Genomic DNA, 56,402 nt, shown 5'->3' on the forward strand with positions numbered 1-56,402 from the left:
ATGGGTGCTAGAGCCAATAATTGCCCGGCCCAGACCACTCAGCTGTGTCCTCTGAGGTGAGGGTGGCGACGGCGGGTGGGGTGTGTACATCGTTTGGTGGATGGGGATCCCCGTCTAGGGCTGGAGGAGGAATGGCTGGTCAGGTGGTGAGATGGGGGGTATGAAACGTGACTCGCTGATGGCCGTGGGGGTCTTCTGTGTGGGTCTGTTGATGATCTTTGGTGGGGCGCATGCGTCGCGGGGGTACCCGGACTACATGTTGGTCGGGCCGCTGTTGCTGGTCTCGGTTGGGGTGGTGATACGGCGGCGGGCACCGGTTGGGGCGTTGGTGGTTGGGTTGGTGGGGATCGCGGGGGATTTGGTGTTGGGGCCGTCCACGGGGACGGTGCTGATCTTTACCGACAATCTCTACTCCGCGGCTCTGTACGGTCCCCGCCGGCTGGCCCGGTGGATGTTGTGGATTGCGGCGCCGGTCGTGGTGGTGTCGGGCGTGGTCGCGCTGGTGTTGAACCAGGGGTGGATCTCGATTTTGTTGTGGACTGTGCAGGCGGGGCTGGTGATTTTGACGCCTATCACGACGGCGGTGATTGTGCGGCAGCACTGGGATCAGGTGCATCTGGAGCGGGAGCGGGCGGAGCAGATGGCCCGTCTGGCGGAGTTGGACAGGCGTGCGGCGGTGGTGGCGGAGCGTAGCCGGATGGCTCGCGAGCTGCACGACATGATTGCCAACCACTTCAGTGCGATCGCCATTCAGTCGACGGCTGTGCTGTCTCGGAACGATTTGGAGACGCCGGTGGTGCGGCGGGTGCTGGAGTCGATCAGGGAGAACAGCGTCGAGGGCATGAGTGAGATGCGCACCATGATCGGGCTGCTGCGTCAGGACAACGACGAGGTGGAGGCGGTCAGGCACCGGCTGGCCGATGCAAACCAGCTGGTCGAGAGGTCGCGGCAGGCGGGAGTGCGTGTGGAGTTGCGGATTTCGGGGGTGCCCAGGGATCTGCCGGCGGCGATGGATCTGGCGGGTTATCGCATTGTGCAGGAGGCGTTGACCAACGTGCTGAAGCATGGGGAGGCCAAGGGGCTGGTGTCGATCGATTATGAGGACGATCGGATTGTCGTGGTGATCGAGAATCCGGTGGCGGAGCGTACGGCTGTGCTTCCGGGGGCCCAGTCGGGGCTGATCGGGATGAAGGAGCGGGCCTCGCTGGTCGGCGGGACGCTTGAGGCAGGGCCTTTTGACGGCGGGTGGCGGGTCCGGGCTGAGTTTTCCCAGTCGGCCGCCCCGAAGATCCCCGCGCGGAAGATGGATTCATGATTCGAGTGCTGGTCGCGGATGATCACGCCGCGGTGCGGGCCGGGATCGTGTTGATCCTTGACGGGACCGACGATATTGAAGTCGTGGGTGAGGCGGCGGACGGTGAGCAGGCCGTGGCGATGGCCATGGAGCTGGGGCCCGATGTGGTGTTGATGGATGTCCGCATGCCGCGCATGGACGGGATCGCCGCGACCAGGGCGCTTGGCGGGGTCACCGATGTGCTCATTCTGACGACGTTCGATATCGACCAATACGTTTTCGGGGCGCTGCGGGCGGGCGCGGCCGGCTTTCTGTTGAAGAACACCGACGCCGATGCGCTGGTGGAGGCGGTGCGTTTGGTGGCTCGGGGGGAGGGGCTGATTTCGCCGTCGGTGACTCGGAAGTTGATCGCTTCGTTCGCCTCGTCGCCGGCGGAGCCGCGCGAGCGGTATGACCTTTCGCGTCTCACTCCCCGGGAGCGGGAGGTGTTGATGTGCATTGGGCGGGGGCTTTCCAACGCTGAGATCGCCGAGGAGCTCTTTATGGCCGAGGCGACCACTAAGACGCATGTCAGCCGGCTGCTGCACAAGCTTGGGCTGCGCAGCCGGGTGCAGGCGGCGATCATCGCGCAGGAGATGCAAGAGACGTAGGGAATGCGGGAGGCGCAGGGAATGCCGGAGACGAGGGCGGATCTGCGTAGAGGATCGGCCGGGGAGCGGTAGGGAGGTTCTCAGGTCTCCTGCGCGGTGAGCACCACTCCGGACGTGCCGTCCACCGTTATGAGCTGGCCGGTGGTGATGTGCTCGGTCGCGCCGGTGGCGCCCACCACGGCGGGAATGCCGTACTCGCGGGCTACGACCGCACCGTGTGAGTTGGCCCCGCCCATTTCCATCACCAAGCCGCCTGCGGTGAGGAACAACGGAGTCCACCCCGGATCGGTCGAAGGGCACACAAGGATCTCGCCGGGCTCCAGATAGGCCCCGGTCGGGTCGAGGATGACTCTCGCGACACCGGTGACGGTGCCTGCTGAAGCCGATGTGCCCGTCAATGCTCCGGCAACGGCGACCATGTGTGCGTCTGCGACGGCTTCGGGTTCGGTGCCATCTGAGAGCAAGATGCGTGGGGTGTGGCGGCGGCCAAGCTCCCGTTCGTACGACTCGCGGCGGGTTGTCACGAGGGACCGTAGGTCGGGAGCAGTGTCAGGTTCGGCCACGGCTGCGCGGATGTCGGGCAGGGTGAGGAAGAAGACGTCGTCCGCTTTGCTGATGAGGCCGCGTTTGGCGAAATCCACGCCAATCAGGCGGATCTGTTCCCTCGCGACCCCCAAGACGGTCACCATGAGGAACTTCGGCAACTCTCGCAAACCCACCAGTGCCCGTGCCCGGCCCAGGGCGAAGCGCACCAACCCTCCTCGTAGGCCCCCGGCGCGGCGGCTGAGGTCTTTGATCGTGCGCCGCGCTTCGGTCGCACCTCGGGCGAACTGCACATCGGGGGCCGCATCCGGATCGGTCAACCGCAGGTAGTTCGCGAGGACACCGATGATGTGGTCGGGTTCCTCCGACCAGCGCGGCAAACCCAGATCGATCTCCGCTACCGCACGATGTCCGTACTTCCGCAGGAAGCTGGCAAGTCCGTCAGCCACGGCAGGTGGCAACGAACCCTCCCGATATCTCTCGGCAAGCGTGGAGACCGAGGTTTCGAGCATGAGCTTCATCGCTTGAGGGTGTTTCCGGATGTCTTCGGCGAGCTGCCATAGCGCCAGATCCATCTCGGTGGTGACATTGTGCGGCACTCCGCGGAGGACCGTCTGTATCTCTCCGGGTTTGGCGATGTTCTTCAGGAGCCAGTTCGCCAGGCCAAGCATCGCGAAGCCTACGATGGCGCTGGGCGCGATCTTCGGCACTGTCAGCACTCCCGCGCCCAGGGCGTGTTCAGCGTGCTTCAATCGCTGCGCCGGGGTGGCCTCGTCAGGAGGCGCCAGCCGTACCCTCAGGGCCGCTTCGACGCGGGCGGCGTTGCGGTGTGCTGTGGCGGGATTGAGGAGGGCTTGTACGGCGAGAGCCGGCAAGCCGATGGTCAGGGCGATGCGCGTGATCCTGCGGAGAAACGGCAGTGGTGACCGTAGGGTGAGGCTGAGCCTGGGATCTGGGAATAGTCCGCGCAGGATGCGAGCTGTCCTCGCCTCCATCACGTCGAGGAGTCTGGGGAGAATCTCTCGGCCGACGTGGCTGCGCATGATGCCTGTGATGTCGACAAACAGCCGATCCCCTGCCTCGGTGAAGATCGGGGCGCCTTTCATGGGGTCGGGCACGGGGATGCCGATCAGCCTGGCCGGAGTGCTCGATATCAGGCGAAAGGCCGAGATGCCCATGGGAGTGAGAGGGCGTTGCAGGCCCTGCGCGACGCTGGCGCAGAAGTAGACACGAAGGTCGTTGTCCGGGGCATTCGGGGGAAGGGGGAAGAGTGTGGTGATGGGCCTGGTCTGGGTGAGCCAGAGGGTGCCGTCGGCGTCGATCGCCCATTCGATGTCTTGGGGGGCGCCGTAGCGCTTCTCGACGTTGGCGCCCAGGCGGGCGAGTGCGGCGAGTTGCGCATCGGTTATGCAAGGTTTGGCTTCGGCGGATCCCGGTGAACCAGCCGATGTCCGCTCAGTGCCGCCGCCGGCTAGGGAGCGGATCGTCACGAGTTTGTCGCCGAGGCTCCGCTCTTTGACCCGGCCCGAGGGCTTGTCAACCACGAAGTGGTCAGGGTTCACCTCGCCGGATACCACGGCTTCGCCCAGGCCGGAGGCGGCGTCGATGACGGCTTGGGTTCGGGTGCCTGTGACCGGGTTCGCGGTGAACATGACGCCGGCGATCTCAGCGTGGACCATGTCCTGGATGACGACGGCGAGCCTCACCGCCGAGTGGTCGATGCCGTTCGCGGTGCGGTAGGTCACCGCGCGATCGGTCCAGAGTGACGCCCAGCATCGCCGCACGGCCTCAAGAACGGCGTCCGGGCCGACCACATTGAGGAAAGTGTCCTGCTGACCGGCGAAGCTGGCGTGGGGAAGGTCCTCCGCTGTCGCCGATGAGCGGACAGCGACGGGGCCGTGAACGTTTGCGCGGACGGCGGTGGCGATGTCCTCTGGGACGGGGACCGCCTCCACCAGGCCCCGCGCCTTCTGGGCGAGTTGGTTGAGCGTGGGAAGGTCGGTTGCGGAAACGCGCGCCAGTGCCTCGATCACCTCGTCCAGGCCTGCGAGCTCGGCGATGCGGCGGTATGCCTCGGTTGTGATGCAGAGTCCGGGTGGGACGGGGAAGCCGGCTCGGGTGAGTATGCCGAGATTCGCGGCTTTGCCGCCGACGAGAGCCAACATCCCAGCCCCCGCGTCGGGGATGTCGTGGAACTTCAGGACAAGCGCATCAGACATGACCGCGTCCTTCCAGATACATGCCGCGGACAGCGAACTCAACAACTGATGAAATCATCGAATCGGCCGCTCGGCAAGCACATTGGGCCAGCACATTCAGCAGTTCACCGGGCGAAGCCTTTCGGGAGCTCACCGAGTCGTCGGGGCCGGCGGAAGTCACGCCCGGGCCAGGGCCGCCGCCAGATGCGCTCCAGGAAGAGACAGCGGGCTGGAGAACCAAAACGCCCGCCCGGTTCTTTCGAACCGGGCGGGCGCCCATTTGGTAGCGGGGACAGGATTTGAACCTGCGACCTGCGGATTATGAGCCCGCCGAGCTACCGAACTGCTCCACCCCGCGTCGTTGTGTCTCAACCATACCCGATTCCGCGGGGCTGCGACGCCGAATCGAATGCCTCGGCGGCTTGCCATGCGTCAAACCGCTTCCTTGGCTGTGCCGTACACCCCTCCTGAACTGCGGTTATGCGATGCTCCACGGTGCGGAGAGGATCTTTGAAGAAAGTACGGCAAAGCCGGGCATCGGGCGATGAATCCCGGTGGCGTGATCGACATGCTCCTGCTTCAGCTTGAACGGGAAGCCGCGCACCGGTTGGCGCGGTCGGGAACCTGCGAGGTCAGGCCAGAGTTTCCCCCGGATCGGGGCGGAGTGTGGCTTTGGGTGAGTCCCCGCACTCCCACACCGGCGAAGACGTCCCTGTGGAGTGCCGCACGCCATGCGTTCGACCCGCTCAAGAGGCTTAAGCGAGCTTTCGCGAGAGCGCCGATCTCCCGCTTCTCAGCCGCCGGCCTTGCTGAAGTGCTGGTAGTCCCTGATGGGCGTCCAGTAGCCGCCCCATTCCCAGCCCTCGGCCTTGAACGCCTTGACCACGCGGTCGCCCGGGTTGATCACGCCAGGCTTGTCCAAAGGCCGTTTCGCAAACTTGCGGGCGTTTGTGTGGGCCACAGAACCGTCCGAGGACACGTAGGGATTCTCGCGGGGGTTGATGTCGATGGCTCTGCCGTACGCGTGCTGGGACCACTTGCTGGAACCTGTCGCCGGGCGGCAGTTGAAGGCGGAGGTGTTGTCGACTTCGATCGAGTCGAAGTCGCTGCCCTTGTAGACGTCAACGAGTTGCATGCGGGCGATGGGGAACCGCCAGTCGTAGAGCTTTTTGAACACGGTGGTGATGTCGCCGGTGACCGCCTTGTTCACGACGAGTTCGCCGGTGTGGGGCTTGTCGTCGAATCCCCAGTAGGTCAGCGTGACCTTTCTGAGGTCGCCCAGGGAAACCGGGCATCCAGGTCGCCACGAGTATTTGACCTCGTTCCTCGTCACCTCTGTGACTTTGGCGGCGAAGGCAGCGGTGGGCGTGGGGCTCGGGGAGGTCGCGGTGGGGATGGGATCGGCAGGGGCCGGCGTGCCGGACAGCGTGGGCGAGGACGCCTGCGTGCCGCCGCACGCCGCGGCGGTCGCGGCCAGGCACACGAGGACGAGCGCGCCCGTGACCCGCGGCAGCCTCGCGGTCTTCGTTGACAAGCGTGAGTATCGCATGCGGCAGTTTATGCGATGCGTAACTGTGACATCTCGCAGGGTGATCAAGTCGGCGTGAATCTCCTGTGGGCACGGGTGTTTCCGCGCGTCGCGTGATTTCGGCTCGGGATCCGGATTGGTGGCGGCACGGCTGTGCCGTACGGCTGGCTTTCGGGTGGGCGCCGTCTCGGGCTTTCACGGTGTGACGCGGTGGAGCAGGGCGTCGCGGATCCAGTGGTGTGCCACGGTGGGTTCGAGGGGAATGGGCTCCCCGTTGATGATCGCGATCAGCTGCCAGTGGCGTTCGGATCGGGGGTCGTGATCGGCGTAACCCTTTGCCAGTGTGCGCCGGAAATCCTCGCCGTCCTTCTCCAGATGCATCTCGGCCATGAGTGCCATGGCGTGGTCGAGAACCGGCTCGGCCTCCGGTGAAGTGGGGAGGACACCGCTCACCTTGGCCTCGATCACCGCCTCGACGATCATATTGTTGATACGCCAGATGGCCTCCGCCTGGTATGGGGCGGCGCCGGACGCGTCGACGCGATCCCAATAGCCGCTGTGGTCTTGGCGCAGCGAGTCGCGGTAATCGTCGTCGGCCAGCAGTGTGGCGAGTTCGAGCCACGCGTCGAGTTGGGCCGAGGTGGGGTCTTCCGGGAGTTGCGGCAGCATGGCCTCCCGCATTCCGGCGAGCCAGGTCGCCAATGCCTCGCTGCCGCTGCCCACGTCACTGAGAAATCCGTCGAGGAGCACTTCCATTTCAGCCGCGCCGACTTTGCCCAGGGTGTTGAGCCGGTTGAGGTCTTCTTCTGTGGGGTCGCCTCGTTCGAGTGCGGCGCGCAGCACTGTCCGTGTGCGCTGAAGCGACCGCACCTGGGCTTCCACGGCCCTGAGCTGGAGTGACAGCACCTCGACGAGTTCGTTTCCCTTGACGCCGCCTTTGAGGGCCAGGGAGCGGATGGTGGCGAGGTCGAGGCCGATCTCGCGGAGGGTACGGATCAGTCCGAGTCTGGCCCGGTCGGCTTCGCCGTACAGGCGGTAGCCCGCTGGGGTGCGTTCACGTTCGGGAAGCACACCGGTGTCGGAGTAGAACCTGATGGTCTTCACGGGTGTGCCGGACAACTTGGAGAGTTGTCCAATTGTGTAACCTTCGCGCGATCTAGCCATGGTCCATTAATTCCGTTTGAGTCTCCAGTAACTGGACACTTTAGCGTGGCGGGCATGGCAAAGAAGAAGATCAGCAGAGTAATCAAGATCCAAGTCAAAGCAGGCGAGGCCAGTCCGGCGACGGTCGGCAAGGACCTGGGACCGGCCGGCATCAATCTGATGGATTTCTGCCGGCAGTACAACGCGGCCACTCAGGAGCAGCGTGGCTTCGTGGTGCCGGCCGTGATCACGGTGTTCGAGGATCGTTCCTTCGAACTCGCGACCAAGATGCCGACGACCGCGTCCCTCTTGCGGCGTGTCGCGGGGATCGGCGGTGGAAGCACCCGTCCGGGGCACCAGACGGCTGCCACGATCACCCGTGAGCAGTTGCGCGAGGTGGCCAAGACCAAGCTTCCCGACCTCAACACCACCGACCTCGACGAGGCGGAGAAGATCATCGCTGGGACGGCACGCTCAATGGGCCTCAGCGTCAAAGGATGACCGTCACCCCAGGGGGCGACATAGCACTGCAAGTTAGCCAACCCCCTGGGCTGACGGCAAGACCTTGTTCGATCCTTTATTCGAAAGACATCGCGCACCTGTTCGATCTGGGGGTACAGTCGTGCCTCATCGGATCGAACATGGGTTCGGACACACGTCCGCCCAGGTGGAAGCAGGTGGGTCATGGCGATGCTCGGAGCACAGACGGCGGTGCGCCACGCCGCGTGTCCGCAGACACCAGGCGTTCCCTCGGCTCTCGCGCCCGGACACCGCATGCCCCTGCCTCTGCCGGGCAGGCGGTCGCCGGAGAGGCGTCGCGCGACACGCCGTAGCACTTTCTACGAAGGTCTAGGACGTCCGCTATACCCCGTCATAAAGTCGGAGAGCGTGGACCCCGTGCGCAATCCTTACGCCCCCGGAGCGGGGCAGCGCCCCCCTGAGCTCGCGGGGCGCGATCGTGAACTGCAGCAATTCGAAGTCGTGCTCGAGCGGGTGGCCCGAGGCCGCCCCGAGCGCAGCATGGTCCTGACCGGCCTCCGCGGTGTGGGCAAGACGGTGCTTCTCAACACGTTCAAGTCCATGGCCATGCAACGGCTATGGGGCACCGGCAAGATCGAGGCCCGGCCCGAGCAGTCCATTCGGCGTCCCGTGTCGGCGGCGCTGCACATGGCGGTGCGCGAGCTCGCGCCGCGCCATCGGGCACCGGAGCGCATTGAGCATTTCCTTGGTGTGCTGAAGGCTTTCGCGATGCGAGATCCCTCGGCGGCGAAAGGCACGTCGCACTGGTCGCCGGGCATCGACGTGCCGGCCACCCGCGGGCGGGCCGACTCCGGCGATCTGGAGATCGACCTCACCGAGTTGTTCGTCGACGCCGCGAGCGTCGCCACCGATCTCGGTGTCGGCATCGCGCTCTTCATCGACGAGATGCAGGACGTCCAGCCGTCCGACGTCTCGGCGCTCTGCGTCGCCTGTCATGAGTTGTCGCAGAGCGGTGGGCCGCTCATCGTGGTGGGTGCGGGGCTCCCTCATCTGCCGAGTGTGCTCAGTGCCAGCAAGAGCTATTCCGAGCGCTTGTTTAGATATGCCCGCATTGACCGGCTCGACCGGGAGGCCGCCGATCACGCTCTGCTGGCACCCGCCGAGCGCGAGGGGGTGACCTTCACGCAGGAGGCGCTCGACGCGCTCTATGAGGCCGCCGATGGTTATCCCTACTTCGTGCAGGCCTATGGGAAGGTCGCCTGGGACGTAGCGCCTCGATCACCGATCACAGCAGACGACGTGAAGATGGCCGCTCCCGAGGCCGAGGAGGAGCTGGCCGTCGGTTTCTTCGGCAGCCGATATGAGCGGGCGACCCCCGCCGAGCGTGACTACATGCATGCGATGGCGTCGATCGGCGACGAGCCGGTGGCCACGGCCGAGGTCGCCGAGGCTCTTGGCCGCAAGCCGTCCAGCCTGTCCCCGGCCCGCGACAGCCTGATCAAGAAAGGCCTGATCTATAGCGCGGAGCGCGGCCTGATCGCCTTCACCGTGCCCCATTTCAGTAAGTTCCTCCGTGCGCAGCCGCTCTAGCGGAGGCACTCCCTAGAACACCCGCGACCGGATAACCCTCACGTTGTACGGTGCGGGAGGAGGGCAGACGTCATGGGAGACGAGCAGATCACGACCATCGGCGGGTGTTACGCATGCAAGCGCACCTTCAGCTTCATCCCTGCGAGTGTCACGACCGTCACCGTCGATCCCGAGACCGGTCTTCCTCCGGGAATGACGGTGTTAGGCACCAGCCGTGAGCCGACCCCGGAGGCCCTGGCCAGATCGGTCAAGAAACCCATCTGCCCCGACTGCATCGACAAGGCAAAAGCATTCCTGCACCCGCCCGCTCCTCAGTTCGACACCTGGCCCCGAGGCAACCCGCATCGCGACTGACAGGCGAACACGGTCGGCGGGTCGGCTCGTGTGAACCGCTCATCATCGCGGCCGCCTCAACTCATCATCAGCTCATGGGTTCCAGCGGGACCTACGAGGACTTACCAGATCACAGCGCTATCGCACAGGTGTTCGAGTAGGATGGCTCACCTGGAGAGGCGCCTGTCCGCTCCCTAGTCCTCTATATGGGTCTCTAGTGGAGAAGCTAGAGACCCATATAGAGCTCAATCAAACTGTCACGGGCACCGTGTCGGGCGCGGTGGCGGTCACGATCTCTCCGCCGTCCATGCCCACGACGGCCACCTTGATCGGAGGCTTTCTTCCGCTCAGATAGACCGCGAAGACCACGTCGACCGCCTCCCCCGTAGGAGTGCGCCCCCGATAGGAGAAGAACCTCCAGCACAGCTCCCGCCAACTGTCAGTGGGCTCCTCCGAGCTGAGCATCTCCTTGTGAGTGCGCCAAGCCGTGCTCGACCGCAGCCGCGCGAGCGCGCTCGACGCCGGTAGGGGGCGCCGCTCGCACGGAGCCCGATACCTGAGGCGTGCCACGGTCTCCTCGATCTCCGGAGAGCAGACTGCCAGCAACGCCATCCCGCCCACCGCCGAGAAGACCATGAACCACGAGAGGTTGACGAACAACCACCAGCCCGGCTCGTTCAGCCACAACAGCCCGACCGACATGGCGGTGAGAACCGTCGTTCTCGCCAGTGACCGGCGTTCCACCGGCGTCGCACTCACGTCCCCGAAGCACCCACACCCCACATCCGGCCGCCGGCGCCGCAGTTCCCACAAGACATAGGTCGACATCGCGAAGAACGCGATCGTCGCCCACCGAAAGAAGACGTGAGCGGTCGCGATGAGTCCGGCCGCGAGGACCAGCTCCACCAACGCACAACACACCAACACCGGCGATCGCCACCGGGCCGGCACCAAGGCTGCGGGCCCGAGCTGGCTCATGCCTCCGGGTTCGGCCCGCCTGCGCACAGTCACCACCTTGGCCAGAGCACCCACAGTCAAAAGGAGGGCGACGACCGGCAGTTGCGATACGGCGATCATGTCGAGCACTGAGTCACCCCACTCCGATTCTGACGTTGAAGCAACCCTTGATCAGGTCACCGCCGAGTTCCACAAAGCTCGCGGGTGCGAGCTCCGCGATCCGACCGCGGGGCGAGGTGCCACACTCCACGCATCGGTCACAGAAGCCACCCGAGACGCATCCACACGCCACTATCTGAACATCCTCGGAGCGTCCTGTGCAGACGTTGTGCACTACCAGCATTGACCCCAGTGCGAGATAAGGCAGGCCCACGCATGATTTGCCAGATTCGTCGCAGCCGACGTCTTCCTGCTCCACCATTGGGTAGGCGGCACCACGCTCATCGTCGTCGAAAGAGTCCGACCACGTTGCCGTGCCCGAGATGCGGGATTGCGTCCCGCCATAGGCGGGAGGAGGCGGAGGCGCGAGACCCGCCCGATAAGCGGGCTGGGAGGTCGCCGGGAGATAGGCATACGACACGCCCCCTTCCCGCACGCCGATCGCATCGAACAGATAGCCGGGATCAAACTGTGGATGCCGCACCCGCAGGCGCCCCGACGCGCGATACGGCACCACGACTGTGCGACGCCCACGATGCGGCCCGCAGTCCAACTCGACGATCTGGTCCTTCGGCTTGCCGCCAGGAGAGCCTTCCGCCGTGATTGAGAGGATTTTTCCGGTGATCCTTGTGACGTCCGCCCATATCCTCTCGGCGACCGTGCCCTCCCGCACCGCCCTGACGATCGCGCGTGCTCCCACCGGCAGATCCGCCGGCGCAAGCACACCGCCTCGCCATGCGGTCACCCACGGCGCCACGACCAGCCGTGCCTCGCCGCCATCCGCGGTCTCCAGCACGATCATGTGTGGACTGACGTCCACGATCGTGCCTGACACTGCGTGAAGCGCCTGTTCTCTGCCGACCGCCGGTGCCGGCGGATTGACCGTCCGTCCTAGCGCCGCTGCCGCCAGGACACGACGGCGGTCAATGCCGGGATACGGCATCGCCTCTCCTTAAACACGGTGGGTGGGGTGCTTAGCCTAGGGTCACACGGTTTCCCCCACTTGCAGCCTGCTTCGAGATAAAAACCCCCGCAGTCGCCACTGCGGGTAGCAAAATACCTATCCCTGGTAGAACGCGAGATATCCCAGTTCGGGATAAAGGCAAATTAGGCTCGCCAACCGGGCTCATGCCGTACCTGAGCCTTGATGGGGTGTGCCACTCTCCTCGGGGAAGCTTTGCTTTGGGCGGAGCGAAACCTGTATTTTCGCTCAGCCGAAATGCAGTCGCAGACTGCGATTCTGGCCACGAGATGCTCACGAACAACTCGTCGTTGAGTGGCGAGAGACATGAGGAGTTCCGCGAGTACGTCCTCACTCGCGGGCCCGCGCTGCTGCGTGTCGCGCACCAGCTCACCGGGCACCCCGCGGATGCGGAGGACCTACTCCAGACTGCTCTGGCCAGCACCTTCCACGCGTGGAACCGTATTCATGACCGGAGTGCGCTGGATGGATATGTCCGGCGCGCCATGGTCAACATCAACATATCGTGGTGGCGGCGGCGGAAAATCGATGAATACCCCGCCGAAGAGCTCCCCGACGTGCCCACCGACGATGCCGACCTCGCCTTGAGCGAGCAACTCGACCAAGCCCTCAACCGGCTGCCCACGCGCATGCGGGCGGCCATCGTCCTGCGTTACTACGAAGATCTCACCGAACAAGAGATCGCCAAACGGCTCGGCATCAGCGTCGGCACCGTGAAAAGCACCGTCTCTCGGGCCATGGCGAAACTGCGCGGTCACCTTGAGATCGGCAACCCGCCCCCCACTTAGACGTGCCGGCGCTCAAACTCATCCACGCCCGCCGTCGCACACGGTCTCACGACATCCCGGATAAGGCGCAACGTGGACAGGAACTCCCGAAGCTGAGGCTCGGGCAGCAACCCGGTGAACCATGTCTCGATATCAGCGAGATGCTGGGGAACAACCTCGCGCAACCGATCCGCCCCCGCCTCGGTGAGATGTGCGAACGACGCCCGCCGATCAGTACGGCATGCCCGCCGCTCGACCAGGCCCTCACGCTCAAGGCGATCAACCACCCGGGTTACCCCGCTTGTGGACAGGTTGGTCTGCGCGGCCAGGTCGCTCATCCGCAGGCTCTGCTGCGGCGAACGCGCCAAACGGATCAAAGTCTCGAAATCAATCTTGGACAGTCCGGCCCGCGCCAGAACTGGCGCGGTCTTGGAGATCAGCCCCTCCCAGACCTCCGCCAGGAGGCCGATCGCAGTGAGGCGGGGGTCTTCGAACTCAGTCACGCCCACAGTCTAGACCACACTACTTGACGCGAGGAATATCTCTCCGATAGATATCTGTTAGCACAAACGTCCGCACGACAAAGATCCCTGCGAGGAGCATTCCGATGAGCACCCGTCCCTGGGAAGGCCTCACCATCCCTGCCGCCGGCACCTTCGACCTCGACGTCGCGCACACGCGCATCGGCTTCATGGCGAAGCACATGATGGTCAGCAAGGTCCGCGGGAACTTCGGCAAGTTCGCCGGCAGCGTGACCATCGGCGAGAACCCTCTCGACTCCAGCGCCGAGGTCACCATCGAGACCGACAGCATCCACACCGGCGTGGCCGACCGCGACACCCACCTGCGCAGCGACGACTTCCTCTCTGTGGAGAAGTTCCCGAAGATCACCTTCCGCAGCACGCGCGTCACCGACCACTCCGGCGACGAGTTCACCGTCGTCGGCGACCTCACCGTCCGCGACGTCACCAAGGAAGTCGAGCTCAACGTCGAGTACGGCGGAGCCGGCACCAACCCGTGGGGCCAGGAGCTGTGGGGCTTCTCCATCACCACCGAGTTCGACCGCGAGGAGTTCGGCCTCACCTGGAACCAGGCCCTTGAGGCCGGCGGCTTCCTGGTCGGCAAGAAGATCAAGGTCGAGATCGAGGGCGAAGCCGTCCGTCGCACCGCCTGACCTTGCCGCGACGCCTGAACGGTCGGCTCCACCCTTGGAGTCGGCCTGATGGTGGCTCTGCCGTACACAGGGGCACCTGCACCTTTGCCCCTGTCCCTGCGGCTCACTTTGCGGGATCCCGCGTCCCACATGCCGGTAATCCACAAGTTGATCACCGCTCCCAACTGGGATCTCGCTACGCCATCCACAGCTGTGGACACCGTTTTCCACAGACTGTGGATAACGATGCGCCTAGGTGACCACAACACGGCAGCCGACAATCGCTTTGCCGCTTCGCCGCTTCGCCGGTACCCTGTCCTGAGCCGCACGGTAACTGGGAGGCTTCGCCTAGTCTGGTCTATGGCGCCGCACTGCTAATGCGGTTTGGGTCTCAAGCCCATCCGGGGTTCAAATCCCCGAGCCTCCGCACGTCAGGGGCCCTCACCCGAGATTCGGGCGAGGGCCTTTTTGATCTCTGAACCCTGTCAGGGTTGCAGTTGCCAGACCAATGCCAGACCATCCGGCAAACGCCAGACCATCCGGCAAACGATCACGCTTTTGCCGATGACCGTCGCCCCAGAGAGCGGCGCCCGTGCGTGTGCTCGCCTCCTGCATCAAGGACCTTGATCCTCCGTCCCTGAACTGTTGCCTTCTCCAGGGTGGACGAGGCAGACGGGAAGATCGGGCAGCATGGCGTTTACGAGTTGTGCCTTCGACGAAAGGACTGCCGTGGACGAAGCCCATCACGCCCTGCGTGGTCACCTGGAGGACTTCTTTCAGGGACACCTGGTCGATTGCCTGCCGGGAGTGCCTGGCCCCGTGGAGGAGCGTGTCCCCGGGTTTCGGGTCATCCGCATCGGGCCGGGGCCACGATTCCGCGGCTGGGTCTACGTGAGTTCAGGGTGCGCGAGCATTGTCGCAAGCCATGGCCATGGCGTGGAGTTCGTCCTCACTGCGCGGGCCGACGACTGGCAGCACCTTGAGTCGATGACCATGAACGCCTACTACCATGCCGGCCCGCCTCACCAGCGTCTTGATCACGGTCATGTCGTCCCGATCGGACGACCGTGGTTCGCCGACTCGGCATGTGACCGGTATCTGATCAGTTTGCCCTACCCTTTCGGGCCTGAGTTCGAGGTCTGCACGTGGGACAGCGGCCATGCTCGTATCCTCTGGCTCCTGCCGATCACCCTGGCAGAACGAGATCTTCTCGTGAATGCCGGCTTGGAAACCCTCGAATCGCTCTTCGACGAGAAGGAGATCGACTTCACCGACCCTTACCGGCCGTCAGTCGTCTGAATGTGCCCTCATGCATAGGGGCAGCGGTCGGGAGCACTCGCGTTCACACAGGTGGTGAGCCAGTTCGGGTTGCAGTTCACCGCCGCACCATCCCGTTCCCGGCGGACCGGCCGAGTGTATTGGTCCAGGTGGAACCGATCGGGACGGCCGAGAGCCGAGCTGCTAATGCGGTTTGCGGGGCGATCGCCAGTCCAGGACTTCGTTCCTCACCCCCGGCCTACCGAACATCCCGGGAGAGGCGTTCCCGGCGATTGACGGCTCTGTCAGCGGCTATGCCAACCTCTACGCCATGCACATCAGATCCGGTACAAAAGACGACGCCGAGCACATCGCGGAGCTCCACACTCGTAGCTGGCTGACTGCTTATGCCGGGATCATGCCCGCCACATACCTGGATGGGCCCCTGCTTGACGAGCGCAAGGCGATGTGGAGCACCCGGCTCGCCACTGTCACCGCGGAACAGGATGACGCGCGCTGCCTGCTTGTAGCCGTCGATGGCAGCGCTCTCCTGGGGTTTGCCTATCTCACCGTAGGAACCGATGGGCGCATCTTGCTCGACAACCTGCACGTCCAGCCGGAGCGCAAGCAGTCCGGCATCGGCCGTCAGCTCGTCTACCACGCTTTTGGCTGGGCCTCCGAGCAACACCCTGACAAGGCGGTCTATCTGGAGGTGTTGCGCGACAACGTCGCCGCGATCACCTTCTACCGGCGCCTCGGCGGCCATCCCACCAAAGAGTTCGTGGAACGCTTCCCCGCAGGATTCGAACTACCCGTCGTCGAGTACATATGGGGTCCTGACAGCGTCCGATCCTTTGCCGACAAGCGTTCCACCACGGACCGGCTTGCCTTCTAGAAGCCTCCGGCGGGGGCGCTCCGGCTCCAGGATGATCACTATGCGCGCGATGCGACCGCCCGCTGGAACGGTATAGATCATCGAGGTCACCCCACCTCGCCGGATCGCACGGATTATGGGCTTGGGGGGCAGTTCAACGTGCTCGATGGGGTTTGCCGGACGTCGACAGGTGGCGGTCGAGACGCGAGAGGCTGAAGCCGTGCCTGCGCCGGCTCCTCGCCCCTGAGAGACGCGTCCACACGCAGGGGTGAGGTGGTGTGAAGGTTAGGGCCTTGGGGCCTGGTAGCCCGGGATTGAGGGCCAGCGGACGGTGAGGACGGTGGATTCCTCCTCGGCGTGCCAGGAGTGGTCGACGCCTGGCCCCCAGACGATGTAGTCGCCGGGGTCGGACAGCACCACGTTGCGGCCCGGGAGTTCCATGCGGAAGCGGCCCCTGATCAACACCAGGAGGGCGGTGCGGGTTTCGCCGGTGACCCACTTGGCGCGTTCGTCGCCGCGGGGGTGGACTCCCCACTTGATCTCGACGTCTTGGCTGTGGCGGATGTCGCCGAAGGGTTTGAAGTGCCCGAGTAGCCAGCCGTGGTCGGCGGCGGCGTCGGGGGCCGCCTTGCCGACGTATACGTTATCCATCACGAGGCGTGACGTTAACACGGTCTCATCACGGCGGATTCCACGTGGCCGGGCAATCGAGCGTAATGCTGGATTCTCACACCTGGCGTTCGGGTCAGCCCTCCGTCACATCCGGACACAGCAGGAATGCTTCACGGGGTCGGCGTCTCGGTGCACGCTGCTCGCGTGAGTCTGGCGCTGATGCTTCAAGTAGTCATCTGGTTGATCATTCTGGGGCTGGTGGTGTGTTTCGCCTTGGCTGTGCGGGACTCCTTCAAGTCTCTTAACGGCGGGACAAACCGTGGGTCCAGGCGCATGCCCATCGCGGTATTCTTTTGATTGATGGTGCTTCTAGTATTGGTCACCACCGCATATCGGGAGGCGGCGCTCGGCGGATGACGCGGGTGTCGGCCTTCGCGGCGCGGGAAGAGTTTGTGATCGATGTTGGGAAGGGTCCCATGCCGTCTGCGGCGGATAATTCATCTCCGGACCGCCTGGCGGAGGCGCCTGAGGCGCTGTTCGTTTACGGGAGTCTGCTGTTTCCCGAGGTGCTGCTCGCCCTGCTGGACCGGGTGCCTGTGGGTGTGCCGACGGTTGTCGACGGGTGGCGGGTGGCGGAGCTGGCCGGTCACAGCTATCCGGTGCTGGTGCCTGCGTCCTCTTCCGCACGCGGCAGGATCATCACGGGATTAGGCATGGACGAGTGGCGGGTTATCGATGCGTTTGAGGATGAGTTTTATGAGCTTCACCGGCTGACCACCACCGACGGCCGGGTCTGCTGGGCCTATGCCGCGACCGTGCCACCTGAAAACGTCACCGCCGGCGACTGGGATATGGAATACTTTTCCGACCACTATTTGGCGGACTTTGTCGCGGGTTCCAGGGCCTAGCGGACGGGATATGTTCAGTGACGACCATGGAAGAGCATGACATCACGCAGATCGTTGAGGATGCGCGGCTCGCTTATCGTCAGGCTCACACGGTTTTCACCGCCGTTTTGGCGGTCGATGTCCGGGGAAAGGCTTACACCGCTTGGGATGTGTCCAGGTTGATTGAGGGTGTTGAGCGTGAGGGGTGGCTGCTGAGCCACACTTCCTCTACGGTCGCCACCACGCACCTGTGGACGACATGTGTTTTCCGGCGGCGTTAGCTCCGCTTCTTTTGCGGATCCACAGCAGCGCGAGGCCGGCGAGCAGGGTGAGGGCGCCCGAAAGGAGGGCGAAACTCGTCATGGCAAGTTCACCGTCGGGGTCCCCCACACCCCTGGGAGGGCCTTCTTCGAGCCATCCGAGTACGGCTGCCGCCTGGGAGACGACCAGAGCGCCGAACAGCATGGTGATCGTGCCCAGTGTGTAGCCGGGCACCGGTGGGGCGGGGCGTTTGCTCCACCGGCTGACCCGCCACGCACCGAAGGCGAGAACGAAGGGGAAGACGAGAAACTGCACGGCCACGAGGACTGTCAGGCCGGCGAGGCGGAGATGGTCGATGCCGGGGCCTCGTATCATCCCCGGGACGAGGACGACACCTATCGCGCCGATGAGAAGAGCCGTCGTGCAATATCTGAGCCACTGGTGTGTCTTCATCCTCGCCTCCGTTGCGCAAGCCGACGCGAACGGGCAGGGACCGGCGAACGGTAGAGGACCGGCGAACGGGCAGGGACCGGCGAACGGTAGAGGACCGGCGAACGGGCAGGGGCGGCCTGATAGGCAGCATGCCTGAAGCTCCGAGACGACCTCATGAAGCCCCGAAATGACCTCATGCCCTCCTCCACCACATAAGCCGACGTGAACGGGCGGGAGCGGGCGCGGGAACCGGCAGGAGGGCGAGGGCTGCCGTGAGAGTGGCCTCGTAATCGGTCCTGTCGAAGACGAACGGGCCGAGGCCCGAGTAGTTGTCGTGGTCCACGGTGTCGTCGTAGTCGGTCTGCCAGCCGAAGTCCCGCCAGATCATCTGGTCGACGGTGGAGGCGAGGGTGATGGTGGTGGCGCCGCAGCCGAGGTCGCCGCACTCGGGGCAGGTGTAAAGCGGGATCCGGCCGTCTTCCAGTGGGGATTCGTGCTGCCGGAGCAGGCGCAGGATCTCTCTGTGGTTGTCTCCCAGCGGCGGCTTCAGCCAAAGCACCGAGACGGTGTCGGGCTCACGCCCCGCCTGTGCCGCCATCCGGTCCAAGAGGGATCGGCCGTCGATCGCGAAGTCCAGGAAATGCACCTCGGAACGGCGAGAATCTCTGCCTAACCTTTCGGCGGGCCGCACCCGTGGCACAAGATCCAGCGAGCTTCGCATGGAAGCCAGTCTTTCATTCCTGGGTTCCCCCTTCCGTGGATTCGGTGTAGGCGGAGGCGCCGAGGTTGTACAGGTCGGCGTAGAGGCCGCCTGCGGCCATGAGGCCGGGGTGGGTGCCCTGTTCGACAACGCGGCCCCGGTCGAGGACGTAAATGCGGTCGGCCATGCGCACGCTGGCCATGCGGTGGGTAATGAAGATCACGGTGCGGCCTTGGGCCAGGAGTTTGATGTGTTCGAAGAGGGCGTGTTCGGCGCGGGCGTCGAGCGCGGCGGTGGGCTCGTCGCAGATGAGGAGCGGGGTGTCGCGGAAGAAGCCGCGGGCCAGGGCGAGGCGTTGCCATTGGCCGCCGGAGAGTTCGCGGCCGTCGCGGAAGCTGCGGTCGAGGTGGGTGTCGTAGCCGCCCGGCAGGCCGGCGATGAGTGTGTCGGCACCGGCGGATTTGGCCGCGGTGCCGAGCGTGGCGGGGGTGTGGGGAGCGCCGGCGTGAATGTTGTCGGCGACGGTGAGGGGCCAGCGCATGAACATCTGGGAGACGACGGTGACGTGGGAACGGAGTTGGGTGAGGTCGGCTTCCGCCGTACCGACTCCGTCGTAGGCGACGGTGCCGCTGTCTGGAAGATAGAGGCCGGCGATGAGTTTGGCGAGGGTGGTCTTGCCGGAGCCGTTTTCGCCGACTAGGGCGATGACCTCACCCTTGTTGATTTCGAGGGTGACGTCTTTGAGGGCGGGGGTGCCGGCTTCCGGATAGGTGAAGGTGACGTCGTCGACGGTGATGCGGGTGCAGGTGGGGACGGGAGTAGTGCCGGTGGAGGTGAATTGCGGGGCCATGTGGTCGCGGACGGCGAGGTAGTCGGCGAAGTAGAGGCCTTCCTCGTAGCCTTCGTTGGCGGCCTCGAAAAGGCCGCCGATGGATTCGCCGGCGATGCGGACCGCGACAAGCGCGGTGCCTGCGACGGCCAAGGGCATGGTGCCGTTGGCCAGGAGAAGGCCGAGGGTCAGATAGACGAGGCCGGTGGCGGCGCCGGCGAGGGTTTGGCCGGACAGGGTGACGAGGGTGGTGCGGTTGGCGAGCTTTGTCTGCGCCTCGACGAGGGTGCGGCCGACGGTCTGGAAGTGACCGAGCAGGAAGTCACGCATGTCGTATGAGCGCACTTCGGCGGCGGCGTCGCGTGAGGTCAGCAGTTCGCTGACGACGTCCTTGCGGCGCCAGATGCCCGCCATGTCGATGTAGACGTCGTATTCCTGGCGGGCGGCCCGCACAGCGGCCCAAGCCCTGGGAACCGCGGCGAGCAGAATAAGCGGCACCAAAACCGGGTGAAGGACGGCGAGTGTGCCGACGACCGCCACCAAACCAACCAGCGAACCCACCACTTTGATGGCGACTTCCACAATTTGGCTCGCCGCTCTGGCTCCCCGTTGCTGGGCGCGTTCTAGAGCATCGAAAAAGTCGGGGTTGTCAAAGGCGCTGAGTTCGACCCGGCCCGCGACCTCAAGGAGGCGGGACTCGGCAAGGAGGTCGACCGCGGGGGCGAGGCGGGCGCGTAGCCAGTCCCCGGCCTGCCGCAGGGCGCCGGCGGCGGCCAGGGCCGCCACGACGAGCACGAGGGACGGCAGGGCCTGCTGGAGGCGCTCGGCGGTCGGCCCCCCGGTGAGCAGGGAGTCCAGGGCGTCGTTGGTGGCCACGAGGCCGAAGGCGGTGATCGCGCCCGTGGCGAGCTTGAACGCGATCTCCAGCGCCGTGTGGCCCCGACCGGCCTCCCACGACATCCTGAGGCCGTGGCCGATGAGCCACGGCAGGCGCCGCGCCATGGCCGGGAATCCGGTGGTGCGCACTCGCTCGTCGTGGGCTTCATAAGCGTCCCCGACATATTCGCGATCGGTTGTCTCGTTGTTCATCGCGCCTTACAACGCGCGATGCGCGAAAATGGTTCACCGATTTCTCGTACGGCATAAGCGAAAAAATGAGTTGAGAAATAGCGCGGCATTCCGCTACGGCGGCGCCGCCGCCGCGGGTGCGCGGCGGCATTGGCCCTCGCCGCCCGTCGGCGTGCAAGATGAAGGCATGGCGGAGAGAGACGGCGACGGATGGGCGCTCTGCGCCCAAGGCCACCAACACTGGGGTGTGTACGGCGCATCCGGGCTGCTTGCCGTCCATCACGACATAGAGGGCGTGCCCCATGTCCTTATGCAGGAGCGTTCACTCACCAGCCACTACGGCGGCACCTGGGGCCTGCCCGGCGGTGCCCGCGACAGCCATGAGGATGCCGTGGCCTCGGCGCTCAGGGAGGCATATGAGGAGGCGGCGCTGGGCCCGGAAGGACTGCGGGTCCAGGGGGTCTATCTGGACGATCACGGCGGCTGGACCTTCGAGACCGTGATCGCCGAGGCGGCGACTCTACTGGCCGCCTCTCCGGCAAATGCGGAAAGCACGGACATGCGGTGGATGCCAGTGGCGGAGGTGGAGGCCAGGCGGTTGCATCCGGGGTTCGCGGCGACCTGGCCGCAGGTCCGGCTGGCGCTCAGCCCGCTGGTGATCGTGCTCGACATGGCCAACATCGTGGGCGCTCGGGCCGAGCACGGCTGGTGGCGGGACCGGGCGGGAGCCACGGCGAGGTTGCTGGCCGAGGTCGACACACTGATGGGGCAGGGTTTTCAGGGGGTTCCGCTGGAAACGCCACCGCTCGCCACGTGGTTCCCGCGAGTGAAGGCGGTGGTTGAGGGTGCCGCCCGGCGTGTGCTCCCGGTGGGGCCGGACACGGTTCTTGAGGAAGCGGGCGGAAGCGCGCTGTATCAGGCGGGGATGGAGGTCGTGGCCGCCCCGAACAGCGGGGACGACATGATCGTGGAGCTGGTCGCCCAAGTGCCGCCGTGGGAGCGTTCACTCGTCGTCACCGCGGATCGCGGACTACGCGAAAGGGTGAAGGCGCTCGGAGCCGAGGTAGTTGGGCCTAAGTGGCTGATCGCTCAAATCCGTGACCTCGGTGAACGAGGAACTATCTGACAGCGCGCCGGTCAGCATCCCAGGCGCAAGCCGTACACGTACGACTTGTCCGAGCTGGCCAGCATCCCAGGCGCAAGCCGTACACGTACGACTTGTCCGAGCTGGCCAGCATCCCAGGCGCATGCCGTACCCCCCATCCGGGCCGGCATCCCAGGCGCAAGCCGTACACCTCAAAGGTGGGCTTGCCGACCATAGGAACCATAGGACCGGAAGGCCCGCGGGTTCCCCGGAGTCCCTCGTTGAACGCCCCACCTCACCGTCGGCGCACTGGATGTGACGCCTGTCGCATATGAGGTGTGGTGCTCGGTTGCACACCCTTCTCCGGGGAACCCTGCTCTAGTGGTGACCTGCGGTTACTTGACCGGAGTCACCTTGATCGGGGGAATCTCCTTGAGGCAGGAGGTGTCGCCCACCTTCCCGTGCCTGATGAAGTCCGATGAGATCCCCGTAACACACCCACTCGGGTCGTATTCCGCAACATGCCCCATGTTGGGCACCCTGAGGAACGTCGAGCGCTTGTACTGCTCCGCCACTTCCCGCGTGGCGGCGACGCTGGTCGTGGCGTCGAGGTCGGCGGCGATCGCCAGCACCGGCACGTCGGGAAAGTGCCCGGTGGAGATGTACGGCCGAGCCGTCCCCTTAGCGGGCCACTTCCCGCACATGGCCTCGATGGTCGCGTAAGCATGCCCCTTCGCGCTGAACGCCCCGAACTGCCCACGCGCCGCGTCGATCGCCTGGTGATACTGCCGCACGCGCTGCCCGGCGGTAGCCTCCGCGGACCACGGCTTGAGGTAGTCGTTGCAGCTCACGGCGATGAACAACGCACTGGAGTCCTCCTCCACCGCTCCTCCTCCGCCGTAGATGCCGGTGATGAGCTGCTTGAGCTTCCCGTCGTCGCCCTTGGCCGAGGCGGCCAGCGCGGCGGGCACGTAGCCGAGGGTCGGCACGGCCGTGGGGTCGGCCCCCGTCATGCGACTGGCGTCGTTGACGACCAGGATCGACAGCCGGGACTCCCCGAAGTTCAGGATCTGCTGCTTTCCGCCCGCCGTGATCGGCACCCGCAGCGGTTTGGCCCGCATCCGCGCCGCGACCTTCTTCAGGTCTTGTACGGCTTGCGCCCCGTCACACGCCCGGCTGCGCTGACAGGCCAGGCGCAGGCTGTCCGACGCGGCTTGGGCGCTGGCCCGCCAGAACGGGTCGCTCTTGAGCGGAATGCCACCGGACAACACGATCGAGCGAACGGTCTCCGGATGACGCTGGGCATAGATGGACATGAGGTAGGTGCCATAGGACTTCCTGTAGAGCACCACCTTGTCCACTCCGGCCTTGGCGCGGACGGCGTTGAAGTCGCCGGCGATGTTGGCCGAGGTATATCCGGCGGCCTTGGCACCGAGCTCTTCGGCGCACTTCGCCACGGCGTCCACCGATTCGAAGCCGACGGGGTCGCTCGCGCCGCACTTCAGGGGTCCTGACTCCGCGGTGCCCCGCGGTGAGATGAGCAGGAGGTCGTGGTCCGTCAGCGCCGGGGCGAGCAGCGCCGTGTATTGCGCGGCCATCTCGAGCGTGCTCGACCCGGGACCGCCGGGGTTCACCATGACGGTGCCGGCGGCGGGTTTGCCGAGCTGAGTGCGGCGCACCATGGCGTACCCCACCGGAGTGGTGCCTAGCTCCGGCTTGCCCTCGACCAGCGGCCGATCAAGGGTGTCGCACTCGACCTTGTGTCCGGGAATCTCCGGGCACCAGGCCGGGGCCGACTCGGCGGCGGCGGATGGCGCGAGCGCCGTGAACGTCGTGAGCCCGATGGCCGAGGCGGCGAGGATCCCAGTGAGAGTCTTTGCCATGGCGGCAACAGTGCCGGTCGGCCGTCGGACGACACATCCGTCGATCGGGCCGGGCTGGAGGCACGATAGTACCGGGTCAACCGGCAAACATAACGTGCTCAACCCTCGGTTGATGTTTCACGTGAAACACCTATCGAGGACGAGGCTCCACCAAAATTCTGCAACGATAACCATATGCACGATCGCGGGATCGACACCGGACCAAGGCCCGCCACGACATCTCCCACTCAAGCCCCGCCGACCTCCCACTCCGGCATGCACTCCGCGTGGGCCGACGACAGCGACATCCCCCCGGACACCTGGGGACGCCGCCCACGAACCAGGCGTTTCTCTCTGCCCTGGGCGTTTCTCGTCGTCATCGCGCTCCTGGTGGTGGGACGGTTCGTCCTGTCCCCCCACCTCACCGCCCCCGCTTTGCAGACCTGGGCCACGATCTTCGTGGCGATCTGTGTGCAGGCTTTGCCGTTCCTCGTGTTTGGTGTGACGTTGTCCGCGGCCATCGCGGCCTTTGTCCCTCCCTCGTTCTGGACCCGTGCCCTGCCGAAGCGCCCGATGGCCGCCGTGCCGGTGGCCGGCATGGCGGGAGCCGTACTCCCCGGTTGTGAGTGCGCATCGGTTCCGGTCGCGTCGGGGCTGATGGCGCGGGGGGTGACGCCGTCGGCGGCGCTGGCGTTCCTGCTGGCGGCCCCGGCGATCAACCCGGTGGTGATGGTGGCGACGGTGGTGGCGTTCCCCAATGAGCCGATGATGGCGGTCGCCCGGTTTGGGGCCTCCTTGGTGGTGGCGGTGCTCGCCGGGTGGATCTGGCTGCGGTTTGGGCGTACGTCGTGGATCCGGGTGCCTGAGCACCGGCACGAAGGGTCCAAGGTCACCGCCTTCCTGTCGGCGATGCGGCACGACCTGCTGCACGCGGGCGGGTTCCTGGTGGTGGGCGGCATGGCGGCGGCGACATTGAACGTGGTGGTGCCGCGAGAGTGGTTGGACTCGGTGGCGGGTGTGCCCTGGCTCGCGGTGCTGACGCTGGCGCTGCTCGCCGTACTTCTGTCGATCTGCTCGGAGGCCGACGCCTTCGTGGCCGCCTCCATGGGAGGCTTCTCCCCCACCGCGAAGCTCGCGTTCCTCGTAGTGGGTCCCATGGTGGACCTCAAGCTCATCGCCCTGCAGATCGGGACGTTCGGTAAGGCGTTCGCGCTGCGTTTCGTGCCGCTGACCTTCACACTGGCCGTGCTTGTGAGCGCGCTGATGGGATGGATGCTGTTGTGAGCCGCTGGTCGCAGAACCTCACCTTGATCCTGCTCGGTGGAGCCGTGGTGTGGATCTCCGCCTTCACCACGTCCTACCTGAACTACGTGAAGGCCGGATTCCAGCCCTTCCTGATCGCGGCGGGGGTGATCGTCGCGGCGCTGGGGGTCTTGGGGCTGGTACGGCGGCCCGCCGCGCATGAGCACGCCCCGCGTGTGGCCTGGCTGATGACGCTGCCGGTCTTCGCGATCGTGTTGATCGCCCCGCCGGCGCTCGGCTCCTTCGCGGCGTCCCGCTCGCAGCGTCCGCCCGAGCCGCCGGCCAACGCCGAGTATGACCCGATCTCGGCCGCGGGCGGCCCGGCGGACATGAAGATCGCGGAGTTCCTCGCACGGGCCTTCGGCGACAAGAAGAAGTCCCTCACCGGCAAATCCGTGCGGCTCACCGGTTTCGTGACCCCCTCCAAGAAGAAGGGCCAGTGGTACGTCACGCGCATGTCGATCGCCTGCTGCGCGGCGGACGGCTACGCGCTCCAGGTCGCGGTGCTGGGGGCGCCGGCCCCTAAGGCGGACTCCTGGGTCGAGGTCACCGGCACGTGGGTTCCGCCCAAGTGGAAGAAGCTGCCCTCGGGGATGGTGTTCGCCGAGATCGCCGCCGCCCACGTGCAGCCGATCAAACCCCCGAGCGAGCCCTACGAGTGACCCGGGAAATCGCCAAACTCGCTGGCGCGACCATGGTGGAGTCCCGCTAGGGTGGTGTCCGCATGGAGGGTTCGCATAGTGGACTAGTGCAGCCGCCTTGAAAGCGGCCAGGTCGGCGACGGCCTCGTGGGTTCGAATCCCACACCCTCCGCTCAGCACAAGCCGTTGATCTGTGTGCACAGGTCGGCGGCTTTTCAGTTTGGCGGCTGACCTGGCTTCTCCGCCGCCCGCGGCGACTTCGGCGTGCGTACGGTGAACGCCCGGTGACCCACCTCCGGCGCAGCCGGCACGACGAGCTCCGTCCCCGGGCCTCGATCACGGGGGCTTGCCGGCGTGCGCCAGGGTTGGCGTCGAAGCAGGTCTTCACCGGCCAAGGCACCCTGTCGAAGCATGCCCTCGCCCCCGTAATCCGCCACCTCACGCTCAAGCGGTCAAATCCGGGCGCGGGCCGCCCGCCTTCGTCGGTAGCCTTAAGCACGTGATTGACCTGCGTACCCTTCGTGAGCACCCCGACCGCCTGCGCGTCTCGCAGCGTGCCCGGGGAGAGGACGACTCGATCGTCGACACGCTGCTCGACCTCGACGAGCGCCGCCGCAGTGCGCTCACCTCCTTTGAGAGGCTGCGCGCCGAGCAGAAGGTCGTCGGCAAGTCCGTCTCCCGCGCTTCAGGGGACGAGCGGGTTTCCCTGCTTGAGCAGGCCAAGGATCTCGCGGCCCGGGTCAAGAGCGCCGAGGGCGAGGCCGAGACGCTCGGCCGGCGGCTCGACGAGCTGCTCATGGGCGTGCCCAACCTGGTCGAGGAGGGCGCGCCCCACGGCGGCGAGGACGACTTCGTGGTGCTGGAGGAGGTCGGCGAGAAGCCGATCTTCGACTTCGAGCCCAAGGACCACCTGGCGCTGGGCGAGTCCCTCGGCGCGATCGACACCGAGCGCGGCGCGAAGGTCTCGGGGGCCAGGTTCTTCTACCTGACGGGTGCGGGCGCGAGGCTCCAGCTCGGCCTGCTCAACCTGGCCATGAACACCGCGATCGACGCGGGCTTCACGCCGATGATCACTCCGGTGCTGGTCAAGCCTGAGGCGATGGCGGGCACCGGCTTCCTCGGCGCGCACGCGAGCGAGGTCTACCGGCTGGAGGCCGACGACCTTTACCTCGTGGGCACGTCCGAGGTGCCTCTCGCGGCTTACCACTCCGACGAGATCCTCGACGGCGAGGGCCTGCCGTACCGCTATGCCGGGTGGTCGTCGTGTTTCCGCCGCGAGGCCGGCTCCTATGGGAAGGACACGCGGGGCATCATCCGCGTGCACCAGTTCGACAAGGTGGAGATGTTCTCCTACTGCCGTCCGGAGGACGCGCATGAGGAGCACCTGCGGCTGCTCGCCTGGGAGAAGGAGATGCTCGCGAAGGTCGAGCTGCCCTTCCGCGTCATCGACATCGCGGGCGGCGACCTCGGCTCTTCGGCGGCGCGCAAGTACGACTGCGAGGCGTGGATCCCCACCCAGCAGCGCTACCGCGAGGTGACCTCCACGTCCAACTGCACCGACTTCCAGGCGCGCCGCCTCAAGGTGCGTTACCGCGACCGGGACGGCAGGCCGCAGTTCACGGCGACGCTCAACGGCACGCTGGCCACCACACGGTGGATCGTCGCCATCCTGGAGAACCACCAGCAGGCCGACGGCTCGGTGATCGTGCCGAAGGCACTACGGCCCTATGTGGGCCTCGACGTCCTCGAGCCGGTCAAGAAGTAGCCCCAGCCGCTCCCGGCCCGCCAGAAGGCCCCTCACGGCCGGGGAGCGCCACCGGAACGCCGCCCCCCGGCCCGCAGATTGGGGCGTGTGCCCTGACGCCTCTCCCACGCTGTCCGTTCTACGGCACTTGGGTGGGATGTGCGCTTGGGCGTGGATCCGCGTCCGGCGGCGGCGGCTCTGCCGTACTTCATCGGCGTGCCGGCCGGCGGTCGGCACGCGGCCGGGGCCGAAGGCCGCGCCTACCGGCCGCCGGCCGGGCGGGTGGAGAAGACCTTGCCGGCCACCGGCCAAGGCCGTTGACCGCGCCGGCCGGGCGGAAGGCCACGCCTGCCGACGCCGACCGGGCGGGCGACCCTACGTGGGCCTCGACCTGCTCGCGCCGGGCGAGAAGCAGGCCCGGCCGCTCCCGGCCCGCCAGGAAGCCCCTCACGGCCGGGCGCGCCGCCCCTTCGGGAGATGCCGACCCCTGATCGGCACCGGCCGGGGCCGAAGGCCGTGCCGGTCGGCCGCCGGCCGGGCGGGTGGTGAAGACCTTGCCGGCCACCGGCCAAGGCCGTTGACCGCGCCGGCCATGCGGAAGGCCACGCCTGCCGACGCCGACCCGGCGGGCGACCCTGAGTGGGCCTCGACCTGCTCGCGCCGGGCGAGAAGCAGGCCCGGCCGCTCCCGGTCCGCCAGAAAGCCCCTCACGGCCGCGAGCGCCACCGGGACGCCGCCCCCCGCCCGCCGAGGCGGGCGCGAGCGGCCATGCCGACCGGCGGCCGGCCACTTGCTGGCCCAGTGGCCGAGGCCGAGACCGCGCCGGCCGACGCCGATCGGCCGGGTGGTGAAGACCCTGCCAGCCACCGGCCGAGGGACGAAGGCCACGCCGCGCGGGCGAGCGACCTTATGTGGGCCTCGACGTGCTCGCGCCGGGCGAGAAGCAGGCCCGGCCGCTCCCGGCCCGCCAGGAAGTCCTCACGGCCGGGAGCGCCACCGGAGCGCCGCCCCCCGCCCGCCGAGGCTGGCCCGAGCGACCATGCCGGCCACCGGTCGAGGCCGAAGGCCGCGCCAGCCGGGCGCAAGGCCACATCTGCCGACGCCTGCCGGCAAGTGGTGAAGAGCTTGCCTGCCACTGGCTGGCCCAGTGGCCGAGGCCGAAGACCGTGCCTGCCGACGCCGACAGGCGGAAGGCCACCGCTGCAGGCCACCGGCCGAGGGCCGACGGCCCTGCAGGCCACCGGCCGGGCGGGCGACCGACCCTATGTAGGCCTCGACCTGCTCGCGCCGGGCGAGAAGCAGGCCCGGCCGCTCCCGGCCCGCCAGGAAGCCCCTCACGGGCGGGCGCGCGCCACCGGAGCGCCGTGCCCCGCCCGCACAGGCGGACGCGAGCGGCCATGCCGACCGGCGGCCGGCCACTGGCTGGCCCGGTGGCCGAGGCCGAAAGCCACTCCTGCCGACGCCGACAGGCGGAAGGCCACCGAACGGACGGATGGAAGGCCACGTCTGCCGATGCTGACCCGGGTGGGCGTGAAGACCTTGCCGGCCACAGGTCGAGCCCGGAGGCCGCGCCAGCCGGGCGGGCGACCCTAGGCCTGCCGCTGGCCCGGCCCGGTGGCCGAGGCCGAAGGCCGCGCCTGCCGACGCCGATCAGGTGGAAGGCCACTCCTGCCGGCCACAGGCCGGGCGGGTGGTGGAGTCCTTGGAAGGCCACCGGTCAAGGCCGGTGACTGCGCCGGCCGGGCGGGTGGTGGCCCCCGGTGAAGGCTGTGCCGGGGGTGGCGACAGGCGGGCCCCACAACGGCAAACGGGGCCCGTGCCGTATGGCACAAGCCCCGCGGTGTGGCCATATGACCGTGGCCGTAAGACCATGGCCATATGCCTCAAGTGTGGTCGAAACCACATAGACCTCATGTGGCCGCGTGATCGTGATCACACGACCCACATGTCGCCCTATGAATGCCCGGTATCCACATGCACTTCGGCACGGGGGCACACGAGCAGATTCAAGGCGACGGGGCCCGCAGGATGCGAGCCCCGCCCTAGTGCAACGTCAGAAGGCGTCGGCCTCAGATGGCGCGGACCTGAGAGGCCTGCGGCCCCTTCTGGCCCTGCGTAATCTCGAACTCCACGCGCTGACCGTCCTCGAGACTCCGGTAGCCAGAGCCCTGAATCTCGGAGAAGTGCACGAACACGTCTGGTGCACCACCGTCCGGGGCGATGAAGCCGAAGCCCTTTTCAGAGTTGAACCACTTGACGGTTCCCTGAGCCATTCAAGCTCTCCCTCAGGATAAATCCATGGGACCCACACCTTGTGAATCCCGGTGTGTCGTACAGCGGGCCCCCGGTGGCTCAGACAGTCAAGCTGGTTTTCACTACGGGATCAGCTAATACAACGCCATCACATCTAACACCATCGGGCGCGCGGGTGTTCCCCTGACGAGGAAGATTTCTTGAGACGGCTCCCACAGTGCAGACTAGAACGTGTTATGTCCCAGCCCCGCCTTGTCGCCACCGACCTCGATGGCACCGCCCTCCGCTCCGACGGCACGGTCTCCTCGCGTACAGCGTCCGCATTTGCCCTGGTAGAGGCAGCCGGAGCCATGCTCGTGTTCGTCACCGGGAGACCCCCGCGATGGATGCACGAGGTGGCCCGCACCGTGGATCACCACGGCCTAGCGATCTGTGCAAACGGCGCTCTCGTCTATGACCTGCATACCGAACAGATCGTCGAATCACACCTCATCGAGACGTTGATACTTGAAGAAGTTGTCGAGCGTCTGAAAAGGAGCGTTCCAGATCTCGCGTTCTCCGTTGAGTACGAAGGCGGTTTCGCCCATGAGTCAAGCTTCAGACTCGGCGGCTGGGACGCCGCGGGAGTGACCGGGCTACTCGTCGGGCGGCCTTCGCTGACTTCGCAGCCCTGCGCCAAATTGCTCGCTCTTCACCCCCACATGGACCCGGATCTACTCCATAGTACGGTCTGTGAGCTGGTGGGAGATCTTGTTACCCCTACCCACTCGAGCGGGCGGGCGTTGATCGAGATGAGCGCGCACGGGGTGACGAAGGCGTCGGCCCTGGCCGCGCTGGCGAGCCGCCACGAAATCACGTCACGCCACGTCGTGGCCTTCGGCGATATGCCAAACGACCTGCCGATGCTGGCCTGGGCGGGCACGTCCTACGCCGTGGCGAACGCACACCCCGACGTGCTGGCCGCCGTCCACCATGTGACGGCGACCAACAACGACGACGGAGTGGCACAAGTGCTGGAGAAGCTTTACGGCGGTGGCCCTTGACCCTTCAGGGCGCCACGGGCGCTTAAAGGTAGGGGCCGGAGCTGCGGGGCTGGTCGTCGGACGGCGACATGCCTCCAGGGAGGGCCCGGCGCATCTGCTCAAGCTGGGCACGCGCCGCCATCTGCTGAGCGAACAGGGTGGTCTGGATGCCGTGGAACAGACCCTCAAGCCAGCCAACGAGCTGAGCGTGGGCGACACGCAGCTCCGCCTCGCTCGGCGGGCTGTCGTCCCCGTTGGTGAACGGCAGGGAAAGCCGCTCCAGCTCGTCGACAAGCTCAGGGGCGAGCCCGTCCTCCAGCTCCTTGATCGAGCTCTCGTGGATCTCCTTGAGCCGCTTGCGGCTCGCCTCGTCGAGGGGGGCGGCGCGGACCTCCTCGAGCAACTGGCGGATCATGCTGCCGATGCGCATCACCTTCGCCGGCTGCTCCACCAGGTCGGTGATCGCACGCTGGTCCTCGCGATTGCCGTCACCCTCGCCGGTGAGGCCCTCGGGGCCCACAACCACGATCTGCGGGGTGCTCTCGTTAGGGTTCATTCGTCGTCACCGCTTCGTATCCTCGGGCATTCACTTCAACCTAGCTCACCGAACCAAGAGAATTTTGCCGATGTGCCGGCCGTCTTCGAGCAGCCTGTGCGCCTCTGCGGCCTCGGCCATCGGCACCCGCGCCTGCACGACGGGACGCACCGCACCGGCCTCGATGAGCGGCCAAACATTGTCCTTGACCCCCCGCACGATCACGCCCTTCTCGTCCACGGGCCGGGCGCGCAGCGTCGTGCCGTGGACGGAGGCGCGCTTGGCGAGCAGTTGCCCGAGGTCGAGCCGCCCCTGTGTGCCGCCCTGCAGGCCGATCACCACCAGGCGCCCCCCCGGGTTGAGTGCTGTGAGGTTCCGCTCCAGGTAGGGGCCGCCGATTATGTCGAGAATCACATCGGCCCTGGCGGTCTCGGCGAAGTCCTCGGTGCGATAGTTCACCACTTCGTCGGCGCCCAGTTCCATGCATCCGGCGACCTTCTCCGGCGAACCCACGGTCGCGATGACGCGCGAGCCGAACGCCTTGGCGAGCTGGATCGCCATCGTCCCGATGCCACTTGCCCCACCGTGCACGAGGAGGGTCTCGCCTTTGCGCAATCTCGCCGTCATGAAGACGTTGGACCATACGGTGCACGCCACTTCGGGCAATGCACCGGATTCGACGTCGGACAGACCTTTTGGCACCGGAAGCACCTGCTGCCACGGCACCGCGACGCGTTCGGCATATCCACCGCCGGCGAGCAATGCGCAAACATGATCACCGGGCTCGAAACCGAGAACGTCGGGCCCGGCCTCGACGACCACCCCCGAGCACTCCAGGCCCGGGTACGGCGAAGCACCGGGAGGCGGATCGTAAAATCCTTTACGCTGGAGCAGGTCGGCCCGGTTGACTGCGGAGGCAGACACCTCAATGAGGACTTCTCCCCGCATAGGCCGGGGTTCCTGCACTTCTTGCCACGACAACACCTCAGGTCCGCCGTGCTCAGTGATGACGATCGCACGCATGTGATCCAACGTAGTCGTAGGGCCAACTTGCCAGTTGACTGCATTGGCCGGAACATAGGGCGTTAATCTTCAATGTGTTTGCTACCCCTTTATGTCCACCCCGAGGGGGAACACCGGTGCCCAGGCACGATCGCGAGGATCCTCATTCCCTTGAAGAACAACTTGCCTGGCTCGACGCCATCAAGGAGAACGAGGAGACCCCAACCCCGGTGACGGTCTCCGCGGTGGAGGAGCCCTCGGGCTCCCCCTACCCGAAGGACCCCTGGCTCTCCGTCCCGTCGGGCCCCGAGCCGACGCCTCCCTTCTTCCGCACCGCCGTCGACACGGTCGTCGGGCCGGCCGCCGCCCCAACCGCCGCGGCCTCACCTGCGCCGACCTCATCCGCGCCGACCTCATCCGCGCCGGCCTCGCCCGCGCCCGCTCCAGCGGCCGCGAGCGCGGCCCCCGGTGCGACGGCTACTCCCGCCACGGCTGCCCCCGAGCCCGCCGTCGTCGACGACCAGCAGGCGGACACCGCCACCTGGCGCATGACCCCGGCGGCCGACCCGAGGACCGCCGACCGGCCCTCCCCGTTCGCCGTGCCGTCCCCCGGCGCCGGGCAGGACAACGACGCCTTCCTCGCCCCGCTCAAGCCGCTGCCCAGGCCGGACGACACCGACGCCTTCCGCCTCGGCGAGTTGCAGGGCAAGGGCCCCGCGCCGGCCACCCCGGACGTCTCGCCCGAGGTGCCCAAGACGCGTGAGAAGCCCGGGGCGCCCGAGCGGGAGGAGCGCCCGTTCTCGGCGTTCGACGCCGACCAGTCGTCCACGTCGCCGGGCCTGCCGCTGCTCCCCGAAGCGGACCACACGATCACCCTGTCCCCGGGCAGCCTGCCGGAGTTCGCCGTCGAGGAGGCGGACAAGCGCACCTGGTACGGCGAAGCCACCGTCGTCGAGGCCGACCGCCCGCGCGCCACCTCCGCCCCTGAGGCTCCTGCCGACCGCCTGGGCACCGTCTCGGCCTCCGAGACCCCGGCCGGAACGGACGACCGGGGAACGGCCTCCTCAGGCACCGGCGACGTGACCGAGGCCATGCGCGCCCCTCGCCTTTCGGACACGCGCGCGGACACGGCCTCGCCGGGCACCGACCCCGGCCTCCGCGCCACGTCGAACACCGACCCGGACCTGCGCATCCCGCCTGGCCCCGCATCACCGGGCACGATCCCGAACCTGCCGCTGCCCTCCTTGGAGGAGCCGGAGCCCCACCCCCTGCCGGTCCCGGCCAAGGCTCCCCCGGCCACCGCCCCTCGGCAGCCGACAGCACCTCAAACCAGCACGCCTCTCAGCAGCGGCCCTCAAGCCCCCGCGTCTCCCCCCGTCGGCCCTCCAAGCACTCCCGTGGCCTCCGAGCGGGCCGAATCCGGCTTGTCCGACCCCGACCTCCGGTTCCCGAAGGACCCGGCCGGCCGTTCGACGTCGCCGAACCTCGACCCGCTCCTAGCACCGAAGCCCTCAGAAAAGCCTCCGACGGCCACCACACCGCCCTCGCGTGACCCTTTCCGTGATCCCCCGCGTTCTGCCGCCCGGCCGACCGGCGACACGGATCGCCGGGACTCGCGCGACCCGTTCGGCGCCGACGACCCGCGTGCCGGCGAACCGCGCATCGGCGGCCCCCGTGCCGACGAGCCCCGCGTGCAGACCGGTCACACGGGCACGGCGCCGAGGCAAGCGGCTGACACGGCTTCCGCCGTACCCTCCGCCGGTCCGAGCGCGCCGGAGGCCGAACCGCGACGCCCGCGGAGCAACGGCGTGCCGGGGACCGAACCAGGGCGCGGCAGACGCGGCACCGGGCTCCCCGACGCCGAACCGCTGCCGGGCGAACCCGGGCGTGGCAGGCGCGGCACGGGCACGCCGGACGGTGAGCCGGCTTCGTCCGCTGAGCCGTACCGCCCGCGGCGCCGCCAGGCCTCCGCGCCGCCCTCGGCGTTGACGCCGAAGATCCGCTCGGACTCGAGCCGCCGGCCGAGCGCCGACAGTCTGGACCCCGAGTCGCTGCTGCGCGGACGCAGGACGGCGCCGACCAGTGGGTGGCGGCGCATGGTGTACAAGGCGTCGGCGGGGTGGATCAAGCCTGGTGAGTCGCCGGAGGTACGGCGGCGCCGGGAGCTTGTCGCACGCGCCCGCACGGCGGTGGCCGCCGGGCACCACCGGGTGGCGGTGCTCAGCCTGAAGGGCGGCGTGGGCAAGACGACCACGACGGTCGGCCTCGGCGCCACGTTGGCGCAGGTGCGGGGTGACCGGGTCATCGCCGTCGACGCGAACCCCGACCGGGGGACGCTGTCGGACAAGGTGGAGCTGGAGACGGCTGCCACCGTGCGCGACCTGCTGAACGAACGCGGTCAGATCAAGCGATATGTCGACGTGCGGGCGTTCACCTCGCAGACGCCGTCACGGCTGGAGATCCTGGCCTCCGATCGGGATCCGTCGGTCTCGGAGGCGTTCAGTGCGACGGATTATCAAGCGGTGGCACAGGTGCTGGAGAACTTTTACTCCATCTGCATCACCGACTGCGGGACCGGTCTGCTCCACTCGGCGATGAGCGGCGTATTGGGGCTGGCGGACCAGCTTGTGCTGGTCAGCTCGCCGTCGGTCGACGGCGCCCGCGCCGCGTCGGCCACCCTGGACTGGCTGGAGGCCCACCACTACGGCGACCTGGTGAAGGCGGCGTCGGTGGTGTTGTGCAACGTGCGGCCCCGCTCCAAGTCGACCGTCGACCTCGACCGGCTGGAGGCACACTTCGCGGCGAGGTGCCGCGCCGTGGTGCGGGTGCCATATGACGCACACCTTGAGGAGGGCGCCGAGATCGACCTCGAACGCCTGCAACCGGCCACCCGGGACTCCTACCTGCGCCTGGCCGCCTCCGTCGGCGACGGCTTCGCCGGCCAGGCCCTCGACCGCGCTTAAGCCGTCAAGCCGGCGGGGTGAGCATCTCCCCGCCGGTTTTCCCTCCACTGCACAATCCAGCACTGCACAATCCAGGCGCACAGCTGCATTCCACGGCGCCGTGACCGGCAAGGCCCGCGGAGCGGACCTCACCGGATTGTGTAGCGCCCTTAAGTGCCCTTGCGGATGCGCTCCAGCCACTCGGTGGCTTCGGCGAACTCGACGTCGGTGGTGCCTCGGCGGATGCGGGGGGACAGGCCGTCTGCGCGGGGATAGCTGCCAAGGAAGCGGACGTCGGCGCTGATGCGGTGCAGGCCGGACAGGGCTTCGCCGACGCGGGCCTCGCTGACGTGGCCTTCGGCGTCGAAGTGGAAGAAATATTGCCCGATGCCGTCGCCGGTGGGCCGGGACTCGATGCGGGTGAGGTTGATGCCCCGGGTGGCGAACTGGCTGAGCATGTCGAGCAGGGCGCCCGCGTGGTCGTCGGCGAGGTAGGCGACGAGGGAGGTGCGGTCGGCACCGGTGGGCTCGGGGAGGGGGCCGGGGCGGGTCACCTGGATGAAGCGGGTGACCGTGTCGGAGCGGTCGCCGATGTCGGAGGCGACCTCGATCAGGCCGTAGTGCTCGCCGGCGATGGCGGCGCCGATGGCCGCGTCGTAGGGCGAGCCGGGCAGCGACACCTCCTGCGCGGCGGCGGCGGTTGAGGCCGCGGCGATGACGAAGGCGTTGGGCAGCTCGCGGGCCAGGAAGTTGCGGCACTGGGTCTGCGCCGCCTGGTGGGTGATAACCCGCTTGATGTGCCCGATCTCGGTGCCGGGGCGCGCGAGCAGGGAGAACCTCACCGGCAGCAGCAGCTCGGCGACGATCATCAGGGGCTGGCCCCAGGCCAGCTCGTCGAGGGTGGAGGAGATGCCACCCTCAAGGGAGTTTTCCAGCGGGACCACGGCGGCGTCGGCCTCTTCGCGGCGCACGGCGTCAAGCGCCGCCGACACGCTGGGGCACGGCATGCGCTCGGCGTCGGGGGACATGATCCGTAGGGCCTCTTCGGTGAAAGTGCCCTCAGGTCCCAGGTAGGCGAGTTTCCGCATCTCCATAGGCTAGCTTGCGCAACCCCTGTTGTGTGGGGTAATGGAGATCGCCGACCGCGAAAGCGTGGTAAGTCGGGGCAATCACTTCGTAATGGTTGTGTAATGCCGCTGTCGCACCCACACGCCGAGGAGGAAGACAAGCCCGACCGCGCCCAGGCCATACGCGTTTTGCACGATCTTGCCTAACACCGGGCTGAGGACGGGGATCTCGGCGGCCCGCAGGCTGACCCCCCACCAGGGGATGGGCACCACGTAGTACAACCACACCGCCAGCCCGACCCGCACCCGCACGACATCGGTGCCGGTGCCCACGATGGCGCCGAGCACGACCACGACCCACGCGAGGTGGTGGATCCAGGCGACCGGCGAGAGGAGCACCGCCATGAGCCCGGTGAGTGCGACCGCCGTCATCGTGTCACCGTCTTGGAAGGCCCGGCGGGCGTAGCGGAAGCCGTACCACCCGATGGCGGCCACCAGGGCCACCCAGATCACCGAGGTGAGCCAGTCGGGCAGGTATAGCCGGAGCAACATGCCGCGAATGGACTGGTTGGTGGTGGCGTTGTTGGCGCCGACGCGTCCGGGGTCGAGCAGGGCGGAGAACCAGAAATCCCACGTGTCCTGCGGAATCACCGCGAGCGGGAGCACGGTGAGCAGCGAGGCGGTGATCACGGCGGTGTAAAGCGTGCGGCGCTGCTCCAGCACCTTCGCCTGATCACCGCCGCCGAAGGCCGTGATCAGGAGATATATCAAGAAAACGCCGGGGGTCAGCTTGACCGCCGTCGCGAGCCCGATCAAAAAGCCACGCGGCCACCACGGCCGGCGTGCGGCACAGTCGGCGAGGCAGAGCGCGACCAGCAGGATGTCCACCTGGCCGAATCTCACCTGGTCGCGGATCGGCATCAGAAAGGTGCACATGACCACCAAAAACGCGAAAAGCAGCGGCAACAGCACCGCTTGAGTCCGCCCCGCGCGCTCAAGCACCGGCCGGAACGTGAACCCCACCGCCACCGCCAGCGCCGCGAACACCCCGGCCGTCCACACCCACTGCGCGAGCGGCCAGGACATCATCGCGAGCGGTGTGGCCAAAAGCGCAGCGATCGGCGGATAGGTGAAAGGCAGCAACTGAGGGGCAGGTGTCACGAAATCGTAGACAGGTCTGCCCGCGAGCACTGCCTCCCCGCCGGTACGGTACACATCGAGATCGACCAGACGCTGATCGTCGGGGTTGCCGAGCCAGTGCATCACCAGCGGCGCCACAGCGGCGGCCACGATGAGCAGCGCGATCGGCCATGCCCACAGCGGCACCCGAGTCCTGGTCGTCTTGACGGTCGTCACGACGTGGCACGTTACCGTGGCCCGGGACCACTCGGGCGGGCGATCGACGACAGGCACGAGTGGACGGGGGCCCCATGACAGCGACGCACGACTCCGTGCGCGCCCCACGCGCAATTGGCGCTGTGCTTTTCGTCACGCTCCTCGCCCTGCTCCTCCCAGTGAGTACGGCACAAGCCGCGCCCCTGACCACGCCCCAGGCATCCCAGGCCACACCCCAAGGCTGGGCCCGCCAGGTGGCGGTCGTCGGGGTGCCGGGGTTGCTCTGGTCCGACGTCGACGCCTCCCGCACCCCGCGCATCGCCGCCCTGATGAAGGAAGGCGCCTCGGCCTCGATGTCGACCCGGGCGATCCCGCCGCCCGACCGGTCGATCACCTGCCCGGTGGCGGGCTGGGCGACGGTGTCGGCGGGCCAGCGGGCCGGAGCCCCGGGAACGGCTTGCGAGCCGCCGCAGAACCCGGCGCCGGCGGCCGAAGGCGCGGTGAAGGTGCCGGGATGGGACGCACTCACGAAGTTCAACCGGGAGTCGACCTACCGGGCACCTCTCGGCGGCCTCGGAGAGTCCGTCGTCGCGAGCGGCAAAACGGTGGCCGCGGTCGGGCCGGGCGCGGCGATCGGCGCCGCCACCGTGGCCGGCGAGGTCAAGCACTATGCCCAGAGCACCGCCGACCTGAGCGGCCTGGGTGACTTGAGCCGCCACGGCCTCATCGTCATGGAAGCCGATGAGATCGCCCGAGCGTGGTTCGCGCTCTCCGGGAGCAACTCGCAACCCCCCACACTCCCCGCCCCCGACCGCGAAAAGGCGGTCGCCGCCGCCGACCGCAGCATCGGCCTCCTCCTCGACCGCCTGCCCAGGGACACGCTGGTGCTCCTCGCGGGGCCGGCCGACACCTCGCCCACAGCCCATCTGCACGTCGCCATAGCGCGGGGCCCCTCGCCGTCGGGCACGCCGTACTCCGGGGTGCTCAGCGCCAGCTCCACCCGCCAGAACGGGCTGGTCACCATCACCGACCTCACCGCCACCGCCCTCCAGGCCCTCGGGCTGCGGCCGGGTCCGCAGATGGTGGGGCGCATGTGGCAGAACAGCGGCCCCGCGCCCGCGGACACCGCCCGCGACCTCGCCGACGCCGACCTCGCCAGCCAGATCCTGCGCGAGGTGCGCGGCCCGTTCTTCGCGGTGTTCGTCGCGGTCCAAGTACTTTTTTACGGCATAGCCGCCTTGGCCTTCCGCCGCTGGAGAAAGCCCCGCATCCTCGCCGCCACGCAGAAGTTCGCGGTGTTCAGCGGCGCGATCGCGGTCTCCACCTTCCTCGCCCAGCTTGTGCCGTGGCACCGCGTAGGCGCGCCCGCCTTCACCGTGGTCGCCTCGATCGTCGGCATCGCGGTCGCCCTGGCCGCCGCGGCGTTCGCCGGGCCGTGGCGCCGCCACGTGCTCGGCCCGCTGACCGTCGTCGCCGGGGCCACCTCGGTCGCGCTGCTGATCGACGTGATGACAGGCTCACATCTCCAGGTGAACGCCGTGACGGGCTATGAACCGGTCACCGGTGGACGTTTCTACGGGTTCAGCAACATCGCCTTCGCGGTGTTCTCCACCGGGACGATCCTGTTCCTCGCGGGCGTGGCGCAGTTCCTGATCGAGCGGGGCCGCCGCCTCCTCGCACTCGTGGCGGCCCTCGCCTACGGCCTGCTGGCGATCTTCGCCGACGGATGGCCGGGATGGGGTGCGGACTTCGGCGGCGTTCCGGCGTTCGTGCTGGGCTTCGCGGTCTTCATGCTGCTGCTGAGCGGGCGGCGCGTCTCCGTCGGCAAGCTGGTCCTGATCGGGCTGGGCGGTGCCGCCCTCATCGCGAGCATCGCCTTCATCGACTATCTGCGTCCCGCAGAAAAGCGCACCCACCTCGGGGTTTTCGCCGAGCAGGTGGTGAACGGCGAAGCCTTCGGCGTCGTCAGCCGCAAACTGTCGGCGATGATCGGCACGCTCGGCAACTGGCAGCTGACGTTGCTGTCGGTGGCGGCGCTCGCCTTCCTGTTCCTCGTGCTCAACCGGCCTGACAATTTCGGCGTGTCGACGCTGAGCCGCGCCTATACGCGGGCGCCGGCCCTGCGCGCCGGGCTCTTCGGCGCGCTGACCTGCGCGCTGGCCGGCTTCCTGACCAACGACTCCGGCATCGCGATCCCCGCGATGGCCCTCACCGTGGCGGTGCCGCTGACGCTGGCCGCGTGCGTGCGCGTGCTCCAGCTCGCCACGCCCACCACACCATCGCAACCGTCAGAGCCAGCAGAAGAGCCGGAACCACCTGCTTCCTGACCACCTCCACCAGCCAGCTCAGATCGGCGGGCTGGCCGGCCTGCCGGGCCGGAAGATAGGCGAGGGACAGCAGGCCGAGCCTCGCCACGAGAAATCCGGAAAGGACCGGGGTGACGGCCAGGGCGGGCATCAGCGCCAGGAAGGCGAAGGCCAGCCCGTCATACCAGGGCAGGGCGTACGGCGCGGCCAGCAACCAGGCGATCACCACCGCGGCCGACACCTGCGCCGCGTAGAGCTCGCCCGCCGCCCGGGTCATCGCCTTCAGCAGGAGCCAGGCAAGCAGCACGAGCAGGAGCAGCGACCCCACCTGGATCCACGCGGTATAGGCACCCGGCCCGAAGACCGCCTGCAACGCCCGCTTGACCAGTTGCCACGGCGTCGCCAGCGACACCTGCCTGCTCGCCGCCTGCACCTGGTCGAGCGCGTGGCGGCCGGCGAGCGCGTATAGCGCGGCCACCGTGAGCACGGCCGAACCCGCCACCACGGCGAGCCGCCCCGGCCGGCGGCGCAGCTCCCAGGCGGGGCCGAGCGCCGCGATGCCGACGTTGACCTTGACGCCGATGCCCAGCCCGAGCAGCATGCCCGAGGCCACGTGCCGCCCCGCCGGGACCTCGGCCGGGCGGGCTGTGCCGTATGCCCCCGCTGCCGTCGCCGCCACCACGCACATGATGGCGAGGGTGTCGGTGTGCATGCCCGCCGCCAGGTGGTAGACCAGGAGCGGGTTGGCCGCCCAGAGCAGCGTCGCGCGCCTGTCGCCGCCGGTGAGGCGGTGGATCAGCAGGGAGGTGCCGATGAAGGCGGCGGCGTTGACGAGCGCCAGCACGAAGACCGTCAGCCGCACGCTCTCCCCGCCCACGGCGCCGGCCAGCGCCTGCACGGCGGTCGCCATCGGGCCGTAGACGCTGGTCGTGCCGCGCCACTCCTCAACCGCGCCGGCCACCGGATCATGTGGCAGATCGTTGGCCGAGGTGGCGTAAGGGTCGAGCCCGAGGGTCACCATGCGGCCATATGCGGCGTAGTTCAGGTGGTCGGGCGATCCCGACGGCGGGAGAAACGCGAGCAGCGCAACCACCGCACTGCCGACCCCCAGAAACCACCGCGCACCAGGCAGATCCCCCCGCCTGTCCGCCACAAGCGCCGCACCGAGCCCCACCGTGCCCAGCACGATCGCCGCCGCCGCCATCGCCACCACGAGATGCCCCGAAGGCGCCACCTGCCACGAGTACGGCGGATGCCAGGAAGGCCCCGGCAACCCCGGCACCACAGCCGAAGGACCAAGTAGCCCGATCAACACCGTCACCAGGCCGGACGCCCCCATGGCGCCCACCGCGAACCACCCGAGCACCCCCCGCGGAGAACGCCCGCCAAGCGCCCCGGCCACAGCGACCCCAGCCTCCCGCGTCACCCCGAAATTCCAGCACACCTCACCCAGTGGTCGCACCGCCCCACCCCAACCCCGCCGGCCCGGCACACAACCGATGCCCACCTTCGACATGGCCGAGCACAGCGGGCATAGCACGCAGCGAGGAAGGCGTCGAGCCCGACCGCCGCCCCGGCAGGCGCGCGCCGAGGACCGCGCGGGCATCCACCCCCACCTCGGCGAGAGCCTCGGCGCGTTCGCCGCTGGCGTCAGCTTGTCGACGCGCAGCGCCTGGGCCAAGGGATAGCCGAAGGCGCTCCACCAAGCCACCGCGGCCGCGAACGGCGGCACGGCCGAGCACGGCGGCAGGGCGGCGCGCCGGCGCCCAGCGGGAGAGGGCGTCGAGCGCGATCAACGCGCCGGGCAGGTGCACGCCGGGGCGGCCCCGCAGCCGACCGCGCCGGTGCTCTCGACCACCTGCGCGTTCACCTCCGCCACGGCGAGGCGTACGGAGAGGTCAGAAGCGGACGAGGTCGCGCCGCAGCACCGCCACGAGGGCATGCGTCCAGGCCCGGCGACAGGCCCAGCCGGCCGCATCCGGCGTCCGGGCCCGGAGGTCAGGAGTGGACGAGGTCGCGCCGCGGCACCGCCACGACGGCATGTGGCCACGCCCGAGGACAGGCCCAGCCGGTCCCGGGCCCCGGGGGTCAGGAGCGGTTGAGTTTGTCGCGGACGCGGCTCATGCCTTCGGCGACGGCGGGTTCGCGCATGGCTAGAGCGCGGGCGACGTCGCGGAATTGCCTGGCCCGGTGGAGTTGGGCGCGCCAGTCGGTGCCGGTGGCCCGGTGGGCCATGTCGACCTCGACTTCGAGGACACGGAAGCCCTGCCGTATGAGGTCGATGGTGAGGCCGGTCTCCACGCCGAAGCCGTGGGCGAGTGGCTGGGCGGCTTCGAAGGCGCTGCGGGTGAGGCAGCGCTGGCCGTTGAGCGGCTGGGTGGCGTCCCATCCGCAGGCGCGTTTGATGCCGTCGTGAGCGAGCTTGACGACGAAGCCGTGTCCGGCGAGTTTGACGCGGTTGGCGAAGTTCGCGATGGTCATGTCGGCCCGGCCGGTGCGCACCGGTTCGATGAGCGCGGCGGCGGCCCGTGCCGTCTCGCCGAGGTCGGCGTCGAGAAACAGCAGGTGCCGGGCGCGTTCGCCGTCGAGGAGGCGCACGGCTTCGGCGCCGCTCTCCATGGCGGCGGCTTTGCCGCGGTTGCGGCTGTGGCGCACCACGCGCGCGCCCGCGGCTCTGGCCACCCGGCCCGTCTGGTCGGCGGACCCGTCGTCCACCACGACGACGAGGTCGACTCCGGGCAGCGCGTAGGCCGCCGTGACGGTGGCCGCGATGCGCTCCCCTTCGTCCTTGGCCGGAATGACGACCGCGGTGTCGGCGCGCGCCGCGGGCTCCGCCGCCGGCGGGACGACCGGTTCACTCATCCCTTCGGCTCCGCCGTCAGCAGCTCCTCCGGGACGGCGTCATGCACGGTGAACACCGAGTCGAGTCCCGTGACCTGGAGAATCTTGCGTACGGCGGGGCGAGGCGCGGCCACCTCCAACGCGCCCCCGCGTTCCTTGAGGCGCTTGAGCGCGGACAGCAGCACGTTCATGCCGGTCGAATCGCAGAAGTCCACTGCGGACATGTCGATGACGACCCTCGTGGGGCCTTCCTGCAAGAGCCTGGTGAACTCCGACTGCAGGCGGGGCGCCGTGTAAAGGTCGATTTCACCGGCGATGGCCATGACGGCATGGTCGGCGTGTGTTCGAGTCGAGACCTTGAGCTCCACAGCGGGCACACTAGCGCCGCTTAGGCCCTGGGTCACGTTCTCCGGCAGAACAGGCATCCTGTGGAGTCGTCGGCCTTTTGTCCCCGGTTTCGGCTCCATGGAAACCCTGAGTACGCAAAACTTGACAGTATGCGACTCCGGCCTGGCCGGAAAGGGGGGAATGGCCTGAATGCTCAGTCTTCGCCGTCGGGTGCCGCACTCACCCGGCGTGTCTGAGGCAGGGCCACCAGGCCAGAAGTCAAAATGATCAATGACCTGCCCGAGGAAGATCCCCAGCGCCGCGCGATGCGCGAGTGGCTGGAATCTGTCGTGATCCGCACGGAAAAGTCAACTTCATGGCACAACGAAGCCGAACGGTTGCAACCCCTCGTCAACCGTGAGGGCTATGTCCCAGTTCACACGCGATTGTCGGTCGAAGATCTCGAATTCCTGAAGGACGCCCGGGAGGATCTCCTGGGCTTCGCCGAGTTCGGCCTGCGAATGCTGGATCTGCACCAGCCGCGCGACGCGGGCGGCATCACCAGTGATTCCGCTCACCCCATCCAGCGCTGCCGCAGTTGTATGTGGCGCTGGCCCTGCCCAACGTTCCGCGCCATGGGCGAGACCTTCCACACCTGCTGGTGAGCCTGTCTCACCTCATACCGCGACCCCCTCGGTCGGCCGTGCGGGCGACCTGATTTCGATCACCCGCACCGGCCGACCCGCAGCTTGACACACGCCCTCAGGCCGTTTTTGCCCTCCGGGACCTCTATCTGCCGATGTGGACGGTGATGCGGGCGGTGCCCGCAGTGCCGATCGCCGTCACCTCCCAGCAGCCGCTGGCAGGAATCTCGATCCCCATGGGCAGCGGACCGGGCAACCCCTCCGCGGTGGGGGCCGCCGAGGCGACGCCCGCTCCTTGGGTGCCGGCCACGCCGCGTACGGTGACCTCAGGCGACTTGGCGCCGTCCACCCACAGCGGGAACTTGCCGCGGTAGACCGCGCCGGACTTCTCCACCCGCTCGCCCCATCTGCCGCCTTCCGCGGCGATGAACCACACGTCACCCTCCCCCACCCCGTAGAGCAGGTTTTTGGCGATCATGGCCTTCGGCACGTCGCGGGTGGCCTTGATCCGGTCGTCGCATCGCGGATCGGCGGGCTTCGCCGTAACGCTTGACGCCGGACCGGCGGCTTGTGCATCGCTCGGCGCCGAGTCGGTGCGGGGGGTGGCGCCGACCGACTCGGCGGAACCGATGACCTCGGTTGACGAGCAGGCGACGGCGGTGCCGCAGGCCATGAGCGTCAACCCTGCGGCAGTCGTGCGCCGCGCGACATCAAATATGCGCATAAACACTTAGTATTAGCGCCGCGGGAAGCGCGGCCAATAGCGGTGAGCCCGGCGGCCTGAACGATTCTCAGCATGGCCGGTCCGGCGGGCCCTGCGCTTTTGACAAGATCTTCTATGGTGACGGCAGCCCCGAACGAAATCCCGTAGGCGAGACCGCTCCATCGCGGTGCCACATTGAGGAATGCGCTCAGCCGCGGCACCCATGACGTGCACGACACCCGGAAAGCGCTCCAAATCGTGTCTGTGTCGAGGCCCCACATCAATGGGGTCGACTTCCCAGAGCGGCCCCTTGGTGAGCCGGCGATTTGGCGGTCTGGCGTTTAGGACCGATCGAATAGATTTTATGCCATATCGCCCGGATGTCCACGCCGATCGCGACGAGGGTCCCCGCGACGCATATGGCGAGAGCCGTACTCCGTGGAAGTTGTGCCGCCGTGACCGATCCCACCCGAGGGCCGCCGCAAAACATGCGCCGGCGCCGGCGGCGGGCGAAGGGGGCCTGCCAGGCAACCGGGGAGGCACAGGACGATGGCGGAGGCGGAGGGGAATCGAACCCGCCACGCCGAAAGACTCGGCGTCACCGGTTTTGAAGACCGGGGGGCCACCAGGCACCCATTCGCCTCCTCGAGCGGACCGCACGGCGCTCCGCGGGGAGTGGCACGAGGAGGATAGTACTCAGCGCGGGCGGTGCCGTACGACCTCCAGCAGTGAGACCTCCGGACAGGCGTCGCATCGGGCCACTAGGGGTTCCGCCGAGCCGGGCGGCGGGGTGTCGCCGACCGGCTCGGCGGAGCCGACTCAGGTCGCCGAGCGGGCGACGGCCGCGTCGCAGGCCCAGAAGAACGGGCCTGCGACCGTCGATCGCCCCACGACATCAGGTGTTCGCATAAACACTGAGGATTAGCGCCGCAGGAAGTGCAGCCAATAGCGTGAGACCGGTGGCCTGGACGATTCTCAGCATCCCCGGCATGGCGGACTCGGTGCTTTTGGCGAGGTTTTCCATGATGACCACGGCCAGCAGGGGCACTCCGAAGGAAAGCCCGTAGACAAGACCGCTCCACTGCGGAGCGACATTGAGGAGCGCGCTCAGCAGCAGCACCCATGACGTGCACGACACGCGGAAGGTGCTCCAGATCATCCCGGTGTCGAGACCCCACATCAGCGGGGTGAGCCACCATGGGCGGCCCTCCTGATGGGCCAGTGATTTAGCGGTCTGACGCTTTAGACCGATCGAATAGGTGTTGTTCCGTATCGCATGGAAATCGACGCCGATCGCGATGAGTGTCGCGGCGACGCATATGGCGATGGCCGTATCGCGTGGAAGATATGCCGCCGTGACGGATCCCACCTGGTGGATCAGCGCCACAAAGAACCCCGCCATCGCGATGTGCCCGAGCGCCAGTATGCCCGCGAACCGGATGGCGCTGCGCCGATGGCTTTCAGAATCCCCTTGCACGAAGGGGCGGATCACTCCGACGAAGGAGCGGCCTCAAGGGCTGAACAACTGCGCGAAACCGGCTATGGACGCGATGCTTACCGTCCAGATGCCGATGAGTTCAAGCGGCATGGTTCCCCTACAAGCGATACCAGATGGAGCAGGGCCAGGGGCCCTGATAGCAGCTAGGCCCGCCGGAGCATTCGCCGCAGGCGTAGGTGTAGCCGCCGGAGACGCACGTCCAATACGTCTTGTAGTAGCCGGGTGGACAGGTGTAGGAACTGGGCGATCCCGAATAGGAGCACCGGGTGCAGCTCGCGAGGTAGCAGCACGGCGAGCCTAGGCAGTCGGCCGCCGCCCGCGCCGGGTTCAGCAGCGTGGCGAGCCCGGCGACGAGGGCCGAGGCCGAGGCGAGCAGCATGTTGCGGCGGCCTTTGCCCTCTCTTTCGCCGCCGACGTCGATCTCCGAGATGTCGACGTCGGCGCTGGCACGCTCGACGCACTCAAGGGTGGTGCTCATACCCGGATGGTCCCTTCTTTGGCATATTTCAAGGGCTGGGGTTTCAAGGACTGAGGTTTCAAGGGCTGAGGCAGCGTCCGCGCGGACAGCAGCGGCTCAAGCTGCCGGTAAGAGGGCACGGTCTGCGCAAGAGCGGCCTCGCCGGACTGATAGAGCACCATGGACGGGGTGACGGTGATCCCAAGCCCCTCGGCGATGCGCCCGCCGACGTCGACCGTGACGCGCTCGGCGGAGATGCCCGACGTGGCGAGCCAGGCCAGGCCCTCCTCCACCGTGCGAGCGTGTTCCATCACCACCCACACCGACGCCGTGGAGGCCGATCTCAGACCGTCGGCGATCGTACGGCACGTGGTGCAGGTGGTGGAGAGGAACAGCACGACCAGGTGGTTCTCCCTGTCGAGCGCCTGCGGGAGGCCGACGCTCGACGGGAGAAGTGAGCGCTCCCGGGGAAGCGGCAGGGGTTCGGGGGTGTCCTCCAGTTTGATCTTGGTGCGTATCAGTTCAAGGGTGCGAAACTGATCGATGAGGGCGAGCAGGCAGACGGCAGTCAGAAGGCAGAGCACTCCGACGACCACCCAGAGAAAGATCATCAGGCGGCTCGGGTGGCCAGGACCTGCGCGGTCGGCAGCTCAGTGTCGAGCAGGCACACCCGCAGCCGCGTGTTCGCCTGCCCGTCAAGGAGCGCGGTCGCCGCGATCCGCTGCCCGTCCACACTGAAGCCGCCGCCGGGAAGCGCCTTGGCCACGCCCGTCACCCAGTGGCAGACCGGGACGGCGGCGACCGCCTTGCCCGGCCAGCTGTCCACCACGCTCACGAGGTCGCCTGGACGCGGCACGAATCCCGCGGGGAACCCCACCAGAGGCACCTGCTCCGCCGTGCGCACGGCCTGCACCCCCGCCGCGGAGGCGGGCGCGTCGACCACGAGCCGAGCGCCGTCGACTTTGACCACCCGGGCGAGATCGGCCCGCCCGCCGGCCGCGGCAGGCGGAGCCGCCGCGCTCGCGGCGTTGGCGGTCGCGTTGATCCCGGTGGCCGCCGCGGCGGCCGCGGCCGCCACCGCTCCCGCTCTCAACGCCTTACGGCGGGAGAACGATCGTTCTTTGTCCACGAACCTTCCTCCATCATGCGTCGCGAAATGAACCTCGATGTTCGGCGGTAATTGGGCGCCGAACGGACTCTTCGCACTCCTTTCTTTCTCGGGGTTATCACATCCCACCTGAGGATGCGCCAAACAAAAGGGCGCGGCAAGAGCGCGGATACTGATCGTTTGGTAAGACTTACCTTCTCTTTTCAGCCCGCAGAAAGGGCATGGCAAAGCGAGCCCCGGCGCGCGGGTTCACATAAGTCGTGGCGCCAAAAGGAACGGCCTGCTTTTGCCGGCCGGCCGACAAACACGTGCAGGATCAAACAGGTCCTGTGAGTTATCTGCTCCGTCCGAACAATCGCCGACTTCCCACGGTGCCGGGCCTCGTGGCGACCGCCGGGATATTCGTGTTTAAGCGGCCTGCCGTTCCAGAAGCACCTCGCGAGGCGACATCACAGCGCCGAAGAGATGCCCGGCGCGGCCGACCCGCGATGTAAGGCGGGCCCGCCCGTTCACCCCGGCCGCGGCGGGTGGCGGTCCGGAGAGCCCCGAAGGAACCTGGTGTCCGCTGTCATAGACGGACCATCCCTCCTCTGGTGCTTTTCAGGCTCCTGAGCAGCCTGCGTGCGGACAACAGGGGAGCAAGTTGCCGGAAGGACGGAACGGTCCGCGCGAGCAGCGCCTCACCTGAGCGGTAGAGGACGACCGAGGGCGTCACCGAGATACCGAGCGAGCCGGCGACACGTCCGTCGAGGTCGACGACCACGCGGTCGGCGGAGATTTCCGAGGGCGCGAGCCAGGCCAGCCCCTCCTCCACCGAGTGGGCGTGCTCGACGACCACCCACACCGACGTCGTGGAGACCGACCTCAGCCCGTCGGCGACCGACCGGCATGTGGTGCAGGAGGTGGAGAGGAACAGCACGACCAGGTGTTCCTGCACGTCCAGCTCCGCGGGAAGACCCACGTCCGACGGTGCGAGCGATCCCTCCTGCGGGAGGGGAATCGGCGTGGGGTTGTCCTCCAGCTTCAGCTTGGCGCGGACCTGTTCGAGCGTGCGATATTGATCGGCTAGAGCGAGAACGGCGATGACCGTGAGCATGCTGATGGCGGCGACGAGCATCCAAAGGAAAGTCAACAGGTCTCCCTAAAGCAACTGCCTCCGGCGTCGGTCGTCCAGCGCCGGGAGACGCCACAAGACGCGCGTGAGAAGGAGGGACGGCGAACGGCGGTTCACGCGGCCTGCCGGCCGCCCGCTTCGTCCTCCGCGGGGCGGCGTGAGAGGCTCTCCATCGTCTTGAGGTAGGACCGATTGCGCAGGGCCGGCACGAGCAGTGTCCGCAGCGCGGCGAAGACCGCCAGGGCCGTGGCCGCGGCGGCCACCAACGGCACGCCGACCGCCTCCCCCGGGGGCACGAGCATGCTCACCGCCGCCACCCCGAGCCAGAGCGGCAGCGCCACGAGCTGGCGGACCCCGAGGTCGCTCTCACCCTCTTGGCCGTAGCACGCGCACCGGATGCTCTCCCCTCGCCGCATGGCCACAAGCGCGGCCCCCGCGAAGGAGAAGCCGAGCCCGGCCACCAGGGTCCCCGTGAGGGGATTGCCCGGCGCGGCCAGCAGCCCCACCGCCGCCGCCGTTTCCGCGGCCGGCACGAGAAGGGCAACCGCGCGCACCGCGGGCACGCGGAGCGCTTCGAGCGTCTGCCTGAAGGGGCGCGGGACGGCGAGTTTCTGAGCCGCGGCATACATCAGCAGCAGTGCCGCCGCGAGACGTACGGCGACGCCGAGCGCCTCCATCATGCCGCCGACGTGGACAGGGCCCGCGTGACCGGCGGCGGGCATCCCCGAGGACGTCCCTCAAGAAGCCCGTCAAAGAATCCCAACTCGCCGTGGCCCCCGCCGGGTGGCGCCTTGGCCGCATCTGTCACCCGATGGCGTGACGCCACCGCAGCGCCCGGCCAAATGTCCTTCTCCCCGAGCAAATCTCCGGAGTGCGGCACCACCGCCGCCGGGGGAACATGTGCCGTCCCCCGCGTCGACCGCCCACCTGGCGCCGAGGCCGGAGCGTCCGTCACAACCCGATGCCTCTCATCCGGCCGGGAGAGTCCGGCGCTCGCTCCCATCGGCGGCGCGTCGGCGGCGCCGTTCCCCGCGACCGCGGCCGCCGTCCATGTGGTCACTCGCGAAACCTGTAGTCGGGATATCCGCCGCACGGTGCTCACGAACTCCTCCAATGTGCTTAGACAATGCGTTCACGGTGCTTACTGGTGTCGCTACTCTCGCAATCCCCAATAGGCCGCAGAAATCCAGCACAAAGCAGGCGTGGTAGTGCCGATCCTCCCCCCTGTTGTCATATTCCACAGGATTCTGCGACAGTCCGCCCTTTACATCAATGCCCAATACGGCAGTCGATGGATCGCCACCGTCGCGCAAACCCTCACTATTCGGCAGCGCAGAAAACCCACTTTCGACCGGCCGAATGAGGGTTTATGGCCCGACCGCTTACAGTGGCGATCTCATCACACCTGAGGATGCAATATGACAAAGCAGATGACAAGAGGGGTAAGGAGATTATTTTCATTCCGCGAAAAACCCGCTGAACCGCTTCAAGAGCCACCGGACACAGCACCGCACAGCGGCGCATGACACCGGCACCGCATGGCGGGACAATGGCGGAGGCGGACGGGAATCGAACCCGCCACGCCGAGCTACTCGGCGTCATCGGTTTTGAAGACCGAGGGGGCCACCAGGCACCCATACGCCTCCTCGGCGGACCGCACGGCGCCCCGCGGGGAGAAGCACGAGGAGGATATTACTCACGGGAGGCTTCGCCGTACGAGCTCCCGGAGTGAGGCGTCCGGCCGGCGCGTGTGTCCCAGCCTGTCGAGATGCTCCAGCAAGGGGATCGCGATCCGGCGTGTGGTGCGCAGCGCCTCCCTGGCCTGCGCCGTCGTGAAAGGCTGCGGCAGGCCGCCGAGTATTTCGAGGGCCCGCTCGACCGCGTCGTGGGGCAAGACGATGCCCCCGCCGACACGCCTGAGCAGGCCCACGGTCTCGGCCGCGGCGAGCGCTTTGGCGTCAAGGCCCAGGCGAGCCAGTTCCTCGGCCGTGGGGGCGCCGAAGGGGACCGCTTTCCACTGCCGGTGCAGCGTCTCGACCGCCGCGGCGACGCCGGGTGGCAGGGTGGGGGCGACCGCGGTGAAACGTCCGCGGCTGCGGTGCAGCGCGAGGTCCGCGGCGAGTCTGTCCACAAGGGCGCGATCGGGGAGGAAGAGCCGTCGCTGGATGTCCTGTGCGGACAACCCTGGATCCTCCGGGGATGTCTCCGCGCGCAGCTTCAGGTGGGAGACGAGCCGCTCCTTGAGCTCCCGCCAATGCGCGGCGTCGGCCAGCCAGTCGTCGACCACCGGCGAGTCCGGCGGCGGCGCTATGCCCATCGCCATGAGGTCCGCGCGGCGTACCAGCCCTCGCCGCCGCACCTCCGCCGCCCCGTCCGGCACCCCGTCCATGTCCGCCAGCTCGACGGCACGCCGCTTCGCGTCCCCCTTCCGCCGCACGTGCGGCGGGCACGCGTCCAGCACGGTCGTCCCCCAGATGCGCCGGCTCCCCGGGTCGCGCAGCAACGCGCGGTCCCCTATGCGCAGCGGCAACCCTTCGCTCACGAGGACGCGGGCCGTGTCGTCACCCAGCATCCGCACCCTGGCGGGTATGGCAGCCGCCCCCACATGCCACACGCACTCCCGCGGCGGCCGATCGCGGTCCGCCGAGCGGCCGGCAGGCTGCGTCAGCCGTACATCCACAAAGGTGGACGAGAGCCACCGGTCAGGTGAGACGAGGGCGATGCCGCGGCGCAGAGTGGGCGGTACGGTGCCCCGCAGGTTGACCGCGACCCTCGCCGGGGCCCTGACCTCGTCGCACGGTTTTTGCCGGCTGTGCAGTCCGCGCACATGCACGGGACGGCCGTCCGCCGTGAGGGTGTCGCCGACCCGGATCTTGCCCGCCCCGAGGGTGCCGGTGACGACGGTGCCTCGGCCGGCGATGGTGAACACCCGGTCCGCCCAGAGCCGCACATCGGCGTGGACGTCCGGCTGAGGCAGCGCGGCGCACACCCCCCGCAGAGCTTCGCGCAGCGGGTTCAGCCCGGCGCCCGTGGTGGCGCTGACCGCGAGGGCGGGCATGTCCGCGAGACCGGTGCCCGCGAGCCGCTCGCGGGCCTCCCGGGTCGCGGGCCCGGGGTCGGCGAGGTCCGACCGTGTGATCGCGAGCAGGCCGTGGCGGATGCCGAGGGCGTCGACGATGTCGAGGTGCTCCTGCGACTGCACGCGCCACCCCTCGTCGGCCGCGACGACGAACAGGACGGCGGGCACCGCACCCACCCCGGCCAGCATGTTGGTGATGAACCGCTCATGTCCTGGCACGTCGACGAAGGCGAGGTCGCCGGTCCAGACGAACCCGAGGTCGATGGTGAGCCCCCGTCGCTTCTCCTCCTCCCAGCGGTCCGGCTCCATCCCGGTCAAGGCGCGCAGAAGCGTTGATTTGCCGTGGTCGACGTGACCCGCCGTGGCGATCACGTGCACGCGGCCACCACCGTTTCGAAGATCAGGTCGTCGTCTCCCGCCGGGACCGCGCGCAGGTCGAGCAGCAGGTGCCCGCGTTCGACGCGGCCGAGCACGGCGGGGGTGGCGGCGCGCAGGACTTCGGTGAGGGAGGCGTCGAGCGCGACCGCCGCGCCGGGCAGGGTCACGCCGGGTGCGGCCCCGCCGCCGACGGTGCCGGTGCTCTCGACCGCCCACGCGCTCACGCCTGCCTCTTTGAGGCGTGCGGCGAGGGCCTCGGCGCGCCGCCGGAGCTCCTGAGGTTTCGCCGACAGCCCGGACGAGGTGGGGTTGTCCCCGCCGGTGAGGGTGGCCTCCAGGGCCGCCAGCGTCAGCTTGTCGACGCGCAGGGCCCGGGCCAGGGGATGCCGGCGCAGGCGCTCCACCAGGTCGGCGCGGCCGAACACGAGGCCGCACTGGGGGCCGCCGAGCAGTTTGTCGCCGCTCGCGGTCACGAGGTCGGCCCCTTGGTGCAGCCAGGTCGCCGTGTCGGGTTCTTCGGGAAGCAGGGGCTCCGGCCGCAGCAGGCCGGAGCCCGCGTCCGCCACCAGCGGCACCCCCCGCTCCCTGCACAGCGCCGCGAGTGCGGGGATGTCCGGCGTGCCGGTGAAGCCTTCGATGCGATAGTTCGACGGGTGCACCTTCAGCACGGCGCCGGTGTGCTCGCCGATCGCCTCGGCGTAGTCGCGCACGCGGGTCCTGTTGGTGGTGCCGACCTCCCGCAATCGCGCTCCGGTGGCCACAAGCAGGTCGGGTAGCCGGAAACCATCTCCGATCTCCACCATCTCCCCCCGGCTGATGACGACCTCCCGGCCCTGCGCGAGGGTGGTCACGGCCAGCACGAGCGCCGCGGCGTTGTTGTTGACGACGTGCACGGCCTCGGCGTCCGGTACGGCTGCGGCCAGCGCGGCCAGTGCCGTACGCCCGCGCCGTCCCCGCCGCCCGGTGCCGAGGTCGAGTTCGATGTCGGTGGTGCCGGCGGCCAGGGACAACGCCCGCACGGCGGCGTCGGAGAGGGGGGCACGGCCGAGGTTGGTGTGGAGGAGCACACCGGTGGCGTTGACGACCCGGCGGGGGCCGTGGCGGGCGAGCAGGCCGAGTGCGGCCTCGGGCACGGCGTCGGGGCCGATGTCGCCGGTTCGCGCGAGCCGCTGCGCCTCGTTGACGGCGGCTTTGACCTGGGCTCTGCCGTACCTCGCGAGGGGTTCGGTGAATCTCGGGTCGGCGAGCACAGCGTCCGTGCGGGGAATCAATCGCCGCAAATCAACCATGTTGGTCATTATCCATATTGTTTAGAATCTGATCATGCCTCGATTGACGGAATATGCCACGGGTGGCGGCTGCGCCTGCAAAATTCCCGCAGGTGAGCTGGAAGAGGTGCTTGCCGGATTCGGCGTCACCCCTCCCGGCAATCCCGAAGGGGAGCTGCTCGTCGGGCTGGAAACGGGCGACGACGCCGCGGTGGTGCTCACCAAGGACGGCACGGCGATTGTCAGCACCGCCGATTTCTTCACCCCTGTCGTGGACGACGCCTACGACTGGGGCAGAATCGCCGCCGCCAATGCGTTGTCCGACGTCTACGCGATGGGCGGGCGTCCCCTCGTCGGGCTCAACCTGCTCTGCTGGCCCCGGGAGAAGCTGCCCTACGAGCTCGCCAGGGAGGTCCTGCGGGGCGGCGCGGACATCGCCCGCGAGGCCGGGTGCCACCTGGCCGGAGGGCACAGTGTGACCGACGTCGAGCCGAAGTACGGGATGGCGGTCACCGGGGTCGCCGACCCCGCTCTCCTCATGCGCAACGACGCGGGCCGGGCGGGACTGCCGCTGTCGCTCAGCAAACCCCTCGGCGTGGGGGTGCTGAACAACCGGCACAAGGTCACCGGCGAGGTGTTCGCCGAGGCCGTCGACACCATGACCCGCCTCAACGCCGCCGCCTCACGCGCCGCGACGGAGGCGGGCGTGCGGTGCGCGACCGACGTCACCGGCTTCGGACTGCTCGGCCACCTCTACAAGCTGGCCCGCGCCTCCGGGGTCACCGCCGTGGTCGAGGCGTCGGCCGTACCCCTGCTGGCCGGGGCGCGCGAGGCGGTGCGCGACGGGTTCGTGCCGGGCGGGTCGCGCCGCAACCTCGAGTGGGTGGCGCCCCATACCGAGGTGCGGGGGGCCGACGAGGAGACGCTGCTCCTGCTGGCCGACGCCCAGACCTCCGGTGGCCTCCTGCTCGCCGGGGAGATCCCGGACGCGCCCGTCATCGGGGAGTTGATCCCGCGTGGGGCGCATCCGCTGGTAATCCGGGGGTGAGGAGGACACTCCCGATATGCGGAGAGATCACGAGGAAGGCTGATAGCGGTAGCCGACGCCCCAGACGGTGATGATTCTGCTGGGTGTCGCCGGATCGGCCTCGATTTTCTCCCTGAGCCTGCGCACATGCACCGTCACCGTGGCGGAGTCGCCGAACGACCAGCCCCACACGCGGTCGAGGAGCGCGGCGCGGCTGAACGCCTGGCGCGGATGAGTCATCATGTGCGCCAGCAGGTCGAACTCCTTGGCCGTGAGCTGGAGCTCCTGGCCGCCGAGGCGAGCCTCCCGGGTGTCGGCCGACAACACGAGGTCGCCGTCGCTCAGCTCTCCGGTGACCACGGGGGCGCTGCGGCTCTCGCGCAGCGCCGAGCGCACGCGGAGGGCGAGTTCGCGCGGGCTGAAGGGTTTGGCGAGGTAGTCGTCGGCGCCGGTCTCGGCGCCGACCAGCCGGTCCATCTCCTCACCCAGGGCGGCCAGCATGATCACCGGGATGGGACCGAGTTCGCGCAACCGCCGGCAGACCAGCAAACCATCCATATCCGGCAAGGTGAGGTCGAGCACCACCAGGTCGGGCCGCCGGGTCCGAGCGCGCCGCAGCGCCTCCTCGCCGTCGCCGGCGCATTCGACCTCGTGGCCGTCGCGCTCCAGGTAACGGGCGACCACCTCGGCCACGTCGCCCTCGTCGTCGACGACCAGGATCCTCGCCGCCGTTGTGCTCCTCATCCGCCCACCGTATGTCGTAAACGCCCATTCCCCGGCATTTCACCCCTGAGGAAAGCCAGGGGAAGATAAGGGTTGACCCCGCTTCGCACGGGGAGTGCGAACAAAGTACGTTGAACGCATGGGACGCAAAATTCTCGCCGTCGTCGGCGCACTGGTAGCGCTATACCTCGTGTTCGGGTTCCTCATCCCGGCGGTGTTCGCGACGCTCAAGTTCCTTCTCGTCTTCGGCCTGATCGCGCTGGTCGTCGTGGCCGGCGTCACGCTGTACGGCAGGCTGGCCAAGTAGCCCGGCCGTGCCGCACCTGTCGCCGCTCGCACTGATCTCGGTGGCCCTGTGGGTCCTCGGGGTCGACGGCGATCTCAAAGGTGCGGTGGCGGTCGCGGTGGTGGCCGGGCTGGGCGCGCTTCTGCTCGGGCTCAGCCGGATCTTTCTCCGCGGCGAGGCCCGGGTCGGCCTCCGGTCCGCGCTGTGGACACACGACCGTGCCCGGCGTGGCACGATCGACCGCCAGCGTGATCCCGACGCGGCGGGACGGTCACGTCCCCGCGCCCCAACTGTGAGCCCCGCGCTCGCGTAGCCGCGCCGTACGGCCTCCGGGCTGTACGGCACAGCGGTCTACGCGGGCGCCTCTGCCATTTCCCTACATCCCTGGCAGAAGGGCTCCCTTGTCATGTTCGACGCCATACTTCAATTCACGACCGGCCTGCTCACCGGGCTGGCCGCACCGCTGACTCCGCTGGCCGGCGGCAACGCGATCGCCTTGGCGATCGTGCTGTTCACCCTGGGGGTGCGGCTGCTGCTGTTGCCGCTGACGCTCATGCAGGTGCGGGCGACGCGGGCCAAGGCCAGGCTCGCCCCCATGCGCCGCAAGCTGGCCGAGAGGTATAAGCGCAACCCCGAGCGCCTCCAGCGGGAGGTGGCCGCGTTGCACGCCCGCGAGGGGGTCTCCCCCTTCGCCGGGTGCCTGCCGATGGCCGCGCAGGTGCCGTTCTTCTGGTTGCTCTACCAGGTGTCCACGGGACCTGTGACGTCGATGGGGCACGCCCTCTTCGGCGCACCTCTCGGAATGCAGGTGGCCGGCGTGATCGGCGTCCACGGGTTGCTCAGCGTGCCCGTGGCGGTGTTCGCGGCGGTGTTCGCCTTGATGCTGATCGTGGCGTGGCTCATGTCGCGGATCACGCGACGCTCGCTGACCGACGACGTGCCCGAGCAGCTGCGGCGGATCATGCCGCTGCTCTCTTACGGCACGGTGGTCTTCGCCGCCTTCATCCCCCTCGGGGCGGCACTCTATGTGTTCGCCTCCAGTGCGTGGACGGCGGCCGAGCGGGGGTTGTTGTACCGCCCCGCGCAGGCCGTCTGAGGGCTCTCCAAGGCTTGTCAGCCGCGCTCGCGCAGCGATGTGGATAGCCCGAAACCCGGGT

The 56,402-nt window shown here is 68.0% G+C and carries 54 protein-coding genes and 5 tRNA genes (1 of these 59 only partly in view); 25 read left to right on the forward strand and 34 right to left on the reverse strand.

Annotated elements, in window-relative coordinates:
* Positions 1-160 precede the first annotated feature (160 nt).
* Both Ssi02_RS29235 and Ssi02_RS29240 read left to right on the forward strand, forming a co-directional pair.
* Entirely contained in the window at positions 161-1,315 is a 1,155-nt protein-coding gene (locus tag Ssi02_RS29235) for a sensor histidine kinase (protein ID WP_239129973.1), read from the forward strand.
* Positions 1,312-1,944 carry a response regulator gene (locus Ssi02_RS29240; RefSeq protein WP_204030818.1) on the forward strand — a complete coding sequence of 211 codons (633 nt, stop codon included), beginning with the start codon at positions 1,312-1,314 and terminating at the stop codon, positions 1,942-1,944. The genes Ssi02_RS29235 and Ssi02_RS29240 overlap by 4 nt, the downstream gene beginning before the upstream one ends.
* A gap of 80 nt (positions 1,945-2,024) precedes the next feature.
* Here the strand turns inward: Ssi02_RS29240 and Ssi02_RS29245 are convergent, their stop codons facing one another.
* The 4 genes from Ssi02_RS29245 to Ssi02_RS29260 form a co-directional block, all read right to left on the reverse strand.
* The gene (locus Ssi02_RS29245) at positions 2,025-4,706 is read right to left on the reverse strand and encodes a PEP/pyruvate-binding domain-containing protein (RefSeq protein WP_204030819.1); all 2,682 of its coding nucleotides are present in this window, start codon (positions 4,704-4,706) and stop codon (positions 2,025-2,027) included.
* Positions 4,707-4,966: 260 nt separating this feature from the next.
* Positions 4,967-5,043, reverse strand: a tRNA-Met gene (locus tag Ssi02_RS29250).
* A gap of 435 nt (positions 5,044-5,478) precedes the next feature.
* Complete coding sequence (locus Ssi02_RS29255) at positions 5,479-6,219, reverse strand: M15 family metallopeptidase (RefSeq protein WP_239129975.1); 741 nt, start codon at positions 6,217-6,219, stop codon at positions 5,479-5,481.
* Between the two features lie 189 nt (positions 6,220-6,408).
* A complete protein-coding gene (locus Ssi02_RS29260) occupies positions 6,409-7,377 on the reverse strand; it encodes a MerR family transcriptional regulator (RefSeq protein WP_204030821.1) in 969 nt (322 codons plus the stop codon).
* 54 nt (positions 7,378-7,431) lie between these two features.
* Between Ssi02_RS29260 and rplK the strand changes: the two genes are divergently transcribed.
* The 3 genes from rplK to Ssi02_RS29275 all read left to right on the forward strand — a co-directional run bounded on the left by rplK (position 7,432) and on the right by Ssi02_RS29275 (position 9,780).
* On the forward strand, positions 7,432-7,857 hold the full coding sequence (gene rplK, locus Ssi02_RS29265) for a 50S ribosomal protein L11 (protein ID WP_204030822.1): 426 nt from the start codon (positions 7,432-7,434) through the stop codon (positions 7,855-7,857).
* Between the two features lie 396 nt (positions 7,858-8,253).
* A complete protein-coding gene (locus tag Ssi02_RS29270; RefSeq protein ID WP_445009410.1) occupies positions 8,254-9,426 on the forward strand; it encodes a DUF8462 domain-containing protein in 1,173 nt (390 codons plus the stop codon).
* Between the two features lie 72 nt (positions 9,427-9,498).
* Positions 9,499-9,780, forward strand: a complete 282-nt coding sequence (locus Ssi02_RS29275) for a hypothetical protein (protein WP_204030824.1) — start codon at positions 9,499-9,501, stop codon at positions 9,778-9,780.
* 228 nt (positions 9,781-10,008) lie between these two features.
* Here the strand turns inward: Ssi02_RS29275 and Ssi02_RS29280 are convergent, their stop codons facing one another.
* Together Ssi02_RS29280 and Ssi02_RS29285 are read right to left on the reverse strand one after the other, a co-directional pair.
* The gene (locus tag Ssi02_RS29280; protein ID WP_204030907.1) at positions 10,009-10,836 is read right to left on the reverse strand and encodes a MauE/DoxX family redox-associated membrane protein; all 828 of its coding nucleotides are present in this window, start codon (positions 10,834-10,836) and stop codon (positions 10,009-10,011) included.
* A gap of 13 nt (positions 10,837-10,849) precedes the next feature.
* Positions 10,850-11,818, reverse strand: coding sequence for a hypothetical protein (locus tag Ssi02_RS29285; protein ID WP_204030825.1), 969 nt, complete (start codon positions 11,816-11,818; stop codon positions 10,850-10,852).
* 329 nt (positions 11,819-12,147) lie between these two features.
* Between Ssi02_RS29285 and Ssi02_RS29290 the strand changes: the two genes are divergently transcribed.
* Positions 12,148-12,645 (forward strand): SigE family RNA polymerase sigma factor, encoded by a 498-nt coding sequence (locus tag Ssi02_RS29290; protein WP_239129977.1) that lies wholly within the window; start codon positions 12,148-12,150, stop codon positions 12,643-12,645.
* Here the strand turns inward: Ssi02_RS29290 and Ssi02_RS29295 are convergent.
* Positions 12,642-13,127, reverse strand: coding sequence for a MarR family winged helix-turn-helix transcriptional regulator (locus tag Ssi02_RS29295; protein WP_239129980.1), 486 nt, complete (start codon positions 13,125-13,127; stop codon positions 12,642-12,644). The genes Ssi02_RS29290 and Ssi02_RS29295 overlap by 4 nt on opposite strands.
* Before the next feature lie 104 nt (positions 13,128-13,231).
* Between Ssi02_RS29295 and Ssi02_RS29300 the strand changes: the two genes are divergently transcribed.
* The 4 genes from Ssi02_RS29300 to Ssi02_RS29315 all read left to right on the forward strand — a co-directional run bounded on the left by Ssi02_RS29300 (position 13,232) and on the right by Ssi02_RS29315 (position 15,929).
* Entirely contained in the window at positions 13,232-13,798 is a 567-nt protein-coding gene (locus Ssi02_RS29300) for a YceI family protein (protein WP_204030828.1), read from the forward strand.
* 316 nt (positions 13,799-14,114) lie between these two features.
* Positions 14,115-14,204, forward strand: a tRNA-Ser gene (locus Ssi02_RS29305).
* Between the two features lie 302 nt (positions 14,205-14,506).
* Entirely contained in the window at positions 14,507-15,076 is a 570-nt protein-coding gene (locus Ssi02_RS29310; protein ID WP_204030829.1) for a suppressor of fused domain protein, read from the forward strand.
* A 172-nt stretch (positions 15,077-15,248) separates the two neighbouring features.
* Positions 15,249-15,929: a GNAT family N-acetyltransferase gene (locus tag Ssi02_RS29315; RefSeq protein ID WP_204030830.1), complete on the forward strand. Its 681-nt coding sequence runs from the start codon at positions 15,249-15,251 to the stop codon at positions 15,927-15,929.
* Between the two features lie 264 nt (positions 15,930-16,193).
* Here Ssi02_RS29315 and Ssi02_RS29320 read toward each other — a convergent pair whose 3' ends face one another.
* Positions 16,194-16,559: a cupin domain-containing protein gene (locus Ssi02_RS29320; RefSeq protein ID WP_204030908.1), complete on the reverse strand. Its 366-nt coding sequence runs from the start codon at positions 16,557-16,559 to the stop codon at positions 16,194-16,196.
* Positions 16,560-16,942: 383 nt separating this feature from the next.
* On the opposite strand from Ssi02_RS29320, the gene Ssi02_RS29325 reads away from it, so the two are divergent.
* Complete coding sequence (locus tag Ssi02_RS29325; RefSeq protein ID WP_204030831.1) at positions 16,943-17,428, forward strand: gamma-glutamylcyclotransferase family protein; 486 nt, start codon at positions 16,943-16,945, stop codon at positions 17,426-17,428.
* Between the two features lie 14 nt (positions 17,429-17,442).
* Here Ssi02_RS29325 and Ssi02_RS29330 read toward each other — a convergent pair whose 3' ends face one another.
* The 4 genes from Ssi02_RS29330 to Ssi02_RS29345 all read right to left on the reverse strand — a co-directional run bounded on the left by Ssi02_RS29330 (position 17,443) and on the right by Ssi02_RS29345 (position 20,718).
* Positions 17,443-17,628, reverse strand: a complete 186-nt coding sequence (locus Ssi02_RS29330; protein WP_204030832.1) for a hypothetical protein — start codon at positions 17,626-17,628, stop codon at positions 17,443-17,445.
* A 7-nt stretch (positions 17,629-17,635) separates the two neighbouring features.
* Positions 17,636-18,121, reverse strand: a complete 486-nt coding sequence (locus Ssi02_RS29335; RefSeq protein ID WP_204030833.1) for a hypothetical protein — start codon at positions 18,119-18,121, stop codon at positions 17,636-17,638.
* 172 nt (positions 18,122-18,293) lie between these two features.
* Entirely contained in the window at positions 18,294-18,746 is a 453-nt protein-coding gene (locus tag Ssi02_RS29340) for a hypothetical protein (protein WP_204030834.1), read from the reverse strand.
* A gap of 88 nt (positions 18,747-18,834) precedes the next feature.
* Positions 18,835-20,718 carry an ABC transporter ATP-binding protein gene (locus tag Ssi02_RS29345; protein WP_204030835.1) on the reverse strand — a complete coding sequence of 628 codons (1,884 nt, stop codon included), beginning with the start codon at positions 20,716-20,718 and terminating at the stop codon, positions 18,835-18,837.
* 166 nt (positions 20,719-20,884) lie between these two features.
* Here Ssi02_RS29345 and Ssi02_RS29350 point away from each other — a divergent pair, with 166 nt between their 5' ends.
* Positions 20,885-21,823, forward strand: a complete 939-nt coding sequence (locus tag Ssi02_RS29350; RefSeq protein WP_204030836.1) for an NUDIX hydrolase — start codon at positions 20,885-20,887, stop codon at positions 21,821-21,823.
* A 353-nt stretch (positions 21,824-22,176) separates the two neighbouring features.
* On the opposite strand, the gene Ssi02_RS29355 is transcribed toward Ssi02_RS29350, so the two are convergent.
* The gene (locus Ssi02_RS29355) at positions 22,177-23,664 is read right to left on the reverse strand and encodes an alpha/beta fold hydrolase (protein ID WP_204030837.1); all 1,488 of its coding nucleotides are present in this window, start codon (positions 23,662-23,664) and stop codon (positions 22,177-22,179) included.
* Between the two features lie 174 nt (positions 23,665-23,838).
* Between Ssi02_RS29355 and Ssi02_RS29360 the strand changes: the two genes are divergently transcribed.
* The 5 genes from Ssi02_RS29360 to Ssi02_RS29380 all read left to right on the forward strand — a co-directional run bounded on the left by Ssi02_RS29360 (position 23,839) and on the right by Ssi02_RS29380 (position 27,651).
* Positions 23,839-24,927 carry a permease gene (locus Ssi02_RS29360; RefSeq protein WP_373870217.1) on the forward strand — a complete coding sequence of 363 codons (1,089 nt, stop codon included), beginning with the start codon at positions 23,839-23,841 and terminating at the stop codon, positions 24,925-24,927.
* Positions 24,924-25,607 carry a TIGR03943 family putative permease subunit gene (locus Ssi02_RS29365; RefSeq protein ID WP_204030838.1) on the forward strand — a complete coding sequence of 228 codons (684 nt, stop codon included), beginning with the start codon at positions 24,924-24,926 and terminating at the stop codon, positions 25,605-25,607. Before Ssi02_RS29360 ends, Ssi02_RS29365 begins: the two co-directional genes overlap by 4 nt.
* Positions 25,608-25,671: 64 nt before the next feature.
* Positions 25,672-25,758, forward strand: a tRNA-Ser gene (locus Ssi02_RS29370).
* Between the two features lie 327 nt (positions 25,759-26,085).
* Entirely contained in the window at positions 26,086-27,351 is a 1,266-nt protein-coding gene (gene serS, locus Ssi02_RS29375) for a serine--tRNA ligase (RefSeq protein ID WP_204030839.1), read from the forward strand.
* A gap of 144 nt (positions 27,352-27,495) precedes the next feature.
* Positions 27,496-27,651: a hypothetical protein gene (locus Ssi02_RS29380; protein ID WP_204030840.1), complete on the forward strand. Its 156-nt coding sequence runs from the start codon at positions 27,496-27,498 to the stop codon at positions 27,649-27,651.
* Between the two features lie 1,748 nt (positions 27,652-29,399).
* On the opposite strand, the gene Ssi02_RS29385 is transcribed toward Ssi02_RS29380, so the two are convergent.
* Entirely contained in the window at positions 29,400-29,603 is a 204-nt protein-coding gene (locus Ssi02_RS29385) for a cold-shock protein (RefSeq protein WP_204030841.1), read from the reverse strand.
* 216 nt (positions 29,604-29,819) lie between these two features.
* Between Ssi02_RS29385 and Ssi02_RS29390 the strand changes: the two genes are divergently transcribed.
* The gene (locus tag Ssi02_RS29390; RefSeq protein WP_204030842.1) at positions 29,820-30,626 is read left to right on the forward strand and encodes an HAD family hydrolase; all 807 of its coding nucleotides are present in this window, start codon (positions 29,820-29,822) and stop codon (positions 30,624-30,626) included.
* Between the two features lie 22 nt (positions 30,627-30,648).
* On the opposite strand, the gene Ssi02_RS29395 is transcribed toward Ssi02_RS29390, so the two are convergent.
* Entirely contained in the window at positions 30,649-31,161 is a 513-nt protein-coding gene (locus Ssi02_RS29395; protein ID WP_204030843.1) for a bacterial proteasome activator family protein, read from the reverse strand.
* Positions 31,162-31,206: 45 nt separating this feature from the next.
* Entirely contained in the window at positions 31,207-32,163 is a 957-nt protein-coding gene (locus Ssi02_RS29400; RefSeq protein WP_204030844.1) for an NAD(P)H-quinone oxidoreductase, read from the reverse strand.
* 1,247 nt (positions 32,164-33,410) lie between these two features.
* On the opposite strand from Ssi02_RS29400, the gene Ssi02_RS40130 reads away from it, so the two are divergent.
* Positions 33,411-35,105 (forward strand): MinD/ParA family ATP-binding protein, encoded by a 1,695-nt coding sequence (locus Ssi02_RS40130; protein WP_445009411.1) that lies wholly within the window; start codon positions 33,411-33,413, stop codon positions 35,103-35,105.
* A gap of 149 nt (positions 35,106-35,254) precedes the next feature.
* Here the strand turns inward: Ssi02_RS40130 and pheA are convergent, their stop codons facing one another.
* Positions 35,255-36,172: a prephenate dehydratase gene (gene pheA, locus Ssi02_RS29410; protein ID WP_204030845.1), complete on the reverse strand. Its 918-nt coding sequence runs from the start codon at positions 36,170-36,172 to the stop codon at positions 35,255-35,257.
* Positions 36,173-36,253: 81 nt separating this feature from the next.
* A complete protein-coding gene (locus tag Ssi02_RS29415) occupies positions 36,254-37,507 on the reverse strand; it encodes a glycosyltransferase 87 family protein (protein WP_204030846.1) in 1,254 nt (417 codons plus the stop codon).
* Between the two features lie 74 nt (positions 37,508-37,581).
* Between Ssi02_RS29415 and Ssi02_RS29420 the strand changes: the two genes are divergently transcribed.
* Complete coding sequence (locus Ssi02_RS29420) at positions 37,582-39,813, forward strand: hypothetical protein (RefSeq protein ID WP_204030847.1); 2,232 nt, start codon at positions 37,582-37,584, stop codon at positions 39,811-39,813.
* Here the strand turns inward: Ssi02_RS29420 and Ssi02_RS29425 are convergent.
* From Ssi02_RS29425 to Ssi02_RS29435, 3 genes are all read right to left on the reverse strand, one after another.
* Positions 39,695-41,254, reverse strand: a complete 1,560-nt coding sequence (locus Ssi02_RS29425; RefSeq protein WP_204030848.1) for an MptA/MptB family glycosyltransferase — start codon at positions 41,252-41,254, stop codon at positions 39,695-39,697. The two genes, Ssi02_RS29420 and Ssi02_RS29425, sit on opposite strands and share 119 nt — an antisense overlap.
* A gap of 626 nt (positions 41,255-41,880) precedes the next feature.
* The gene (locus tag Ssi02_RS29430) at positions 41,881-42,654 is read right to left on the reverse strand and encodes a glycosyltransferase family 2 protein (RefSeq protein ID WP_204030849.1); all 774 of its coding nucleotides are present in this window, start codon (positions 42,652-42,654) and stop codon (positions 41,881-41,883) included.
* Entirely contained in the window at positions 42,651-43,001 is a 351-nt protein-coding gene (locus Ssi02_RS29435) for an STAS domain-containing protein (RefSeq protein ID WP_204030911.1), read from the reverse strand. Before Ssi02_RS29435 ends, Ssi02_RS29430 begins: the two co-directional genes overlap by 4 nt.
* 243 nt (positions 43,002-43,244) lie before the next feature.
* Here Ssi02_RS29435 and Ssi02_RS29440 point away from each other — a divergent pair, with 243 nt between their 5' ends.
* Positions 43,245-43,625: a hypothetical protein gene (locus Ssi02_RS29440; protein WP_204030850.1), complete on the forward strand. Its 381-nt coding sequence runs from the start codon at positions 43,245-43,247 to the stop codon at positions 43,623-43,625.
* Between the two features lie 124 nt (positions 43,626-43,749).
* Here Ssi02_RS29440 and Ssi02_RS29445 read toward each other — a convergent pair whose 3' ends face one another.
* From Ssi02_RS29445 to selA, 11 genes are all read right to left on the reverse strand, one after another.
* Positions 43,750-44,277: a hypothetical protein gene (locus tag Ssi02_RS29445; protein ID WP_204030851.1), complete on the reverse strand. Its 528-nt coding sequence runs from the start codon at positions 44,275-44,277 to the stop codon at positions 43,750-43,752.
* A gap of 580 nt (positions 44,278-44,857) precedes the next feature.
* Positions 44,858-44,952: transfer RNA gene (locus Ssi02_RS29450), tRNA-Sec, on the reverse strand.
* Between the two features lie 250 nt (positions 44,953-45,202).
* On the reverse strand, positions 45,203-45,799 hold the full coding sequence (locus Ssi02_RS29455) for a hypothetical protein (protein WP_204030852.1): 597 nt from the start codon (positions 45,797-45,799) through the stop codon (positions 45,203-45,205).
* Positions 45,800-45,902: 103 nt separating this feature from the next.
* A complete protein-coding gene (locus Ssi02_RS29460; protein ID WP_204030853.1) occupies positions 45,903-46,283 on the reverse strand; it encodes a hypothetical protein in 381 nt (126 codons plus the stop codon).
* Entirely contained in the window at positions 46,280-46,873 is a 594-nt protein-coding gene (locus tag Ssi02_RS29465) for a hypothetical protein (protein ID WP_204030854.1), read from the reverse strand. The genes Ssi02_RS29460 and Ssi02_RS29465 overlap by 4 nt, the downstream gene beginning before the upstream one ends.
* Positions 46,873-47,391 carry a hypothetical protein gene (locus Ssi02_RS29470; RefSeq protein WP_204030855.1) on the reverse strand — a complete coding sequence of 173 codons (519 nt, stop codon included), beginning with the start codon at positions 47,389-47,391 and terminating at the stop codon, positions 46,873-46,875. Before Ssi02_RS29470 ends, Ssi02_RS29465 begins: the two co-directional genes overlap by 1 nt.
* A 547-nt stretch (positions 47,392-47,938) precedes the next feature.
* The gene (locus Ssi02_RS29475; RefSeq protein WP_204030856.1) at positions 47,939-48,502 is read right to left on the reverse strand and encodes a hypothetical protein; all 564 of its coding nucleotides are present in this window, start codon (positions 48,500-48,502) and stop codon (positions 47,939-47,941) included.
* 95 nt (positions 48,503-48,597) lie between these two features.
* The gene (locus tag Ssi02_RS29480) at positions 48,598-49,206 is read right to left on the reverse strand and encodes a MauE/DoxX family redox-associated membrane protein (RefSeq protein ID WP_204030857.1); all 609 of its coding nucleotides are present in this window, start codon (positions 49,204-49,206) and stop codon (positions 48,598-48,600) included.
* Between the two features lie 828 nt (positions 49,207-50,034).
* Positions 50,035-50,130: transfer RNA gene (locus tag Ssi02_RS29485), tRNA-Sec, on the reverse strand.
* A 50-nt stretch (positions 50,131-50,180) separates the two neighbouring features.
* Positions 50,181-51,941 (reverse strand): selenocysteine-specific translation elongation factor, encoded by a 1,761-nt coding sequence (gene selB / locus Ssi02_RS29490; protein ID WP_204030858.1) that lies wholly within the window; start codon positions 51,939-51,941, stop codon positions 50,181-50,183.
* Complete coding sequence (gene selA / locus Ssi02_RS29495) at positions 51,932-53,239, reverse strand: L-seryl-tRNA(Sec) selenium transferase (protein WP_239129990.1); 1,308 nt, start codon at positions 53,237-53,239, stop codon at positions 51,932-51,934. The genes selB and selA overlap by 10 nt, the downstream gene beginning before the upstream one ends.
* 25 nt (positions 53,240-53,264) lie before the next feature.
* On the opposite strand from selA, the gene selD reads away from it, so the two are divergent.
* Entirely contained in the window at positions 53,265-54,257 is a 993-nt protein-coding gene (selD, locus tag Ssi02_RS29500; protein WP_204030859.1) for a selenide, water dikinase SelD, read from the forward strand.
* A gap of 27 nt (positions 54,258-54,284) precedes the next feature.
* Here selD and Ssi02_RS29505 read toward each other — a convergent pair whose 3' ends face one another.
* The gene (locus tag Ssi02_RS29505) at positions 54,285-54,980 is read right to left on the reverse strand and encodes a response regulator transcription factor (protein ID WP_204030860.1); all 696 of its coding nucleotides are present in this window, start codon (positions 54,978-54,980) and stop codon (positions 54,285-54,287) included.
* Positions 54,981-55,098: 118 nt separating this feature from the next.
* Between Ssi02_RS29505 and Ssi02_RS29510 the strand changes: the two genes are divergently transcribed.
* The 3 genes from Ssi02_RS29510 (at position 55,099) to Ssi02_RS29520 (ending at position 56,341) form a co-directional block, all read left to right on the forward strand.
* The gene (locus Ssi02_RS29510; protein ID WP_204030861.1) at positions 55,099-55,266 is read left to right on the forward strand and encodes a hypothetical protein; all 168 of its coding nucleotides are present in this window, start codon (positions 55,099-55,101) and stop codon (positions 55,264-55,266) included.
* 7 nt (positions 55,267-55,273) lie between these two features.
* A complete protein-coding gene (locus tag Ssi02_RS29515; RefSeq protein WP_204030862.1) occupies positions 55,274-55,558 on the forward strand; it encodes a DUF6412 domain-containing protein in 285 nt (94 codons plus the stop codon).
* 93 nt (positions 55,559-55,651) lie between these two features.
* Positions 55,652-56,341 carry a YidC/Oxa1 family membrane protein insertase gene (locus Ssi02_RS29520; protein WP_204030863.1) on the forward strand — a complete coding sequence of 230 codons (690 nt, stop codon included), beginning with the start codon at positions 55,652-55,654 and terminating at the stop codon, positions 56,339-56,341.
* Positions 56,342-56,358: 17 nt separating this feature from the next.
* On the opposite strand, the gene Ssi02_RS29525 is transcribed toward Ssi02_RS29520, so the two are convergent.
* Positions 56,359-56,402: the 3' portion of an ATP-binding protein gene (locus Ssi02_RS29525; RefSeq protein ID WP_204030864.1), read on the reverse strand. It continues 433 nt past the right edge of the window; only the last 44 of its 477 coding nucleotides appear in the window; the start codon falls outside the window, past its right edge; its stop codon occupies positions 56,359-56,361.

The sequence above is a fragment of the Sinosporangium siamense genome, assembly GCF_016863435.1.
Lineage (GTDB): Bacteria > Actinomycetota > Actinomycetes > Streptosporangiales > Streptosporangiaceae > Sinosporangium > Sinosporangium siamense.

Coding starts and splice junctions, on each gene's coding strand:
- Ssi02_RS29245 (WP_204030819.1), bottom strand. CDS start 4,706: ATGTCTGATGCGCTTGTCCTGAAGTTCCACGACATCCCCGACGCGGGG.
- Ssi02_RS29510 (WP_204030861.1), top strand. CDS start 55,099: ATGGGACGCAAAATTCTCGCCGTCGTCGGCGCACTGGTAGCGCTATAC.
- Ssi02_RS29460 (WP_204030853.1), bottom strand. CDS start 46,283: ATGAGCACCACCCTTGAGTGCGTCGAGCGTGCCAGCGCCGACGTCGAC.
- Ssi02_RS29335 (WP_204030833.1), bottom strand. CDS start 18,121: ATGAAGACACACCAGTGGCTCAGATATTGCACGACGGCTCTTCTCATC.
- Ssi02_RS29420 (WP_204030847.1), top strand. CDS start 37,582: ATGACAGCGACGCACGACTCCGTGCGCGCCCCACGCGCAATTGGCGCT.
- Ssi02_RS29345 (WP_204030835.1), bottom strand. CDS start 20,718: ATGAACAACGAGACAACCGATCGCGAATATGTCGGGGACGCTTATGAA.
- Ssi02_RS29350 (WP_204030836.1), top strand. CDS start 20,885: ATGGCGGAGAGAGACGGCGACGGATGGGCGCTCTGCGCCCAAGGCCAC.
- pheA (WP_204030845.1), bottom strand. CDS start 36,172: ATGCGGAAACTCGCCTACCTGGGACCTGAGGGCACTTTCACCGAAGAG.
- Ssi02_RS29395 (WP_204030843.1), bottom strand. CDS start 31,161: ATGAACCCTAACGAGAGCACCCCGCAGATCGTGGTTGTGGGCCCCGAG.
- Ssi02_RS29280 (WP_204030907.1), bottom strand. CDS start 10,836: ATGATCGCCGTATCGCAACTGCCGGTCGTCGCCCTCCTTTTGACTGTG.
- rplK (WP_204030822.1), top strand. CDS start 7,432: ATGGCAAAGAAGAAGATCAGCAGAGTAATCAAGATCCAAGTCAAAGCA.
- Ssi02_RS29285 (WP_204030825.1), bottom strand. CDS start 11,818: ATGCCGTATCCCGGCATTGACCGCCGTCGTGTCCTGGCGGCAGCGGCG.
- Ssi02_RS29235 (WP_239129973.1), top strand. CDS start 161: ATGAAACGTGACTCGCTGATGGCCGTGGGGGTCTTCTGTGTGGGTCTG.
- selA (WP_239129990.1), bottom strand. CDS start 53,239: ATGACCAACATGGTTGATTTGCGGCGATTGATTCCCCGCACGGACGCT.
- Ssi02_RS29445 (WP_204030851.1), bottom strand. CDS start 44,277: ATGGCCTGCGGCACCGCCGTCGCCTGCTCGTCAACCGAGGTCATCGGT.
- Ssi02_RS29355 (WP_204030837.1), bottom strand. CDS start 23,664: ATGGCAAAGACTCTCACTGGGATCCTCGCCGCCTCGGCCATCGGGCTC.
- Ssi02_RS29430 (WP_204030849.1), bottom strand. CDS start 42,654: ATGAGTGAACCGGTCGTCCCGCCGGCGGCGGAGCCCGCGGCGCGCGCC.
- Ssi02_RS29300 (WP_204030828.1), top strand. CDS start 13,232: ATGAGCACCCGTCCCTGGGAAGGCCTCACCATCCCTGCCGCCGGCACC.
- selD (WP_204030859.1), top strand. CDS start 53,265: ATGCCTCGATTGACGGAATATGCCACGGGTGGCGGCTGCGCCTGCAAA.
- Ssi02_RS29440 (WP_204030850.1), top strand. CDS start 43,245: ATGATCAATGACCTGCCCGAGGAAGATCCCCAGCGCCGCGCGATGCGC.
- Ssi02_RS29400 (WP_204030844.1), bottom strand. CDS start 32,163: ATGCGTGCGATCGTCATCACTGAGCACGGCGGACCTGAGGTGTTGTCG.
- Ssi02_RS29240 (WP_204030818.1), top strand. CDS start 1,312: ATGATTCGAGTGCTGGTCGCGGATGATCACGCCGCGGTGCGGGCCGGG.
- Ssi02_RS29385 (WP_204030841.1), bottom strand. CDS start 29,603: ATGGCTCAGGGAACCGTCAAGTGGTTCAACTCTGAAAAGGGCTTCGGC.
- Ssi02_RS29465 (WP_204030854.1), bottom strand. CDS start 46,873: ATGATCTTTCTCTGGGTGGTCGTCGGAGTGCTCTGCCTTCTGACTGCC.
- Ssi02_RS29520 (WP_204030863.1), top strand. CDS start 55,652: ATGTTCGACGCCATACTTCAATTCACGACCGGCCTGCTCACCGGGCTG.
- Ssi02_RS29275 (WP_204030824.1), top strand. CDS start 9,499: ATGGGAGACGAGCAGATCACGACCATCGGCGGGTGTTACGCATGCAAG.
- Ssi02_RS29360 (WP_373870217.1), top strand. CDS start 23,839: ATGCACGATCGCGGGATCGACACCGGACCAAGGCCCGCCACGACATCT.
- Ssi02_RS29320 (WP_204030908.1), bottom strand. CDS start 16,559: ATGGATAACGTATACGTCGGCAAGGCGGCCCCCGACGCCGCCGCCGAC.
- Ssi02_RS29480 (WP_204030857.1), bottom strand. CDS start 49,206: ATGCCCGCCGCCGGTCACGCGGGCCCTGTCCACGTCGGCGGCATGATG.
- Ssi02_RS29505 (WP_204030860.1), bottom strand. CDS start 54,980: ATGAGGAGCACAACGGCGGCGAGGATCCTGGTCGTCGACGACGAGGGC.
- Ssi02_RS29260 (WP_204030821.1), bottom strand. CDS start 7,377: ATGGCTAGATCGCGCGAAGGTTACACAATTGGACAACTCTCCAAGTTG.
- Ssi02_RS29390 (WP_204030842.1), top strand. CDS start 29,820: ATGTCCCAGCCCCGCCTTGTCGCCACCGACCTCGATGGCACCGCCCTC.